Below are 45,633 nucleotides of genomic sequence, written 5' to 3' on the forward strand. Positions count from 1 at the left end.
GGGACTCGGGCGCCGGCGGAGCGTCGATCCGCGTGCAGAGCTGCTTGCGCCAGCGGAACAGCTGGCTGACGTGCAGGCCCGCCGAGCGCGCCACCTCCGAGACCGTCACGCCCGGCTCCAGGCTCGCCGCGACCAGCCGCTCCTTCTCCGCACGCGACCAGTGCCGCCGCCGCTCAACGGACGTGATCACCTCGACCCGCGGTATCGTCATAGGGCTACTCCTAGGATTACCCCTAGGACCTTCCCACGATCCCGCTATCCCGCAAGGCGGCTCTCACCGGAGGCGTACGTTTTGCGCCCGGAAACGATGTCAAGGATGTTCATCACCTCGCCGCGTAAGGTGGCGTTGACTTCGCCGCGCTTGTCGCCGGGCTCAAGCACCACCTCGTCGACCAGCGCGCGGAACGCCTCGGCAGCTTGATCGCGCAGTTCGGGATCAGCCAGAGCCTCGCTCAACTGCGTCACCTTGGCTTTGTAGATTTCGGCGATGTTGGGGTGGATGTCCGGGACGTCCTCGGGCGCCTGTTCCATACGCGCCAGGACATCCGCCTTCTGGCGCTCAAGTTCCTCCATCCGATCCTTCATGGCCGGCTGATACATGCCATCCTCGATCGCTGCCATGATGCCGACGATGCCACGTTCGATCTTCTCCAGCGCCTTGCGGTCAAGCTCCACCTGCGCCCGGCGTTCACGGTTCTGACTGTTGAGCGCTTCGGCATAGGCGCGCACGGCCTTGGCGACCCTGTCGGCCGAAACCAGCCGTTCAGTAAGGCCGGAGAGAATGCGCTGCTCGATGTCATCGCGACGGATGGTATGGCCGTTGTCGCAGGTGCCCCGGCGATAGCGGTTGAGACAGCCATACCGGTCACGGGTGATGATGCCGTAGTTGCCGCCGCAGCAGCCGCATTTGAGTAGGCCGGAGAACAGAAAGGCGGGGCGGCGCAGCTCGTTGACGTGCTTGGCACGATAAGCGCGCACGCCTTTGGTGACATTCTCGAACTGCTTGGAGATTTCCTCCTGCCGCCGCCGCGCCGCCTGCCAAAGGTCTTCGTTGACGACGCGCAGCTCCTGCACCTCGGTCCTGATCCACTCGGACTCCGGGTTGACGCGCGACACGCGCTTCCCCGTCGCCGGATTCTTGATGTAACGCAGCCGGTTCCAGACCAGCACACCGGCATAGAGCTCGTTGTTAACGATGCCGGTGCCCCGGCAGACATGGCCGCGAATGGTGGTGTCGCCCCAGGCCTTGCCATTGGGGCCGGGAATGCCATCGCGGTTGAGGTCGGCGGCGATAGCCTTGGGGCTCTTGCCGGCCGCGAATTCGCGAAATATGCGGCGGACGATCTCCGCCTCGGCCTCGTTGATCTTCCGTTCGCCGCGCACCTGCTCGCCGTCGCCGTTGAGCCGCTTCACGACGTCATAGCCGTAGCAGAGGCCGCCGCCCGCCTTTCCCTTCTCGACGCGGCCGCGCAGACCGCGGTGGGTCTTGGCGGCGAGGTCTTTCAGGAACAGGGCGTTCATGGTGCCCTTGAGACCGACATGCAGCTCGGAGATCTCGCCCTCGGCAAGTGTCACGAGCGTCACGCCGGCAAACTTGAAATGCTTGTAGAGAATGGCGACATCGGCCTGGTCGCGGCTGATGCGGTCCAGCGCTTCCGCCAGCACGGCTTCGAACTTGCCCGCCTGCGCGTCCTGCAAGAGCGCCTGAATGCCCGGCCGCAAGGTGACGCTCGCGCCCGAAATGGCAGCGTCCTTGTAGGCCCCCACCACTTTCCACTTCTCCCGCGCCGCCTGATCCCGGCAAATGCGGAACTGGTCCTCGATTGAGGAAACGCTCTGATTGTCCGAGGAATAGCGGGCGTATAGCGCAGCGCGGGTCATAAGACTTTCCTTTCTCTCAAGGGCGGATTTCACCCGTCCGGTTCCCGCCCCTCTTCCTTTGGCATTCGGTCCTCAAAACGCCCCACCGGGGCGTTTTGCCCGCCGTTGGCGGACCGGCCCTCATTGTCGTTGGCCGCCCGCTTCCGCCGCTCCCGCTCCCAGGCCCTGATATGTTCGCGGGCAATATGGCGGCCGATGGCCCGCGCGATGGTATCCAGGTGCCGCTCCGCTTCTTGCGCCGCCCCTTGCTTGGGGCCGTTATCGTTCGCCGGGGGCGGGATGACCGCGGCCGCCTGGTCCTCCTTTTCCTTCATGGGCCGAACCTTTCCAGTATTGATGCATACCGGATAAGGATCGCGCAAAAGCAGCCGAGTTCTTATAGCCGTTATATACCCTGTTCTTCTCCCAGGCCCTCTTCAGACAAACAACGCCTTCAGCATTTCTCCCTGCTCGGCATGCTTGGCCGGATTTTCAGCCTTGAGCCTGCGCAGGTTGAGAAGCTTCCATTGGATGGCGGGAAGCCGTTCGGCCTGGGGCAGGTCGATGAGGGCGAAATCCGGTTCAGCGTCGTGAAGCGACAGCAGGAACGCCGCGGACTTGCCAGTCAGGCGGCTTCGGATATCCGCGATCAGGCGCGTCCGCGTCGTTTCGAGATCGGCCAGCGCGATCTCTTCCCGCGTCATCCCAACGAATTCCTCCGTATACAGTTCTTCTATCGGGATAGCCGGCGGCGCCAGCAGTTCGTGCGGCGGACGGCCGGACGCGCAGACATAGGCCAGAAAGACCCGGAACAAATCGTCCGTCAGCCCCTCATTCTCATAGAGCAGGTGGACATCGTAGAGATCGCGCGGGTGCTGGCGGTCGAGGGCAGCATGCAGCTTGCCGGCAAAGAGGTCCTCGAAGGCGAGCACCGGCATCTCGGCGAACCCAAAGGCCTCCTCCACCGCGTCCGAAACCCTCATCGGCACCGGCGACAGCACCGTTCCGCGCATGACAGGCGAGGTCTCGATCTTCACGCTCGCCGCACCGCGCGAGGCCATGATGCGGGTTTCCAGGTTCCCGCCGCCGGCGATGCGCTGGAGCCGCACATCCCTGTTGCTGCGGCCGAATGAGTCCATGATCCGGTCGAGCGTGGCATCGATATGCTGAAGAGAGACGGCCCGATCCTCGATCGGTACATAGGTCAGATCGATATCGACCGACAGGCGCGGCATGTCCCGGTAGAAGAGATTGATGGCTGAACCGCCTTTGAGCGCAAAGACCTCCTCGGCCGCAATGGCCGGCATGAGGCGCATCAGCAAGCGGACCTGCTCGACATAGCGTTCACGCATGGCTCGCGTCCTCGTCCATGTCCTCAGGCAGAAGCGCCTCGGGCACATAGATCCGGTAGACCGGGTGCAGTTTTCCGCCCTTCGCCAGCGCGCGCGGGCCGGAACCGAAATCGATGGCGCTCTTGTCCAGATGCTTCACCCAGGCATGGGCATGCCGGTCGGCGAACACGAAAAACAGGCGCTTGACCTTGATGCTTCGGCAAGCGCGCAGCAGGGTCATCAGGCGCTTGGGACGCAGGTTCGTCAGACCCTGAAAGATCATGTCCAGATTGTCGAAGGTCGCGTGGGCTGGCAGTTCGTCGAGCGCTTCGAGGATGGCGCGCTCGGGTGACGAAACCTTGAGCGGCCAGCGCCAGGGGCTCACGGTCGGGCCGTGTCCTGCCCCCGCCCCATGCGCGCTCTCGAACTGGTGCTCGGCATTCTCGACGCCGGTAAGGTCGTCACCGAACAGGACGCGAGAGCGAACGACGAACTGTGTCTTGCCTGGAAGGCGGGCCAGCCAGGAGGGAACTTCGCCATAGAGATAGACACGCTCCCCGCCGCCAAGTGGCAGATAGTGGGCGAGCCCATGGAAGCCGAGCGCGCTCAAACCACCCAGATGGACGTCATGTTCCATGATCCATTGGATCGACAGCAGCGCGAGCTGCCAGTCGGTCTCCGGTCGGACAAGTGGGCGCCCTGCCTGATCGGTATGAGGCAGCGGGCGACGGTAGACCCCGCGCACCACCCGCTCCAGCCAGCCCCGCTCGGCATAGTCGTGGATGGACTTGGGATCGATCCCGAAGCGCTTCAGCCATGCGGCATCAACGAGGAAGCCGGGGGGGACCCGCTCCAGAAAGGGCTTTAGTCTCGGCGTTTTTTGATGGCTCATAACCATCAAATTCGCATGTTTTGAAAATATTTGCAACTCGCATTTCCTGTATATCTCTTTTTGATGGTCCACAACCATCAAATAATTGAAACTTCAAAATACCCTATACCATTGCCGACCGGGACGGGTGCACCGGCGGGAACGACCCTGGAGGCGTCCCCCTTTCGAGAGCCCGGCAGGACCAGGCACGATGATACGAATCCTCGGCACATGCGCTTATGGTCGGAGGATTCGTAACAATCTCCCTTGCAGGAAGGCTCGCCTTGCCTTCGGCGACATCCCCACGACCGCGAAGGGCGCGACTTCCGAATTCATGGGCAAAAGCCATCGTCGTCCGAAGTCATTTGCGACCGATTTCGGGATCGAGCAAATCGGAGCGGCTCATCCCTCCCGCCGCCTGTTCCAGACGAGCTGCGCCCGATCACCCTCCTCGGAGGGAAACAGCGCCGCTGTGAAGGGCTCGGGAAGGCTCGGGTCGTCGAGACGGACGCGGAGATAGTATTTCGGGTGATCGCCCGTCGTCCGGGCATCCCAGGCGTCACCGATGCGGGCGTTGCCGACGAGGACGCGGAATGCCGGGGCGTAGTCATGGGTACGGTCGTCGTTGGGGACGAGCCGGACCTTGGCGTCGATAGTGAGCGTGCGGATGGAGCCGGTCCAGCCGCCGTCATTGGACAAAGTGAAGGCGCCGATTTGCATGGGTCACTCCTGGAATTGCGATGTGGATGAGACCGCGGGCGACGCCGCTTCGGTATCGCCCGCGCGCGGTGAGCGGGTGCGGCGGGCCGGTTTGTCGATGTTCGTCTCCGGCAACCCCTCCTTGCGCGCCTTGGCGAAGGCGCGGTCGCTGTCGAGGAAGGCCTCCAGCATGAAGGGAATGAGCTCGGTGACGGATTCGGCCTCGCCATAGGTGGCGCGGTAGAGGGTCGCATAATCCCGGAGCGCCTGGTTGAGGTCAGCGCCCACCGTGATGGTGATCTTCGCCGGCGTGCGGTCGGGCAGTTTTCCGAGTTTCAGATTGGCCATGATCGATCCTCCTCCTTCGCTAAAGCTTCGGTGGACAGGTTTCAGCCCTGGTAGGGGCGCAATACGAGATCCCTGTGGACGATGATCCTGAGCGGCCAGCCGGGACGGACAGTGATGGTGGGCTGGATGTTCAGGTTCTTCTCGGTGATGCGCTGGCCGGCCCGATTGACGTTCTGCTGAGTTGACTCGCGGATGGCCCGGACCAGATCGCTCTCGTCGCTGCCCAGGCTCAGTTCCGTGCCGACGCCGAGCAGGGTGGAGAGCGCGATGCCCTTGATGAGCCGCCAAGTGTGGTAGTCGACCTCGTCCTCGAGCCCGGCATAACCGGCGGTGTCGGTGGCTGGCAGATTGTCGATCTCGATGGAGGAGCCGTTGGGCACAATGATGCGCTGCCAGACAAGCAGCGCACGGGACTGCCCGAAGGCGATCACGCTGTCATAGGTGCCGACCAGGCGCGAACCCTGCGGGATGAGCAACGTTCGGCCGGTCACCGTGTCGTAGACGTTCTCGGTGACCTGGGCGACGACGAGGCCCGGCAGGTCGGAATTGATGCCGGTGATCAGGCTCGCGGCGATCACACTGCCGGCCATCACCTGATAGGGCGAGACCGGCGTCTGCAGGGCGTGTGGGTTATAGATACCGCCGGCGTCGCGCTGACTCAGGAAGTCGAGCTTGCGCTGCTGGTTGTTCTGGTCGCGTTCAGGGTCGAGCGCCAGGCGGTCAGCGTCGAGCGAACCAGTCTCCGTTGCCGCCATTTGCTGAGACTGGCCCGTCACTGCCGGTGTGTCCTGCCGCGGCCGGTTCTCGATACGGAAGAAGACGCCGGCCTCCATCGCCTGGATGGCCTGCTGGGCGAGGCGCTGCTCCTCGGCGGACAATTCCGATCCTCCCGGCGCAATCCCGAGCTGTCGTTGGCGCTCCAGGATCGGTCGCCCGAGATCGCCGGGAAGCGGTGGACCCAATTCAGGTGTCTGGGGACGGACCTGGCTGTAATCGCCGGGCAGCGCGGCGAGGCCGTCCGAGGTCGGTTTGCGCTCGGTGTTGTAGAGCTCCTCGGCCTGGTCCTGAATGCGCAGGGCCGGGCCTTGCAACGCCATCATGGTCACGCCGAGGATGGCGCCGGAGCCAAGCGCGGCCGCGCCAATGACAAGGCCGCGCCTGAAGCGCACGACGCGACGGGGCGCGGCACGCAGGTCCAGCTTGCCGGGATCGCGCTTGGACGAACCGGCGGGTCGTGGCGTGGGTGCGGCGGTATCCGTCATGGCCCCTCCCCCTACCGCTCGTTAAGCGAAAACAGCGCGGTGCGCCGCGGCGTCCCGTCGGCCCGGGAAATCCGCACCACCTGCTGCGGCTTGGTGCCGAGGCGCAGCTCGGCGGCGGCGAACAGGCGGTCGACGATGTAGTAGTTGCCGCGCATGCGGTAGTTGACGAGTTCGTTGCCGCCGTCGGCGCCGACGACGAAAAGCGGCGGCGCCTCGCCCTGGTCGATACGGCGGGGGAACTCGATATAGACCTTGTGGCCGTCGTCGAAGGCGCGCAGCGGCTTCCAGGGTGGGTTGTCGCCGGTGATGGCGTAACGGAAGCGGATGTTCTCCAACGCGACATTCGAAGCGACCGGCAGCGCCGCTTGTGCCTCCGCGTTCTGTCGGCGCAGGGCGAGAAGCTGATCGGAAGGATAGGTCCAGGAAATCGCCGCCATGGCGGTCTTCTCAGTGCTTTCGAGCTGCAGGTGATAGGCGCGCCGGTCGGTGGTGATGACGAGATTGGTCTTGAGCCCCGGCGCGAAGGGCTTGACCAGCACATGGGTGCGCTCGCTGTCGCCCGCGCCGCTTACCGTATCGCCGATCACCCAACGCACGGTGTCGCCGGCGGACACGGAGGTCAGCTTCTCGCCGGGCTGCAAGGCGATGTCGCTCACCCGCTCCGGCGCCGCATAGAGACGGTAGAGCGCCCCTTCCGCATAGGGATAGACCTGGATGGCGTTGATATAGCCGTATTTCGTCGGCTCCTGCGTCGCCGCCTTATTGGCGTCCTCGACCCGCTCGGTCGGCGGGCGCTTGTCCTCGGTCCCCTCGCCGGGCTCTGGCTGAAGCTGGCCCGGCAATGCCAGAACCTTCGGCACCTCGACGATCTTCACCGGCTTGGCCGGTTCCTGGTGGATGACGGCCGGCTTGAAGTCGTTGGAGTCGTAGCCGACCGCCGGGGGCAAAGGCTTTGTGGCGCAGGCGGACAAGGCCAGCGCCGACACGGTGATGACGAAAAGACTTCTCATTCTACGGACTCCTTGGGCAATGAGGGCGCGGCGGCGTCGAGCTCGCGCGACCAGTCGATGGCATTGACGAAAACGCCGAGGGGGTTCTTGCGAAGCTGCTCGGCGGTGCGCGGGGTCTGGATCACGACCGTCAGGATCGCGGTCCAGCGTTCGGTTCGGGAGAGGCTGCCGCGCTCGAAGACCTGCTCGGTCCACTTGACCTGGAAGGAGGCGTCGGAGGCCCGCACCACGCTCGTCACCTGGACCGAGACGCTGCGGGTGCCGATCGCGCTGAAGGGATCATTCTTCTTGGCGTAATCGTTCAGGAACAGCGCCGCGCGGGCGGTGGTGAAATCGTAGGCGGCCAGCCAGTTCTGGCGCACCAGCACCGGATCGGTGGAAACCGAACGGACGTTGGTGATGAAGCGGGCGAGGTGCCAGGCGATCTGGGCGTCGGCCGGCTGGTAGTTCTGGATCGCCGGTGCGACGGCGCGCGCCTCGCCGAACTTGTCGACCTCGACCACATAGGGCGTGACGCGGCTTTGCAGCGACTGCCAGAGCAAGCCGCCGGAAAGACCGACAGAAAGCGCCAGGCAACCGAAGGCCATGAGCCGCCAGTTTCTCGCCTGGACGCGGGCGGAGCCGATGCGCTCGTCCCAGAGCTGCGCAGCCTTCTGATAGGGGGTAACGGGCTCTGGCGTCGTGCCATATCGCTGGATCGGTCGCTTGAACAGCATGGGTCAGTCGTCCTTGTCGTTGAGGGAGGGATTGGCGCCGTTGCCGGGCCGGTCACCGTCCTTGATGGCTTGGGTGGCGGTCTGCCGATGGGCGCGCGCCGCCTGTTCGGAGCGCAGGCGATTTGCCCACTCGGGCGCGGTGTTGGCGGGCACGGAACCGGAGGGGGCGCTCGCCAATGCGGCGTTTGCCTCCGACATGGAGACGGTCGGCGTGCCGCCTGTGGCCGTCCAGGCGCCACGGCGCCCGGCATCGGCGCTTTCCTTCAGAGAGGAGGTGGCGCGACCCGCTACACGGCGCGCGGCGTTTGTGGCAGCTCCGCCGGCAGCGCGCGCCATGCCACCGGCGCCGGCCGCGACGCCTGCCATGCCGGACGTCCCGGAGGTCACCTGTCCCAGTTGGTAGGCGGAAGAAGCGGCAGACCCCATCGCCGTGCCCGCACGGATGGCGGCAAGACCGCCGCCAGCGGCCATGCGCGCGCCGGCAAGCGCCGCCCCGCCGGCGAGCATGGTCGCGCCCACCGCGGCGCCGGTCGCTCCGAGGGCGGCACCGGCGCCGAGCTGTGGCGCTCCGGAAACGAGACCGGAGGCGATGCCGGGGCCAAAGATACCGAGACCGAGCAGCGCAAGGGCGCCCAGCACCTGCGACATGGCGGCGGCAAGGTCCGGTTCCTGCCCCTGAAGACCGCCCGCGAAGGAGGCGAACAGCGTCGAGCCGATGCCGACGATGACGGCGAGCACCATCACCTTGATGCCGGAGGCAATCACGTTGCCGAGAACCCGTTCGGCGAGGAACGACGTCTTGTTCCAGAGCGCGAAGGGAACCAACACGAAACCAGCGAGCGTCGTCAGTTTGAACTCGAGCACCGTGATGAAGAGCTGGATCGCCAGAATGAAGAAGGCGATGAGGACCAGGAACCAGGCCAGCAGCAGGACGAAGACAGTGAGCGCGTTGCCGAAGATTTCCGGGAAGCCGACGAGATTGCCGACCTGATCGATGAGCGGATACGCCGCCTCATAGCCGGTGGCGGCGATCTTGCCGGGCTTGAGCAGATCGTCGGCGGCCAGCGTGCCGGGCGCGGCCTGTATGCCGAGACCGGAAAAGGACCTGTAGATGATCTCGGCAAGGTCCTGGAAGTTGTTGAGGATCAGCGCGAAGACTCCGACATAGAGCACCTTCCGGATCAGGCGCCCGATGATATTGTCCTCGCCGCCCAGCGCCCAGAACAGGCCCGCCAGCGTGATGTCGATGCCGATGAGGATGGTGGTGAGGAAGGCGACGTCGCCCGACAGGAGTCCGAAGCCGCTGTCGATATAGCGGCTGAAGGTCTCCATGAACCGGTCGATGATGCCGAGATCGTTCATCGCGCGCCGCCTCCCCGCCCGTCAGTTCCCGGAATAGGCGGAGCCGGAACCGAGGAACCTGCGCGTGGTCTTGCGCGCCGCTTCCTCCGCCTGCGCCTTGCGCGCGGCGTCTTCGGCCTCGGCCCGGTAATGGGCGGCCATCAGCGTCTGGCTCTGCATCTGCTGCTTGGTCGAGAGCGCAATGAGCTGATTGGCAGCCTGCTGCGCCTGCAGCGCCCCGACGGCGCCCTGGCTCCGACTGACGAGATCGGTGAGCAGCCCTTCGTCGGCGCGCACGTTCTCGACGATCTGCGACTGTACCTGCATGGTCTGGCGGAAAGCGTTCATGGCGCTCAGCCAGCGTTCGCGCGCGGCGGTGGCCATGTCGCTGACCGAGACACTCGCGTCGTAGCTGTCGGGATATCGCTGCCGCCACTGGCCTTCGAGCTGAGTCAGGTCGAAGCTGAGGCCGTCCGCCTGCATCATCAGCCCGTCGATGCGGTTCAGCGCCCCCTGGAGTTGACCGAGTGAGGAGAAGTCCAGCCGTTGAAGGTTCCTTGCCATGTTCTGCAACATGACCGCCTGGTTCTGGAGCTGCTGGATCTGGTTGTTGATCTGCTCCAGGGCACGGGCGGCCTGCAGGACACTCTGGCCATAGTTGGTGGCATCGAAGACCGGCCAGGCGGCATGACCCGCCTGCGGCAGAACGACGACAAGGGATGCGGCGACGAGCGCCGCCAGAGTCCGGCGTTTCATGGTGTTGGCTCCTGTGCTTGGGGAGAGAATTGGCCGAGCAGTTCCGCGGCCCAATCGAGGCCGCGCGCCTTCAGGAATTCGGCGGCGAAGGCCTCCGGGCCGTGCTCGGCGAGGATGCTGTCGATGAGCGTCTGGCAGGCCGGATCGGAGGCGCCGCAGAGCGCCAGCGCCACGGGACCGAGGCCCAGATCGAACAGCCGGTTGCCGCGGCGCGATTGCAGGTAGTAGTGCCGTTTTGGCGTTGCCTGCGCGATCAGCTCGATCTGCCGATCGTTGAGACCGAAGCGCCCATAAGCCGCCCGTGCCTGGGGTTCGATAGCCCGGTCATTGGGCAGGAAAATGCGCTGCGGGCAGGACTCGATGATGGCGGGCGCGATAGAGCTGTCGGCCACGTCCGCCAGCGACTGCGTCGCGAAGATCACCGACACGTTCTTCTTGCGCAGCACCTTCAGCCATTCGCGGATGCGGGCGGCGAAGAGCGGGTTGTCGAGATAGACCCAGGCCTCGTCGAGGATGAGCAGCGTCGGCCGCCCGTCGAACCGTTCCTCCAGCCGGTGGAAGAGGTAGGTCAGCACCGGCAGGACGACACCGGCCTCGTGCATCAATTCTTCGGTCTCGAAACATTGGACGTCGGACAGCGCCAGCCGATCCTCGGCGGCGTCGAGCAGCCGGCCGAAGGGGCCGTCGAGCGTGTAGGGCTGGAGCGCGGCCTTGAGGGCATTGGCCTGGACAAGGACGGACAGGCCGGTGAGCGTGCGCTCCTCGGCCGGCGCGGCGGCGAGGTTGTTGAGCGCCGACCAGACGGCCTCCTTCACCTCCGGCGTGACGATGACACGCTCATGGGCGAGCAGCGCGCCGATCCATTCCGCCGCCCAGCTTCGCGTCGCCGGATCGTCAATGTCGCGGAGCGGCTGGAAGGCGAGCGCGTTCATGATGTCATCAGGGGCAGCGCCGAGCGCATGATGCTCCCCACCCATGGCGAGCACGGCGGCGCGCGCCGAATTGCCCTTGTCGAAGATGGTGACCTGGGAACCGGCATAGCGCCGGAATTGCAGCGCGATCAGCGACAAGAACACCGACTTGCCGGCCCCGGTCGGGCCGACGATCAGCATGTGACCCACATCGCCCACATGGGTGGAAAGGCGGAACGGCGTGGAGCCGGAGGTCTCGGAGTGAAGCAGCGGCGGCCCGTCGAGATGGGTATTGCGCGCCGGCCCGGCCCACACCGCCGAGAGCGGCATGAGGTGCGCGAGGTTCAGGGTGTGGACGAGCGGCTGCCGGACATTGGCGTAAGCCTGCCCCGGCAGCGAACCGAGCCAGGCTTCGACGGCATTCACCGTTTCCCGAATGCAGGTGAAGCCGAGTCCATTGACGATGCGCTCGACGGCGCGGACCTTTTCTTCCGCCGCCTCGCGGTCCTCGTCCCAGACTGTGACGGTCGTCGTCAGATAGCCGAAGCCGACATGATCGCCGCCGAGAGCCTGCAGAGCGGCGTCTGCATCGAGCGCCTTGTTGTCGGCGTCGCTGTCGACCAATGCGGCAGGTTCGTTGGTCAGCACCTCGCGCAGGATGGCGGTGATCGACTTGCGCTTGGCGAACCACTGCCGGCGCAGGCGCGTGAGCACCTTCGTCGCCGCGGTCTTGTCCAGGGGCAAGAAGCGGGTGACCCAGCGATAGGCAAAGTCCTGATGGTTCAGTGCGTCGAGGATGCCGGGGCGGGTCGCGTTCGGAAAACCGAGGATCGTCAGCGTCCGCAAATGCCGATCGCCCAGCATCGGCTCCAGGCCGCCGGTCAAGGGCGTATCGACCAGCACGCCGTCGAGATACATCGGCGCTTCGGGCACGGCGACGGGATGGCGCTTCATCGAAACGACCCCGTGCAGAAAGGTCAGCGTCTCGGCATCGTCGAGCGCGCGGACCTCCGGCAGAAAACCGCTAAGCAAGTCCAGAACCCGCTCGCTCTCGTCCCGGAACCGGGCCAGCTCCTGTCGCCAGTTCCGGACGCCGCTGTCCCCTTCCCCCTTCCGGCCTGAATCCAGCAGCGCATTCTCGGCGCGCGCCTGCGCATCCGGCGGCGACATATAGAGAAGAGTGAGGTGATAGCGGCTTTCGAAATGCCGGCCCTGCCGTCCTTCTTCAAAGGCCGCGCGGCGTTCCTCATCGATGAGCCATGAGGCCGCGTCCGGGAAGTTGGACCGCGGATAATCCTGCGCCTCAAGCCGTTCCGCCTCGAAGAAGAGCGCCCAGCCAGAGCCGAGACGCTTGAGGGCATTGTTGGCCCGTGCGCAAAGGCCGACCAGTTCGGCCTCCGTCGCGCTTTCGAGATCGGAGCCGCGAAAGCGGAAGGTGCGCTGGAAACTGCCGTCCTTGTTGAGGACGATGCCGGGCGCGATCAGCGCCGCCCAGGGCAGCAGGTCCGCGAGCCGGTCGGCGCGGTTGCGGTATTCGGCCAGATTCAGCATCGCCACCACCCCCGTTGACGCAGGTGGCGGGCGAGCACGAGCAGGAAGTCCGGATCGCGCCGGGCCGCAAAAACGCTGAGCGTATGCCCGGCGACGAACAGGCCGAGACCGGCAATCCATTGCTGGAGACCGAGGCCGATGGCGGCCGCGAGCGTGCCATTGAGGATGGCGACGGCCCGCGGCGCGCCGCCAAGCAGGATCGGCTCGGTCAGCGCGCGATGGACGGGGATTTCGAAGCCTTCGATGTGGCGGGCAGCATTCATCAGACGAGCGCCCCGCCGCCGAAGGAGAAGAAGGAGAGGAAGAAGCTCGACGCCGCGAAGGCGATGGACAGGCCGAAGACGATCTGGATCAGCCGCCGGAAACCGCCCGAGGTCTCGCCGAAGGCGAGCGTGAGGCCGGTGATGATGATGATGATCACCGCGACGATCTTGGCTACCGGTCCCTGAACCGATTCCAGGATGCGCTGGAGCGGTTCTTCCCACGGCATGCCGGATCCGGCCGCATAGGCCGGGGCCGTGAGCAGAAACGTGAGGGCGGTAGCCGACAGAAATCGGAGCTTTTTGCGCATGGATATGTCCTTTCATGAGAGCGATTGCAGTTGGGGCAGGGAAAGCGTGGTCACCGCGTAATCGCCGTTGGCGTCGAGGCCGGTGACTTCGGCGATGGTCTCGATGCGGCGGGATGAGCCGCGCCCGGCGATGAACACGACGAGATCGATCGCCTCCGCGATCAGGCGACGCGGGATGACGCTGACGCTCTCTTGGACGAGCTGCTCGATCCGGTAGAGGGCGGCATGGGCGGAGTTGGCATGCACGGTGGCGATGCCGCCCGGATGGCCGGTATTCCAGGCCTTGAGCATGTCGAGCGCTTCGGCGCCCCGCACCTCGCCGACGACGATGCGGTCGGGGCGCAGGCGCAGGGTCGAGCGCACCAGGTCAGCCATCGACACCGCGCCCGCGCGGGTTCTGAGCGCCACGCAATCCTCAGCCGCGCATTGCAGCTCGCGCGTGTCCTCGATGAGAATCACCCGTTCGTCGCAGTTGGCGATCTCGGCAAGCAGCGCATTGGCAAGCGTGGTCTTGCCCGAAGAGGTTCCGCCCGCGACCAGGATGTTCTTTCGCTCCCGCACGGCCTGCCTGAGGGCATCGGCCTGGATCGGGACCATGATCTGGGCACGGACGTAATCAGTCAGCGTGAAGATCTTCGCCGCTGGCTTGCGGATGGCGAAACACGGTGCCGGCGAAACCGGCGGCAAGACGCCTTGGAAGCGCTCTCCCGATGGCAGCTCGGCGCTGACAATGGGATTGTCCGCATGCACTTCGGCGCGGACATGGGAGGCGACAAGGCGGATGATCCGCTCGGTTTCGGAGGGGTGAACACGCAGGCCGGCGTGGCTTCGCCCCTCACCGAGCCGGTCGATCCAGAGCCTGCCGTCGGGGTTGACCATCACCTCGATAACGGCGGGGTCGGACAGGGCCTCGGCAATTGCCGGCCCCATGGCGGTCTTCAGCATGGTGCGGCGGCGTTCTTCGGCGGTCGTGCTCATGGGTTTTCTTCTCCGTCCCTGGTGTCGAGCGAGCGCTTGCCGCCCGCGATCTGGCGGCCGACCTGCTCGACGAATTTCTGGTAGCGTTCCTGCGCGACCGCCTGTGTCGTCTTGTCCGGGATCGGCGTGTGCGCGTTGAAGGTGAGGTAGAGCCGCACGAAGAAGGCGAGGCTCTCGGTCAGGACGTCAATGTCGCGCCGGATGAGGTTGTTTTCGCGCGTCAGCCGGTCGAGCCGGATCCTCAGCGCCTCATCGAGCGCATGGGCGCCGCGGTGCCGGATGTAATGCCGGATCGCGTCGGTGATGATGGCTGACTTGGAGGCGCCGGGCTTGGCCGCCAGCGCTTCGAGCTCGGCGCTCGTGTCCTCGTCGATGTAGATGTTGTGGCGCGGCTTCATGCAGTCTTGCCCTGACGGTCTTGAAAAAGTCAGGACAAGGATCGCCGGATGCGCCGGAATCTCTTACGGCCTTTATGTACGACGGAATGCGATCACATGCGGATGTCTGCGCGGGATCAGAATCCTTCGAGGATATCTTTCTCCGGCCCCATCGCTTCGTTGACGCCATAAACGCGCGCCGGCTTCGACAGCCGATCCAGGGCGCGCTTGTCAGCGACGACATCCGACTCGTCCACATCGAGCCCCGGAAGATCCGGCTGCCCCGGCTCGACGGGCTTCGCGATCTCTTCCTCCGCCAAGCCCGGGTGGCGCTGCTGCTGAAACCCGCCTTCCTCGCCAAGGAAACCGCGCTTAGTGCCGCCCTCGTCGGCAGGCATCAGGCGGTCGTCGGTATCGCGCACCTGGCCGCTCCAGTCGTCGGAGCGCGGTGCCGGCTTGTCCTCGTAGCCGCCTTCGGAAAGGTGTGGGGCCGGCAGAACACGCTGCGTGAAGTTCCGATCTTCGTAATAGCGGAGCTTCTTCGCTCGAATCGGAGGCAGGCCGGAGACCAGCACCAGCTCGTCCGCGGACGGCAATTGCATCACCTCGCCGGGCGTCAGCAACGGACGCGCCGTCTCCTGCCGGCTGACCATGACATGCGACAGCCACGGCGCCAGCCGGTGGCCGGCATAGTTGCGTTGGGCGCGCAGTTCGGTCGCCGTTCCCAGCGCGTCGGAGATGCGTTTGGCCGTCCGCTCATCGTTTGACGAAAAGGCAATGCGCACATGGCAGTTGTCGAGGATGGCATTGTTCTCGCCATAGGCCTTGGATATCTGATTGAGCGACTGCGCAATGAGATAGGCGCGGATGCCATATCCGGCCATGAAGGCCAGCGCCGTTTCGAAGAAATCGAGCCGCCCCAGCGCCGGGAACTCGTCGAGCATCATTATGAGCTGATGCTTGCGGGTCTTCCTCGGATCTCCTTCCAACCGCTCGGTCAATCGCCGCCCGATCTGGTTCAGGACCAGCCGCACCAGCGGTTTGGTGCGGGAGATGTCGGACGGCGGAATGACCAGATAAAGCGAGACCGGATGTTCGGCATCCATGAGATCGGCAATGCGCCAGTCACAGGCCGAGGTCGTCGCCGCGACGGTAGGGTCGCGATAGAGGCCGAGGAAGGACATGGCGGTGGAGAGCACGCCCGAGCGCTCGTTCTCCGATTTGTTCAGCACCTCGCGCGCGGCCGAAGCCACGACCGGATGGACCCTCGGGTTCTTCGGCGTACCGATATGGTTGGTCGCCATCATTCGCCGCAGCGTCGCCGCGAAGGACCGGCGCGGATCGGACAGGAAGGTGGCAACACGCGCCAGTGTCTTCTCCTCTTCGGCGTACAGCACGTGCAGGATGGCGCCGACCAGCAAGGCGTGGCTGGTCTTTTCCCAATGGTTCCGGCGCTCGAGCGCGCCCTCGGGGTCAACCAGAATGTCGGCGATGTTCTGGACGTCGCGCACCTCGTCCGGCCCCTTGCGTACCTCCAGCAATGGATTGTAGCGGGCCGAGCGCGGGTCGGTCGGGTTGAACAGCAGGCAGTGCGAGAACTTCGCGCGCCAACCGGCGGTCAACTGCCAGTTCTCACCCTTGATGTCGTGGATCACCGCCGAACCGGTCCAGGTGAGCAGCGTCGGCACGACGAGTCCAACGCCCTTGCCAGAGCGTGTCGGCGCGAAGGCCATGACATGCTCCGGTCCGTCATGGCGCAGATACCGGTCCCTGAGCCGCCCAAGGAAGACCCCTGCCGGTCGGAACAGCCCGACCCGTTCGATCTCACGCGGCAAGGCCCAGCGCGACGAGCCGTAGGTGGTGACGAGCCGGCTCTGCCGCGCCCGCCAGAGGGAACCTGCGATCGCGGCGGCGCACCCCATGAAGCCGCTTCCCGCCGCCAGCATCCCGGCCTTGTCGAACACCTCCGGCGCATAGGCCTCGTAGAAATACCACCACTCGAACAGTTTCCATGGCTCATAGACCCGCCAACCGAAGAGGTCGAACCACGGGCTGCCGAGCTGCGCCTGATAGCCCAGCATGTCCGCGCATCACTGTGTCGCCGCCCACACGCCGAGAATGACGATGGCGAACACAACGGTGATCTGGCCGATCAGTAGCTTGGTGGGGGTCATGGGCCTTGTTCCGCTGTTCAAGACAAACTGAACAAGCTTCGCCCGACCTTGCAGAAGCGCTTATGGCCTTTATGTACGACGGGGTACGATCGTCACCGCGAGTCCCCGAGTCCTGCTCGCCGGTCGGACCATCGAAAAGTAGCAGCCCCCTTGCGAGCCATTCTCAGGCCACTCTCAATCTTGAAGAGACGCTCAGTTAGTGCTGGATTCGGCTGGGCAAGAATCGGTCAAATTCAGCATGACTTCGCAGCGCAACAAGGTTATGAAAAATACAGGATTGCACGGACGGGACCCTTCCGTTCGACAAAGAGGACCAGCAATGAGCGACGGCAGTCGATCTCTTAGCGGGCAGGACGCGATCCGGGTTTAGGCTTCCACTCCCAGCCCGGCGCTTCTTGCCACACAGGATGCGATCGGGCATGCATACAAGGACTGTCAATCGGCAAATCGGTGATCGCGCCGCTGGGCTATTCGCCCAGCACCGCGTGCTGCGCCCTTGCTTTGAGAGAGCAAGGCGCGGCTGGCAATGACGTACCCGATTCCCCCGGTCTCCGTCGAAAAGAGCCAGCGCGCTCTGACCCTTTTGGATCTCGTCGCCGTTCTTCTGGTCCTTGGCGCTCTGGTCTTTCTGGCCGAGGCCAGCCACGGGCTCGCGCAGCCGCTCCCCGAGCCGGGGGTAAGCCCCATCACGCTCGATCCCGCCGCGCTGCCCGGCTATGCCGCGCGGACGACGCTGCGCATGCTGGCGGCGATGGGGCTGTCGCTTCTCTTTACGTTCACCTATGCGACCTGGGCCGCGAAGAGCCGTCGCGCCGAATTCGTCCTGATACCGCTGCTCGACATCCTGCAATCGGTGCCGATCCTCGGCTTCATCTCGGTCACGGTGGTCTTTTTCATGTCGCTGGCGCCTGGACGGATGCTGGGCGCCGAGTTCGCTGCCGTCTTCGCCATCTTCACCAGCCAGGCCTGGAACATGGCGTTCAGCTTCTACCAGTCGCTGCGAACGGTGCCGGAGGAGCTAGGGGAGGCCGCCCGCTCGTTCCGGCTCAGCCCGTGGATGCGCTTCTGGCGGCTGGAGGTGCCGTTCGCCATGCCGGCTCTCGTCTGGAACATGATGATGTCGATGTCGGGCGGCTGGTTCTTCGTCGTCGCCTCGGAGGCGATCAGCGTCGGCGACACGACCGTCACGCTGCCGGGGATCGGGTCCTACATCGCGCTCGCCATCGAGCACCGGGACCTCGGCGCCATCGGCTGGGCGATCAGCACCATGTTCGTCGTAATCCTGATCTACGACCAGCTCCTCTTCCGCCCGCTCGTCGCCTGGGCGGATCGGTTCCGCTTCGAGCAGGAGATGGGTGTCACCCCGCCGGGCTCCTGGGTGCTGACGGCGCTGCGGCGTTCGCGTCTCGTGGTGCGGGCAACAGCGCCATTCGGGGCCGCCTGGCGGTGGTCGTACCGGCTCTCTACCAGGGCGGGCAATCAGGGTGTCATGGGAGGTCGCCAGGGCCGCAGAGGGCGCAGGGTCGATCGGATCTGGCACGCGGCGGTGGTCGCGGTCGCTGCCTTGGCCCTTTGGAAGATCGCGCAGTTCGTGCTGGCCGGCGTCCCGCTCGCCGAGGCGGGAAGAGCCTTCCTCCTCGGGCTCGCGACCATGACCCGCGTGATCGTGCTGATCGCGATCGCCAGCGCGATCTGGGTGCCCATCGGCGTCTGGATCGGCCTGCGCCCGAATGCCGCGCGCGTCGTGCAGCCGGTCGCCCAGTTCATGGCGGCCTTCCCGGCCAATCTTCTGTTTCCGCTCGCCGTCTCGGCCATCGTGGCCTTCCGGCTCGACCCGGATGTCTGGCTCAGCCCGCTCATGATCCTCGGCACCCAGTGGTACATTTTGTTCAACGTCATTGCGGGCGCCTCGACCATCCCGAGCGAGCTGCGCGACATCGGCACCAACCTGCGCGTCCGCGGCTGGCTGTGGTGGCGCCGGATCGCCTTGCCTGCCGTCTTCCCGTTCTACCTGACCGGCGCCATCACCGCCTCAGGCGGTTCCTGGAACGCCAGCATCGTCGCAGAAATCGCGAGCTGGGGCCAGAACAGGCTGCAAGCGCACGGGCTCGGCGCCTACATTGCCGAGGCCACGCAGGCTGGAGACTTTCACCGCGTGGTCCTCGGCATCGCCGTGATGAGCGCGTTCGTCGTCGTCATCAACCGCACGTTCTGGCGCCCGCTCTACGCCCGCGCCGAACGCAAGTTCCGCCTTGGCTGAAAGGAGGCCGATATGGACAACACCCTCTTGTTGGACCTCCAGGCCGTTCGCAAGGCTTTTCCCAAGCCCGACGGCGGCGAACTGCTCGTTCTCGACGGGATAGACCTGAGATTGCGGGAAGGCGAGATCGTCGGCCTGCTCGGCCGCTCTGGCTCGGGTAAGTCGACGCTGCTCAGGCTCATCGCCGGTCTGTCGGTCCCGGCTGCCGGATCGATCAGCTATCTCGGTCGGGCGGTGACGGAGCCGCCGCCCGGCATCGCTATGGTGTTTCAGAGCTTTGCGCTGTTCCCCTGGCTCACCGTTCTCGAAAACGTCGAGCTCGGCCTCGAGGCGCTCGGCCTGCCGCGCGAGGAGATCCGCCGCCGCTCGCTCGACGCCATCGACCTGATCGGGCTCGACGGCTTCGAATCCGCCTATCCGCGTGAGCTTTCGGGCGGCATGCGCCAGCGCGTCGGCTTCGCTCGCGCGCTCGTCGTTCACCCCAATATCCTCCTGATGGACGAGCCGTTCTCGGCGCTCGACGTGCTGACAGCCGAGACGCTGCGCACGGACTTTCTGGAACTGTGGTCCGAAGGTCAGCTTCCGATCAAGGGAGTGATCCTGGTCACCCATAACATCGAGGAAGCGGTCCTGATGTGCGACCGCATCCTCGTTTTCGGCAGCAATCCGGGGCGGATACTGAACGAGATCAAGGTCGACCTGCCGCAGCCCCGCGACCGTCTCGATCCCGGCTTCCGCGATGTCGTGGAGCGCATTTATGTCGAGATGACCGCCAGGCCCGCCGCCGAACGCGCCGGAGCGCGGGCCGAGCGGTTCCCGGGGGCCGGCATCGGCACCATCCTGCCGCGTCTGTCGTCGAACCTCTTGTCCGGCCTGCTCGAAGCCGTGGCTGCGGCGCCATACGACGGCGAGGCCGATCTCCCCGTCATCGCGGCTTCACTGCACATGGAGATCGACCACCTCTTCCCGGCCGCCGAGACGCTGCAGATGTTGCGCTTTGCCGAAGTGGCCGGCGGCGACATCAGGCTTACGCCCGAGGGAAGGCGGTACGCGCAACTGCAAACCGACGAGCGCAAGCGCCTCTTCGCCCAGCATCTGCTCACCTACGTTGCACTTGCCGCTCACATCCGGCGTGTCCTGGACGAACGGCCGAGCCATCGCGCTCCGTGGAGCCGATTCTCCGACGAGCTTGAGGACCACATGTCGCCGGAGGCGGCCGAGCAGACGCTGCGCGCGGTCATCAGTTGGGGGCGCTATGCCGAGGCGTTCGCCTATGACGCCCACACGCAGATGTTCAGCCTGGAAAATCCCTGAAGATAAGCAATAAATGGAATTCTGGCACACCATTAAACGCGTGTCAGCGTCTCCACTTCGACCATGACTTCACCTCCCTGCTGTGTGCCGTGTTCGGAGTTGGATGCGAACCTTAAGTTCGCGGTTCTGGTATGGCCTGTAACGGCTTCAAAATCTTCGCGGCGGTGGCCGCGTGAACAGGTGAGCCAGCCACACACCGAGGTCCGCTTTGATGCGGGGTATCATCAAATCCAGGAACGTCCAAAGGGCCCGCCGTGACGAACGAACGGGCAAGGGCCATCGCCTTCGGCATACGAAACGGCGGTCACTACAATCGTCCAAACTGGAATGGGTATGTTGCCAAACAGCCGTATCGCAAGGTGCGTCGGCATAGCCCCTCAGAAGTCGAAGAGCTCGCTCAGGAACGATTCTTTTTTCTTGCGGTACGGTTTGCCGCTGTGCCCGTAATCTTGCTGGCGGGGTGCCTCTTGCCTTGGCGACGGATCCGACTGTGTCGCCGATCGCTCGATGATCTTGTCCAGTTCCCCGCGATCCAGCCACACCCCGCGGCATTTCGGGCAGTAGTCGATCTCGACACCGCTCCGGTCGGTCATGACAAGCGTTTCATCATCAACTGGACATTTCATGCTCTCGTGCCTCCTGTCTGCTGTTACTTCCATCCCGATATAATTCCTCGATCTCCTGATTCAATCAGGCTTTCTTCCGGCGCGTGATGTCGGGTTCCGCGCCGATGACCGCCAATCGGACCCCCAAAACCTGGAGAAGTTGAAACACCTTGCCGACTTGGCTTGTGGTCTTGCCGTGTTCGACTTCGATGACAAACCGGAGCCCCACGCCGGCGGCCACGGACAGCTCGCGCTGTGTAAGCCCTTGAGCCTTCCGCCTGGAGCGGATGAAAGTGCCGAGATCGCTCAAAGCCTCGATGGATTGACCGTCATTCATGACGGTCTGATGAAAGCGCCTCCCTCGCCAGGCGTCAACAAAAAGTTCCCGGTCGGGAATAATTCGATTGGCAAGTAAGGGGTGACTGGATATTGTCCCCTCCGTCGTACAACGACTCTTCCCGGAGAGCTGCATGAAGGAAAGGAGGCTCCGATGATCCGCGGATTCCTGAACGAAAGCGGTCGCCTAAGGGTGATCGAGGGAGTATCGGAGCTTCCCGAAAACTTGGTCTGGATCGATCTCGTCAACCCGACCGACGCGGAGGAAAGCGACCTTGAGAAGCGCCTGGGCATCGACATCCCGACCAAGGAAGAGATGGAGGAGATCGAAATCTCATCACGCCTCTACAACGAGGATGGCGTCGCCTTCATGACGGCCACGCTGCCGGCCCAGGCCGATGGCGATGATCCGCAGATGCATCCGGTGACTTTCGTTCTCGCGGGAGAACGGCTGATCACCGTGCGCTACCATGAACCGCGAGCCTTCCAGACATTTCCCCTTCGCGCCGAGAAGGTTCCGATGGGATTCGAGAGCGGCGAAGGCGTGCTGGTCGCGCTGCTGGAAGCGATCGTCGACCGGCTTGCCGACATCCTGGAGCGGGCGGGCCGGGAAATCGACGGCATCTCCCGCGACGTCTTCCAGCACAAGGGCGCGAAGCCGACCAAGAGCCAGGATTTCCAGAAGGTCCTTGAGGCCATCGGCCGGAAGGGTGATCTTACCTCGAACATTCGCGACAGCCTCGTGACGCTCGAACGGTTGATCGGTTTTCTCGGCCAGGGCGCCATGCAGCGCAAGAGCGGGAAAGACGTGCGTGAGCGCATCAAGACGCTTTCGAGGGACGTGCGCTCCCTGGCCGATCACGCCAGCTTCCTGTCGCAGAAGATCACCTTCCTGCTCGATGCCACGCTCGGGATGATCAACATCGAGCAGAACGCGATCATCAAGATCTTCTCCGTCGCGGCCGTGGTGTTCCTGCCTCCGACGCTGGTCGCGTCGAGCTACGGCATGAACTTCGAATACATGCCAGAACTTCAGTGGCTGCTCGGCTACCCGTGGGCGATCGGCCTAATGATCCTGTCGGCGATCATCCCCTTCGTCTATTTCAAGCGCCGCGGCTGGCTCTGATCGGGTGGGAGACGGACTGGAATGCTGTTGGATTTCGGATTAATCGCCGCGGGGCTCGTGCTGCTGTTCATCGGGGGCGAGAGTCTCGTGCGCGGCAGCGTCGCCATCGCCGAACGCCTCGGTCTCTCCAAGCTCATCATTGGGCTGGTGATCGTTGGTTTCGGCACATCGACGCCGGAGCTTCTGGTCTCGGTCAATGCCGCCCTCGGCGGCTCGCCGGAGATTGCGTTGGGCAACGTCGTCGGCAGCAATATCGCCAACGCGCTTCTGATCATCGGGATGGCGGCGCTGATCCTGCCCATTTCAGATTGGAAACGCACGGCCGTTCGCGAGGCGCTGGTCGCCGGTCTCGTCGCGCTGGTGTTGTTCGGATTGGTCCAGGGGCAGGTCATCACGCGTGGGGAGGGTATCGCGCTCCTGGTTGTCCTGACCGTTTATCTGTTCGCCAGCTACTGGCTGGAGCGGCGCGAAAAGGCGCTGACGGTCTTTGAGCGCGAGACCGAGGAATTCGAGGATTTGCCGTTCAAGCGCGCGTGGCTTCCGCCGCTCGTCTCTTTGGGTGGAATTGCCCTTCTCGTGATTGGCGCCGATCTTCTGGTGGACGGGTCGATCTCGATCGCGCGCGCGTTCGGCGTCCCGGATGCGGTGATCGGCCTTTCACTGGTCGCCGTCGGCACCTCGCTACCCGAACTGGCGACGGCCATCGTGGCGGCGATCCGGCGGCATTCCGATGTCGTGGTCGGCAACGTCATCGGCAGCAATATTTTCAATGTCCTCGCCATTCTCGGAACGACCGCGGTCATCCAGCCGATCGATGTCGGCGCCCGGTTTCGCGATATCGACACGCCGGTCATGCTCGGCGCGAGCTGCGCGTTGCTCGTGCTCTTGTTCGCAACGCAACGTATCGGCCGCCTCTGGGGCATCGGCATGCTCGCCGTCTATGCCGCATACATGATCTTCCTGTTCAGGAACGGGATGGGGTCATGATGGCGGAGGAGGCGACGGGCAATCCGCTCTTTCATCTGGTTGTTCTCGCGATCGTCCAGGGCATAACCGAGTTTCTGCCGATCAGCTCCTCGGCCCATCTGATTCTGGTTCCAGCGCTGACGGGCTGGGACGACCAAGGGCTCGCAATCGATGTGGCGATGCATATCGGCACACTCTTCGCTGTGATGCTCTACTTCCGGCGCGATACGGCGAGGCTGGTGACCGGCGGTATCGACGCACTGCGCGGGCGCATGACGGACGACGCCCGGCTCAGCCTCCAGGTTGTTGCCGCGACCGTGCCGGTCGTCATTGCCGGCTTGCTGCTCAAGGATCACATCGCCAGCGACTGGCGGAGCCCGGCACTCATCACCGCGACCACGCTCGTGTTCGGGATTGTCCTGTGGCTGGCCGACCGGCGCGCGGCCAAAGCCCGGGGGACGATCGCGCATCTCAGCTGGCGCGACGCCATGATTATCGGCCTGGCGCAGGCGCTCGCCCTGGTTCCCGGTGTCAGCCGGTCCGGAATCACCATGACGGCGGCGCTCTTTCTCGGCCAGCAGCGCCCCGAGGCCGCGCGCTTCTCCCTGCTTCTGTCCATCCCGACGACAGCAGCCGCGGGCGTTCTCGGTGGCGCCGACCTCGTCCAGTCAGGCAGCGCAGCGATGCAGACGGATGCGCTTGTCGCAGGCGTGCTGGCGTTCTTCAGCGCGCTTGCCGCAATAGCCGGGTTGATGGCGTGGCTCCGACGGGCGACCTTTCTGCCGTTCGTTCTCTACCGCCTGATTTTGGCGGGACTGCTCGGAACGCTTTTGGCGACAGGCATGCTTGGCAGCGCTTAGCGGCAGGTCGCACCATCGGTTTGATTGACGCCGCGATTGTCAATTGAAGGCCAGCCCCTGCCGACCGGTCTCCCCCCTCAAATGGCTACGATATGCTCGGCCCGCTCCTCTGCCGTCCGATGGTCCAGGAGATGCCGTCGCCGCGCATGATGCCTGAGACCTGCCTGCCGATGTGGCGTTCGAGAACGGGACGCCAGGGGACGAGGGTGAATTCGCGGCTGTTCTCGACAAGGGCGTATTTGCCGCTGGCGAGTTCGACGGAGCGGCGGAGCGTGCCTTCCACCGGCTCCCCGGAGCGGGTCTCGACATAGGAGAGACCAAGCTGGTCGGAAAGCTGGCCGGCAACACGGGCAAGCTCGCGCCGGCGCAGGGTCGCCAGCATGTTGGCGCGATAGACGATCCGATCCTGTTCCTCGTGAGCGAGGCCCTCGGCGATGAGCCATTGCCGACGGCGCGCCTGGGCCTCACGCACCTCCCGGCCGAAGCCGGAGTCGCGGCTGGGCTCGGGATGATCCGAGACGAGCTCGCGGTCGATCCAGGTGGCGCCGTCGGCGCCTACCTGCTGGTCGAGCGTGAGATGGGAAAGTTTCTCCACGATGACCGGCGCTGCGCGAGCCAGGCTCCGCTCGTATACCACCACCCGGTCGAGATGGTCGGGCTCGATAATCCAGGTACCGTCGGGCTTGCGGGCAACGCCACCGGTGGCGCGGCGGATGGCCTCGAGGCGCCGCACATGGGTCTCGGCGTATGCCTCGGTGGCGAGAGGATCATGCTTGAGATGCAGGTCGATGGTATAGCGCCCGTCGTTGGCAGCAGCGACCTCGGCGACGGTTCGGTCCACGCGCCGAGGCTCGACGTTCTTCGGCGTGACCCGCACGATATTGCCGTCCGGTGTCGGCTCGGTCGCCTCGCCCCTGCCGATGTCGAAGTAGTGGGTTCGCCCATCCACCCCGTCGACGATCAGATAATGGCGGTCTTTGAGTTCATCCGACAACCCGCGCGCCACCACGCGCCCGATGACGGGGTTCGCAGTCGGGTCTCCCGGGTCGAGGATCGCGTAATCCCCGGGGCTGCGGGCGATGTTTTGCCCGGCCATTTCGCGGTGCATGGTCTTGATGATGTCGCCGCGCTCGCCCATGCGGCGAAGCGTGTCTTCCAGCCCCTCTTCCAGCCGCCACCGGCCGGAGCGGAGTTCCTCGGCCAAGCCGAGCCGCTTCAGCTTCTGCAGCCGGCCCGCGCGCAGGCTCTGCTGGAAGGCGTCGCGGTCGGTTGCGGCGACGAGGCCCGCCTCGTCCATGTCGCGGATGAGGCGGCGATCGATGCTGGTGAGACGCTCCTGCTCGACCTCGCGGCGCAGCCGGCCCTCGATCTCGAAATCCGAGCGCGGCCCGAAATCCAGACTGACGATCTCGGCGGTGCGCTCGCGCATGCCGGTGGTGATGTAGTCGCGGGCGATGATGAGGTCCTTGCCGCTCTCGTCGCGGCCGCGCACCAGGATATGCGTGTGCGGATGGCCGGTGTTGTAGTGATCGACAGCCACCCAATCGAGCTTGGTGCCGAGATCTTCCTCCATGCGGGCCATCAGGCGGCGGGTAAGCGGCTTGAGGTCGTCGTATTCCGCACCGTCCTCGGCCGAGACGATGAAGCGGAACTGGTGGCGGTCGCCCTCGGAACGCTCCAGGAAGGCCTTGCCGTCCGCCCGGTCCTGCTCGGCGCTGTAGAGCGCGCCCGGGTCCCCCTCGCGGGTCACGCCGTCGCGCTGGATATAGCGCAGATGCGCCCGCGCGCTTTCCATTCCCTTGGCCATCCCCTTGCCAGCCAGCTTGACGATGCGGGACTTGATAATGACGCGCCGCTGGCGGAAAGCGGCATAGCGGTCGCGATTGGCGAGCACACGTCCCACGCCGGCGCCGCGCCCGATGCGGCTGCCGGTAAAGCGGGACTTGCGTGTGCCGCCCGCGCCACCGCGCGCGAGGTTCGACGCAGCTAAAACCTGATGCAGGAATTTGCGTCCGCCCTTCGAGCCGCGCGAGCGGATCCTGCCGAGCTTCGGTTTGAAATCGTCGTCGTCGAACACGGTCTGCTCCTCATAGACCCCAATAGAATGGCGACGAAACGAGCCTCTGGAAATTGGTGCCAATCGAGCCCAGGAAAACCGGGGAGTTGCCACTCCCATGGCACCACCGCGGAGGTGCATAGCACCATCCGCCCACGGAAAAACCGATGTGCAGGCAAAGGCTTACGATCCGCGATCCAGCGGATAGTGCTTCTGCTTCATCTTGCCTTACGCGGCTTCCGTGAGCCTGCCTGCGACCATCCACGATCATCTGCGATCACACCGACGTATGGGCAGGAAGCCCGGCAGCGGCGAAGCCGCGCCGCCGGGCAAAGGAAAGAACGAGAAGCGCACGGGATGCGGACTCTGGCGACGCAATTCTCGCCTCATTTTTCATCCGGTTTTCGCGTCGAAAGCGGCACGAAAAGCTCGCCGTTCGGGACGGAATTCTCGTCGCCTGCGGCCTCGTTTTTCGTCGTCGAGAGCGAGAAAAAGAGCCGCTGCCCGGAGGCGATTTGATCGGGATTCCGCGTGCCGGTCGGCGGGGAAATCGTTCCGTGCAGAGCGAATTCGCCCGCGTCCGTGAGCATCTCTGCGATGCGCGCGACATAGGCGCGGGTCTCGGCGGGAAGCGGCTTTCCGTCATGCAGATGCGCCTCGTAACGCCCTGGTCCGGCATTATAGGCCGCGAATAAGCCGGGATAGCCGAACCGGTCCTGCATGGCTCTGAGATAGGCGGTTCCGGCAAGGATGTTCGTGGGCGGATCGAAGGGATCGGCGCCGAAATCAAGCTGATCGCGCAACTCGGCCCAGGTCTCCGGCATGAGCTGCATCAGACCCATGGCGCCCTTGGGCGAGACGGCGCGGTGATCGCCCTTGCTCTCGGCCATGATGACCGCCTCGATCCATCCGGCGGGAATGCCGAAATGCTGTGATGCCTCTTTGATGTGCGCCTGAAACTGGTCGACAGCGGCGGCCTCGGCGGGCGTGACGATGACAGCCGCTGCGAAGATAAGGGGGCTCAGTCGATCCATAGCGGCGCGAGCCTCCCGATCACGCGGGCGCCCGTCATCGGCCCGAAATAGCGGCTGTCGAAGGAGTCCGGGGCGTCGCCCAAGAGGAAGAATTCGCCCTGGACAAGTGCCCGGCATTCATTCCAGCGCGGCAGGGAACGCCCTGCCCGATCCGCCTTGCGCTGCCGGGCAACGATCTCGCCATTGACGATGATGGCCCTGTTGACGGCGCAGACATCATCCCCGGCGACAGCGGCAATGCGCTTGATGAGCGGCACGCCGGCGGGCAGATAGCCGCGAATGGCGGCCAGCTTTTCGATGGCTTTCGGGAGGCGGACGAGGACGAAGTCGCCGCGTTCCGGCGCGCCGGAAACAACACGATAGAGACCGATCGGCGCGCTGGCAGAAGCGTTCCAGACAAGGTGTGGCTGGGGATGCGCGATGGCAGAGAAGCCTGCGAGCACGATGCCCGCAAGCGTGGCGGCGAGAGGAAGGAAAGCGGGGCTTTTCATCCGCGTTCTCCCTCGTCAGATGTGGAGGAATGCCGTCGTCCTTCCGACCAGGCATCGAGATCGGCGATGTGGTAGCGGACAAAGCGGCCATGCTTGCGGAAGCGCGGGCCGTTGCCCGTCAGGCGCATCTTTTCAAGGGTGCGGAAGGAAAGGCCGAGATAGAACGCGGCCTCCCGCGTGGAGAGGAACGGCGAGCCTTTGCGGGCCTCGGCCGCTCTCGATGTGTGATCGATCATCCTTTGGCTCCTTTCGGCGAAGTTCGACGCGAATGGGCGAAGGATGTCGGCGGGGAGCGTGCTTGCTCAGGATCGAAATACGGGGGTTGCCAAAAACGACCCCCCTTCGCGATGAATGGACGAGAGACCGGCGTCTGGCTCGAAAACGTTGCGAAAAGCGGGGCTCAACGCCCCGCTCCCTCGGCCGTCACAAGCGCCTTGAGCGCTGCTTCCATCTCCGCGATCTGCCGCTTGGCCTCGATGCGCTCGCGCCTCGGCAGGCCATTGCGCAGCTCCATATTGACGAGCCAGATGCTCTCGCGCAGCTCGTCCTCGGCGTAGGAATGGCCGCGATACTCAACGCGGATGTCGTGGGTGGAAATGATCTGGATGGACATGGGAACCTCCTTGATTGAACCGTTCTCCCGTCGAGAACGGGGTCCCCGGTCATCCGGATAGAGCCTGTCAAGGACGGCGAAGCCGCCGCGAAGCGGGCGCGGGAGGAACCAAAATGCGGAGTGGAGCGCCAGTGGAACGGAGTATTTTGGAGGGTGCCGCGATCCTTTACAGGCTCGTTGCGCCGGATGGCAGAATGGGAAGATCGAGACGGAAAGCCCGTCGGCGCGACCAGCGCCGACACCGCTTGGATTGCGGCGGTCGGGCGCGGCGGAATGCATGAAGATAAGCCCCGCCGGATGCGCTCCGGCGGGGTCTTCGGGAGTGGGCGGGATCAGCGCTCGCGCGGCTCCCACAGGGCGAGGTGCGAGGTGCCGTCCTCCATCGGCGTTTCCAGCTTGACGAGGCGGGCGCGCACCCAGTTGGGGCCGAATTCCGGCGCGGCGATCTTGAGGTTCAGGTAGGTCTCGCCGCTCGACTTGGCGACCTGGCTCCAGCCGGCGCCGACCTCGTAGCGCTGGCCGTTGCCGGCATAGACGCGATAGTCGGGGGCGTTTTCGGACATCTTGTCCACGGGGACGACGACGAGGTTGGCGGTGACGTTGAGGGTCTTGAGGGTCCCGGTGAAGCTGCCGTCGTTCTCCTTGGTGAACGTGCCGAGGGTGATGGCCATGGTGATGATCCTTTCGCTGTTCGTCGCAGGGACCATCCCTGCGATGGCTCCAGCGGAAAGACCGCATAGGCGGGCCGGTTCACCCGCAGCGTAAGCGGAGGGCCGGAACGAAGTGGAGGACCCGCCGGGAGGGAAAATTTGGAGCGAAGCGGGCGCGAGGAATGCCGGGAAAAGTTGACGGCTTCGCCGTCACCCGAAGGGGCGCAGCGTCAGCGGAGCACTTTTCGCGGCAGGGGAAATTTTCCCGGACGGCGGGTTGAACGGACCGGTGCGGGATTTACGCGATGAGAGACATGCAGGGATGGTGACTGCCTCGATGGACAGCCGGCGAAGGAGCGCCATGACCTTCCCCGCCACCGAGTTTACCGCATCGGACAACGGCTTGGCCGGGTTGAAACGACACAAAAAAAACCGCCAACCACTCGGCCTTCGACCCCGGGCATGTCCAAAGCTCCCGCTGCGCGCCGTTGACGGCATCGCCGCGGCGATGAAACTGGCGCCGGTGCACCACCGTAGCCGCAGGCAGCGAGATCAATCCGACTGCCTGCGTGCCGCGCCCCTTTCGGCCTCATGCGCACGCCCATCGGAGCCGGAGATGCAGGAAGGATGGCGTTCCAACCTGCCCTCGGGAGCCATGGCCAACGCCGCATTCTCCCCTCCAGGCCCCGCCACCATCGCGTCCGGCGGGCGCGTCTTGGCCGGCGCTGCTGGACCGCCGCCCGCCCGCGGAGCGGGCGCTCGCGCCAGGGATCGAAGCCGAAGGCCGAAACGCCGAAGGCGGTTCGGTTCACGAGAGCCCGGCGCGCGGGGCCTGTCCCCGCGCGGGCGCCCTTATCATAAACGTAGTTTTACTACGCCCGACTGTGAGACCTTGACGTTCGCAGGACAGTGCAACGACTGTACAAGATGAAGAAAATTGGTTGGGGGCCACATCGTGGCGCGGCGACCGGGCAACACGTTAGAGAGATGGGAAGTCGCCATCGTCAAGGCGATGCTGGCGAAGAAATATGTGCCGCAAGACATCCAAGCCTATTTCTCGCGTCCTACACGGTCGATCAATCACGCCCGTATTTCCGAGATACGCGACGGGACCAAACACAAGAGTATCAAGGCCGCAACCGAAGCCGAACTCGATCACTTTCTGGAGGCGTGGCCCAACATCGATCCCGCGACCGGTTTGCATCATCAGGGTGACGAACTGTTGATCAAGGCGCGAGAAGCGATGATTGCGGCGGTTCACACCTTCAACAGCGCCGGGCTCTATTTCAGGGCCGAGTTATTCATCGTCACCAGCATCATCGCCTGGACCTATCTTCTGCACGCCTACTACAAACGGGAAGGCGTCGATTACCGGTACAAGAAAGGCGGTGTCGTCGAGAAAACGCCGAGCGGAGCAGACAAGTACTGGGAACTTGGCCAGTGTCTGGCACACGGGAAATGCCCGCTGGAGAAAGGCATTATCAACAACCTCAAATTCCTGACCGACATTCGCCACGAGATCGAGCATCGCTCCACGAACAGGATCGACGATGCCCTCAGCGCCAAGCTTCAGGCCTGCTGTATCAACTTCAACGATGCGATCAAGACGCTGTTCGGTAAGGCGTTCGCCTTGGAAAAACGGCTGCCGATCGCTTTGCAATTCGTGACATTTGACGGTCCACAACGGGCTAGCCTGATCGGCGCGGACCTGCCGCCGCACATCGCAGCCGCGATGGACAATTTCCACAATGGACTGACTGAGGATGAGCAGAGGGACCCGAAATTCAGGTACCGAGTGGCCTTCGTGCCGAAGGTATCGGGCAAGGCTGCGAAAGCCGACCTCGCTGTCGAATTTGTCAAGCCTGGATCGCCAGAAGCGGAGGCTGTCGAGCGGGTGCTGCTGAAGGAGGTGGAGCGGCCGAAATATCTGCCTTCGGAGATCGTGGAGAAGGTCAAAGCGGCCGGATATCAGGCGTTCAGCATGTATGATCACACATTGCTTGCGAGGCAGCTTGACGCACGCAAGCCCGGCAAGGGCTACGGCGTCATGGTCGCCAAAACCTGGTACTGGTACGAGAACTGGTTCGAGAAGGTAATTGAAAAGCTGGCGGAGGGATGGACGCGCCCCTGACGGCTTTTCCGCTTGCCGGAAGTGCCAGAAGGTAGCGGCGCCTATTCGGCGCCGCTGTCGAACCGCCACACCGCGATCCCCATCTTCCGCGCCTTGTCGGCGAGGTTCTGGGAGATACCGGAACCGGGAAAGGCGATGACACCGATGGGCATCGCTTCGAGCATCTGGTCGTTGCGCTTGAAGGGCGCGGCGTTCCTGTGGCGGGTCCAATCGGGTTTGAAGACGATCTGCGGTATGCCACGATTGTCGGCCCAGCAGGCGGCGATCTTCTCGGCGCCCTTGGGCGATCCGCCATGGATGAGCACCATATCCGGATGCTTGGCGCACGCCTTGTCGAGGGCGTCCCAGATGCGGGCGTGATCGTTGCAGTCGACGCCGCCGGTGAAGGCGATCCTGGGGCCGGCGGGCAACAACGGCTCGGTCTCGGCCCGGCGCTTGGCGGCGATGAAGTCGCGACTATCGATCATGGCCGCCGTCATCGTCCGCCGATTCGTCATCGAGCCGGTGCGCGGCCGCCAGGCGGAACCGGTCGCGGATTCGAATTGGGTGGCGGCAAGATCTCGGAGGCTCTCGAAGGCGGCGCGGCGTTCCAGCATGGCCTCGCCACGGGCAGTCAGGCGCTCGAGTTCGACGGACTTGACCTCCGAGCCGTCCTGCTCCTCCTGCAAGCGGCGCTGCGCCATCTCGTTGTCGTCGAGCAAGCGGTCGAGCCAGGCGATGCGGCGGTGGAAGAGATTGGCGAAGCCCCAGAGGACGTCGTCGAGATCGTCATCGAGCGCCGTATCGGCCATGAGGGCGATGAGGGCGGCTGCGGCGGTCTCGATCTCCTGCTCGGCGCGGTCGGCTTCGGGCACGGTCAAGCGCTCCGGATCGTCCGGGCCGGGACAGGCGCCGTGAAGCGCCATTTCGTCGAGGACATGGGCGGTTGGCGATGCCGCGTGATGGGGTTCGATGGCGTCGTCGGTGAAGAGGTCGTGCAGCATGGGTCTGTCTCCCGGTCTCAAAGCCGCGCCCATCGCGGCCTTTCCGGGGATCGCCCGCCAGGGCCAAGGGGCGGCTTTGCACCCGCCGGGCCGCAACGAAGTGGAGGACGGCCGTCAGGCCGTTGCAAAGCCGACCGGCGCTGGCAGATCCCTCTCTTGGAAAGGCCGTGGCGCGGCCCCTGCCGAACCGGGAGGCGGTCCCGATGCTCGCCCTTCCCCGGCCGGCGCTGACGGACTTCACACGCATCGCCTCTGCTCATCCGCGACAAGGAAACGCTGAACATCGTCCGGGGCGAGTTGCTCGGCGAGCCATGCCCTGAGCCGGTCCTGGCCGAGCGTCAGGAGATCGGCGTTGAAGTCCTCTGTCCTCGGGGCGAGCGCGCGGATGTCGATATCGCCGGCTCTGGAAAGGGCGTGCAATCGTCCCAGCGCGAAACGCCCGGCTTCGTCATTGTCGCGCGCGACATAGAGACGGCGCAGCGTGGGCGGGAACACCAGGGCAGCGAGGTGGGCGGCGGAGAGTGCGGCGACGACCGGCATGGCGGGCATCACGGTCTTGAGCGCCAGCGCCGTTTCGATGCCTTCCGCCGCCGTCAGGACGTCGGAGGCAACGCCGAGCCGGACCGCGTTTCCGGCGAGATGCCCCATGGCGCGGCGGGGCTGATCGAGAGGCGCCTTGGCGCCGCCAGGATCAAGCCAGGTGCGATGCACGCCTGTGATGGCGCCGTCGAGATCGGTGACGGCGGCGATGAGCGCCGGCCATGTCTCGCGCCCCGCAGGCCCGCGATGAAAGCAGCGCGGATGAAAGCGCAGGACGGAAACGTCCGCAGGCAGAATGATGCCGCGGCTTTGGAGATAGCGTTCCGCCAGCGTGCCCCGGATCGGCTTTGACGCGGCAAAGAGCCGCCGCGCCGCCTCGCAAGAGTTCGTCGGCGCGGGCGGGGCGACCTGGCGGATCGGCAGAACCGGCAGGCTGAGGAATCCTCGCGCCTCATCGAGCGCGGCGCGGAAGTCGAGGCCGCGGTTGAGGGCGATGAGGTCGAGAAGATCGCCATGCGTTCCATCAGCGGCATCGCAAAACTTCCCAGCACGTTCGCCGGAAAGGCGGACATAAAGGCTCCGCCCCTGCGTTCCCATGACATCGCCGCAGATCCAGTATCGGCCCTGGCGGCGGCCATTCGGCAGGTAATAGCGGCACACCGCCTCGGCCTGTTCACCGAGACGGCGCGCCAGATCGGCGGCGCGGGACATATGTCACCCCCGATCCGCGATTTTAGTAATTGGCCAGCGGTCGGTGAGACTCTCGAAAATTGCCTTGCCGGCATCGCCGACAGGCACGAACAGCCGCAGCTTCCAGGAAATGATCTCGCCGAACAGGCCGCGGGCCTTCAGGGCATCGACCAAGCCGGAGGTGAAGCCGGTGAGTTCGATGCGGTGCTCGTTCATCACCCGCGCGCGGCGCAGGACGAGGCCATCGGCGAGATGGGCCGTGACCTTGCCTTCATTGATCAGGCCCCAGGCATCCCCGGCGGAGAGCTTCGGCGCCTCCATGCCGATATTGCGGCAGAACGCTTCCACCTCGATGGGCGTCAGCATCCGGCCGATGATGCGTTCGCCATCGTCGGTTTGCAGCCGATAAACGCGGGCGTTGCTCCCCGGAAGACGCCGCCAGATCGGCAACAACAGCCCGGTGCCGAGGTGGAACGTGCTCGTCGAGAATTCGGGGATTGCGGCGATCTCCTTTTCCCATGCGACGATAAATCCTTCCGTCTCCGCTTCCTTCCAATGTGTGGCGGCGAAGTCATCGACGCTCATCGTGTCGCGCTGCATGGGGCGCAACAGCCGGACGCGGCGTTCCATGCTGCCGTCATCGAGCATCAGGCTCGGCGCGGATGTCTTGACGGCGGCGCGGCCGGAACGCTCATTGACGAGCAATCGCCCGCCTTCGATGGTGATGGCCTCTTCCGCCGTCATGGGCCGGTTGCGATCGCGCCGCTCAATCGTGAACAGCCGCGTCTCGGCGCCGCTATCATGCCGCCAGACGGTGCGCCGGTCGGTGACGATCAGGCTTTCGGCGCGGATGGTCTCCAGGCCAATATCGTGGACACCCGCTGCTATCGCCGCCTCGATGCGGGCGTTCAAAATCTCCTCGAACGCCGCGAACAGCGTGTTCTGCATGGTGATGGGCAGCGCCAGTAGGCGGTTGAGAAAGGTCGTAATCGGCGGTAGGTCCTCCTTCAGCGTCCCTTCTGGACAAGTGAGCGACAACCCCGTGGTTTCCTCGAACCGCTGGAGCGAGCAGCCCTCTATGCCGCCCTGCACCAGCAGCATATAGAACTGTCGGAGTGCCGCCCGCGCCTGTTCGCCTTCGAGATTGTCCTCGGCGCGGAACAGGCCCTGACCGCCGGTCTGGCGCTGCCCGCGGGTGATTGCGCCCAGCGTGTCGAGCCGCCGCGCGATGGTGGAGAGGAAGCGTTTCTCCGCCTTCACGTCCGTGGCGATGGGGCGGAACAGCGGCGGCTGCGCTTGGTTGGTCCTGTTCGAACGGCCGAGGCCCTGGATGGCGGTGTCAGCCTTCCAGCCGGCTTCGAGGAGGTAATGGACGCGCAGGCGCTGATTTTTCGCGCCCCGGTCGGCATGGTAGGAGCGGCCCGTCCCGCCAGCGTCCGAGAAGATCAGGATGCGCTTCTGATCGTCCATGAATGCCTGCGTCTCGCCGAGATTGGCCGAGGGCGGTCGATTCTCGACGCAAAGCCGGTCGCCCTTGCGCACGATGCGTCGCGAGCGGCCGGTGACTTCGGCGACCTTGTCTGTCCCGAATTGCTGCACGATCTGGTCGAGCGCGCCGGGCACGGGATCGAGCGAGGCGAGACGCTCGATCATCCGGTCACGGGAGGTGACGGCCTCGCGGCACTGGATCGGGTTGCCCTCGGCATCGGAGGCGGGGCGCGAGCGCAGATTGCCGTCTTCGTCGGTGTAGGGCTCGTAAAGCTGCGTCGGAAAGGCATGCTGGAGGTAAGTCAAGATCACGTCGCGGGGCGAGAGATCGACGTTCAGGTCCGCCCATTCCTCGGCTGGAATCTCGGACAGGCGGCGGTCGAGGATCGCCTCACCGGTCGAGACCAGTTGCACGATTGCGGCGTGGCCCGCCGCCATATCCACCTCGATGGATTTGACGAGCGTGGCGGTCTTCAGCCCCGAAAGCAGCGCGGCGAAGAAGCGCTGCTTGGCGCCCTCGAACACCGACAGGGCGACGGACTTCGCCTGGCCGTTGAGGGTTCTTCGTTCGCCGGTGACGTTCGAGGCTTCGAGGGCGGCGTTCAGGTTGGAATGGATCACCTGGAACGCTTCAGCATAGGCGTCGTAAATTTCCACCTGCGCCGAGGTGAGATTGTGTTCGACGATCTCGACTTCAACGCCTTCATAGGATAGCGACCGCGCGGTGTAGAGGCCGAGCGCCTTGAGGTCGCGGGCCAGAACTTCCATCGCCGCGACCCCGCCCGCCTCGACGGCCTGGATAAACTCGGCCCGGTTGGCAAAAGGGAAATCCTCGCTGCCCCACAGGCCCAGCCGCTCGGCATAGGCGAGATTGCGCACGTCGGTGGCGCCGGTTGCGGAGACATAGACGATGCGAGCGTCCGGCAAGGCGCGCTGCAGGCGCAGGCCGGCACGACCTTGCTGGGAGGGAAGTTGTTCGCCGCGCTCACCCTTGCTGCCGGCGGCGTTGGCCATGGCATGGGCTTCGTCGAAAACGATCACACCATCGAAGCCGCCTCCCAGCCAGTCGATGACCTGGCGAAGGCGCGGCTCGTTGCGCAGAGTGGCGTAGGTCACGAACAGCACCCCCTCCGACAGCCGGACCGGCGTGCCCTGCTTGAAGCGCGACAGGGGCTGGACGAGCAGTTGCTCCATGCCCAGCGCCGACCAGTCGCGCTGCGCGTCCTCGATCAGCTTGTCGGACTTGGATATCCACACCGCCTTGCGGCGGCCCTTGATCCAGTTGTCGAGAATGATGCCCGCGACCTGCCGGCCCTTGCCGCAGCCGGTGCCGTCGCCTAGGAACCAGCCGCGGCGGAAGCCCACGGCATTCTCGGCGCCTTCCGGCGCGGCATGGAGATTGTCGAAGGTCTCATCGACCGTCCACGATCCCACGAGATGCCGGGATTGGGCCTCGCCCGCATAGATGACGCTCTCAAGCTGGGCGTCGGAGAGAATGCCCTCGGAGATGACATCGGCGGGAAGATGCGGCCGATAGGAAGGGTGCGGTGGCGCGACCGAGGCCATGGCGACCGACTGCACCAGCTTCGTCGGATGCGGCTTGGCGCCTGGGATATGGATCGATTGCAGGGCGTAGCCCTCGTAGAGCGCGTCGGTCAGGTCTGCGCCCTCGGCCGGCTTCCATTCGATGGGCTCATAGGTGAGCTCGACAGCATCGGGCGCCGCAGAAATGACGGGCTGCGGCCTGCGCGCGATTGGCGCAACCTTGCGCGCGACAGCGGGCGTCGCCGCTGTACCGAGCCCGATCTCGCCATCCACAGCCAAACGAGGCGGCACATGTTCGATGATGCGGGCAAGCAAGTCGGCGGCGTTCTCCGCGCACGGCAAAGCCGGCGGCGAAGCCATTTCAAGCGACTTGTCGATGACGGTGAGGCGCGTGTCGAAGGTGGTGCCGTGCTTATAGTATACGGAGCCGTCCACGACGCAGGTGAAGCGCACCGCGCCATTGAGCCGGTCATAGGGAAAATTGTGTCCGGTGATGGCGACCAGGCGACCGCCTTCGGGCAGACGCGCCAACGCCGAGCGCACGTGATGGAAGTCCGCGTCGGAGACGCGGCCCTGCACGTGGAGCGTCGCCGAGAAGGGCGGGTTCATGAGAACAACCGACGGAGCGATATCGCCCGCCAGCCGATCGTCGATGCTGTCGGCATCATGCGTGGTGACCAGGCTATCCGGGAACAGCCGCCGCAAAAGCGCGACCCGCGTCTCGGCAATCTCGTTGAGCGCCAGCCGCGCGCCCATGATCTCGGCGAATACGGTAAGCATCCCCGTGCCGGCCGACGGCTCCAGTACCGCATCGTCGCCAGTGAGGCCCGCCGCGATGCTGGCCGCATAGGCAAGCGGCATGGGTGTGCTGAACTGCTGGAACTCCTCGGACTCCTGCGTGCGGCGGGTGTGGGTGGGAAGAAGCCCGGCGATGCGCGACAGCATGGCGAGTTGTGCGGCGGGCGAGCCCGCCTTCTCCCGCATGGCGCGACCATATTTGCGGAGGAATAGCACCTGCGCGGCTTCGCAAGCTTCGTATGCGGCTTTCCAGGTCCAGAAGCCCTCGGCGTCCGAACCGCCGAACGCCTCCTCCATCGCCTGCCGCAGGACGCGGGCCTCGATAAGAAGGCCGCGTTCGAGACCGGCGAGAATGCGCTCCGCCGCCTTGAGGATGCAGACGGCCTCCTCTTCGGGCGCACGGATGGATGCGGCGGCCGTCGCCGCCGCCGCTGGCGTCATCAGATTCATGAGATTTCTCCGGGATTGAGGTTTCAGGAAAAGGCCGGGGCAGGCTCTCTCTTGCCCGCGCCCGGCCCACCCTCATCCCGGTCTGCTCTCACTCTGGCGGGTGGTAAGCCTCGTAAGGATTCCCCTCCGCCAGATGACCGAAGGGCGTGAGGAGATATTCGCCGCCGTTGCGGCCGACGGCGCATATGACGTAACGCGGCGCGCCGGATTCGGCGTCCAAGCACTCCATCAGCGCCAAGTCGCCGTTTTCGGCGGCGCGCATGAGGGTCTGGAAATTGGCGCGGATGTGGTCAGGGATCATAATGCCGCCCTCCGTGCGATGAAGCTGGAGGGGCCGTCGCAGAGCGCGTGGCGATCGGGATCGATGACGAAGCCGAATTTGCCGCGCCGGTCATATTCGGTATCCGGCACGAGATAGCGGCGCCTCTCCGTATCGGACCTGCCCCATTCCCCGCGCTTGCCCCCAAGAGTGGCGATGCATTCCACCATGCCGGAATGCTGGTCCGACCTGATCGCGCTGATCACCACCCAGTCTTGCGCATGGCATTCGTGGAAAAGGCACTGGTCCTTGATGTAGGAGTCGCCGGAGGCGAGGGTTTCGCCGGTGACTGCCTCATATTCATCCGGGCACCAATCCTTCAGTGTCCGGATCGCCGCCTCGCGCTGCTCATCGGCAAAGCATTCGGGAAAGGCAAATGCGACCTTGGCCCAGGCGCAGTCCTCTTCGAACCACCCGCCACGCTCGCGCAAAGCGTGATGCATCTGCGCCAGGCGTTCGGCGGAAAGCTTGAAGCCGCCATGGGACGGCGTGCCATAGAAGACGATGCCCTCGGCGTATTCGCGGGCGTAATCGGCGACGCCCCAGGGCGTGTGGACTGGTCTTTCGTTGGGGAAAATCATGCGTTCACGTTGCATGTGACGTCTCCAGAAAAAGCGAAGCCCGGCCAGTCTTTCGACTTGCGCGGGCTGACGCCGCGCGGGGCCAGGCTTCATGTGGATGGGATTTATGGGAACCGCCGGGATGATCACTCGGCGGCGGTGAGGAACTCCGGCAGATCGGCAGTCGGCCCTCCCTGGGCCTGATCGTCCGGCTCGGCCTCAGCGCCTTCACCGGCAACCGAAGCTGTCTCGACGCCGGGCGTGCGCAGCGGCTCGGGCAGCCAGCCGGTATCAGTCAGAAGGCGTTCGGCCTGTTCGGCCATGTCGGACTTCTTCAGCCCCTCGATCAGTTCCGCCATGCCGGCACCCTTGGCCTCGGTGACCGCCTCAAGGATGCGGGCCTTCGGCACGCGATTGAGGTAGTTCTCCACCGTCGGCGTCCACCCGGCCGCGGTCATATCGAGCGAAACCGCGCAGGCGACCTGGTCGGCATGATGCCGACGGCCCTGTGTCCGGTTCCAAGGCTCATGCACCGCGTTGACGGTGAGCGAGACGCAATGGGCGAAGAGCGCCATGCGGCTGTCATGGTCGAAATCACAAAGGAACTCCCAGAGCAGTTCCGGCTCGTCGGGAAGCTGCTTCTCCCAATTGGCGTGCCGCTCGTCGATGGCCTTCGCCGACTGGCTTTCCTTCAGTCCCGGCCCCTGAACGGTCGGCGTCGGGCTTTCGGCGCGAATCTCCAGGCAACTCGCGGTCGGATAACGCCAGAAGGTCTGGAGAACGAGGGCATGCAGCGCGGCGAGGAAGGCGATGTCCGGATCGCCCGCCAACGCATCGCGCAGGGCCAGTGTGCGATGCGCTGTCAGTTCCATGACCAGGCGCTCGGACAGCGGCTTCAGGCCGTCTTCCTCACCATCCGCGTCGGCGTCGGAGGAACTGGTGTTCGTCGGATCCTGACTGGATGCGAATTGCGCGCCTTCGACAGAACTTGGCGATGCTGCATCGACATCGCCCCTTGCTTCGCTGGCATCACCCCGGTCGTCCGCGACCGGCACCTCATCCTCGGGCCGGACGTAGCCGCGATCGATCTTCAACCGGCCCTCGCCGTCGATGGAGACAAAGGCGCCGGCGCGGGCGACCTCTTGCGCGTCGTAGCTGACGGGCCGCTCCTCGAAGGCGTCGAGCTGCGCCTCGATCTCGGCGAGACGCCGGTCGATCTCCTCGGGCAGGTCCTCGTCGCTTTCCTGGAAATAGCGCTGTTCGATCTCCTCAAACTCGGACCGTAGGGCTTCGCGGCGGGCATGCTCGTCGTCGGACAGCGGCTCCATTTCGCCTATGACGCGGCGCAGGCCGGCGGTGTGGCCATAGGGGAAGTCCGGAGCGGCCTCGATCCACTTCCAGCCTTCGGCCTTGATCGTCTCGGCCTCGGCCGCGAGCTTCTCGGTGACAAGCCGCTCCAGCAGCGCGACATCCTGGAGCCAGCCTTCGTCATTCTGCGAGAACAGGTCGCGCAGCACGATGCCGCCGGCTTCCTCATAGGCCGCGAGCCCGACGAAGCGGGCACGCTTGTCGGTGGCGCGGACGGTGTCTTCCGTCAGCAGCTTGCGGATGTAATAGGGTTCCTTGTTGTAGCCGCGCTGCACGGTCTCCCAGACCTGCTCCTGCCGGGCATGGTCGTCGGAGATCGTGAAGACCATCAATTGCTCCAGTGATATGCCGTCATCGGCATAGACTTCCAGCAGCTTGGGCGACACGCTGGCGAGCTTCAGCCGCTGCTTGACGATCTGCGGCGTCACGAAAAAGCGGGCGGCGATCTCTTCCTCGCCGAGGCCCTGCTCCTTGAGCGCCTGGAAGGCGCGGAATTGATCCAACGGGTGGAGCGATACGCGCTGGCAGTTTTCGGCCAGCGAATCCTCTTCCAGAATGCCGTCCTCCCGCACGATACAGGGGACCGGGGCTTGTCTACCCAGCCGCTTCTGCTTGACCAACAGTTCCAGCGCCCGGTAGCGCCGCCCGCCGGCCTGCACCTCGTATCTGTCGGTGGGCTGACCGTCTTCGCCGATCACCTCCCGCACGCTCAGGGACTGCAACAGCGTGCGTCGGGCGATGTCCTCGGCCAGTTCCGCGATCGATACACCGGCCCGCACCCGTCGGACGTTGCGGCTCGAAAGCGCCAGCTTGTCGAATGGAATGTCCCGCGCCTGGGACAGCGTAATCTTCTCAATTTTCGCCTTTGCCATTTCGGTTCTCCGTGACGAGCCGGAGAAAGCCCTCTTTCCCCAACCAGGCTCGTCACGAAGACACCCACTTCCCTCTCCCTCTTCAGGCCGCCGCCCCCGCCGCTTCCTCCAGGTCGAGGTTGTAGACCTCCGCCCCGGCTGCGGCGTAGGCGCGGGCGACCACGACCAGCGGGGCACAGGAGAACGCGCCCCATGGTTCAGGGTCGGGCGTTCCGCCCACGCAGATCATCGGCCCGGAGATGGCGAGCTTTGCCACGTTGTCGAAGTCGACACAGCGGCTGTCGATCACCGGAAGTCCGGCGGCGATGGCCTGCTGTTTCACGGCGTCGCAATCGTAGCCGGACAGGCTGCTCTGGCCGCCATACTCATTCAGGTAGTACAGACTGAACCCTCCGCGACCGATCTTCAGATGGCCGCCCGGCGTGACGAGGGCCTTGGCGATGTCGGCACTGTAATCGCGATCCTGCATCGACGTTCTCCCGCGACGGGCGGCCCGAAACCGTTCCGGACCTGGCAACCCGTCACAAGCAATACGGCCGCTCTCGAACTTGTCGAGAGCGGCCATATCGGCGATCAGGCAGAGCAGGTCACACGCCGCACATGCCGTCGCATTCATCGGCGAAGAGGTCGAGCTGTCCCTTGTCCGCCGGCGTGTCGAGATCGGCCTCGTCGAGCGGCACGCATGAGCGATGGAGATACACCTCGCCGCGCAGGTTGCGGAAGCCGGTGCGGATCAGCCGGTCGATGGCGACAGCATCGGGGAAGCCGTCCGGATCCTCGGCGCGCATCTGCCGCCACATGGCGTCGGAGTGATATGGGCATCCGATACAGGTGCTCTTGGGCGGCATGGGATAGCCGTGCCGTTCCAGCCAGCGCAGGCAGTCGCGGCGCGTCATGCCCAGTTCGATGAGCGGCCAGCGGTTCACTTGCCAGGGCTCGAAGGACATTTTCATGCGCACGATCTCGTCCAGGGAGATACCGATCCACTGTTCCACGACTGGGCGGTCCGGCGAGCGTTTGCCCGCGAGCCCGACCAGCTCACGCACCTTGCGGCGGATCGGCACGATCTTCAGTTCCTTGGTGCACTGCCGGCGGATCATGCCGACCTTGCCCGACGCGGATTTGGTGGAGGCGGGGATCGAGGCCCAGCGCTCGCCCTGCGCGCCGCGGACCAGCCCGTCGCGGATGTTGCCGGCGGTCACGATATGTACCGGGAACGGCAGAACATTCGGCGACCGCAGCCAGGCGAGATGCTCATAGACGGCCTTCGGTTCCCAGCCGGTGTCGGCGAAGATGGCGCAATCGGGCATCGGCCCGATCTCACCGTGGGCGGCCATCAGTGCAAGGGTGGTGGATTGGACACCGGCGCCGAGCGAAAGCGCTCGCAGCCTGATGGTGGAGGTGTCGGCCGGCGGAGGAAACAGCGCGTTCATGGCTGCCCTCCCGCCTGCTGCCGGCGCCGCCATTCGGCGGGCGGATCGAAGGTTCCGTCCCAGATGCCGCGGCGCAGAAACCGGGCCGTGCCCTCGTCGCTTGTGTAGTTGTAGAGGCGATTGGCGTCGCGATTGGCGACGGCCCAGCCGTTCTTCGCCACCCAGCTACTGATGTCGTCGCCACCGGCGTAGCAAACAGATACGAAGCGGCCATGGGCATCGCGCGTCGTTCCCTGCCAGACCTCGCAATTGACCTTCCGGCCTTTGAGAAATTTGGCGAGCGCGGCGGCGGCCTCCTTGCCGCAAGGCCATGTCGCGCTGTCGCGACGGCGGCAGCGCTGGTCGACCTCCACGGCATCGACGCCGTAGAGGCGATGCTTCTCGCCGCCCACTTCGATTGTATCGGCGTCGATCACATTGGCCGGGCCGGAATGTTCCTCGTCGAGCGCGGGCCAGAAGGACAGACAGGCGAAAAATACAATGCCGATGACGGCGGACAGGCGGACGAACTGAAACATGGGAGGTCTCCTCACGGGTTGCGGGCGGGCCGGCTCTCTCTTGCCGGCTTCAGCCCTTCATCCGTCAGAAGCCTCCCTTTCCCTCTGTTTCCCGCCCCAGAAGTCTCAGGTAGCCGCCGCTCACCATCTCCTCTGCCTCGCGGACAAGCCGTTGCATGCGGGAGCGGTAACCGGACTCCCAGAGCTCGTGCGCCGCCGTCTCCCCGAAGATCGCCGCTGCCACCTGCCGCCGGCTCACGCCCGCCATTTCTCCGTCCCAGGCGCGCAGCATCATCGCCCACCGACTGGCCCGGCGCTCCGGTGGAAAGAGGCCGCGCGGCAGACGGCCGAGGCGGCAAAGTCCACACAGCCGTTGCAGCGCCAGAACCTTCGCCTCCATATGCCGGCGACCCGACAGCAGGTAGCGGAGGCACACCGGACCTTCGAGAACACTGCCCACCGTCACCATCAGTTGGAGATGGCGCAAGCCATCGCTGAAAAGCACGTGCTCGGATCCGCCGCAGCACAACACGGTCGTCATTGACGCAAAGCATCGGATGTCGAAGGCGTCGGTGTGGCCGGGTGCAATCGGCTGCGCTTCCACGACGAGCACAGACGGATTGAAACGCGGCAGCCAAAAGACGTCCGTAGTCGGCAGGGTAACGGCAATGGTGAAAGAAGACGCCCCACTGTTCGAACGGCCCCGGATTCTGGATACGGAGAATTCGGGGTTGAGCGGCCTTCAGCCGGCGCTCGGCGGCGGACGGAGGTAGTGGCGGCGACACCTGTGGCAGCCGACCGGCAGCGGTGGCGAAGTCGGGATTGCGCTTGAGCCACTCCCAGGCCCAGCCGGCCCGATCCAGATCGACGAGGGATTTGTAGCATTCGGGATCGCGCCAGTCGGCGCGCGGACTTATGCCGGGGACGGTCTTCTCCTTGGACATGGGGCTTGTCTCCTCCCATGAGGCCATCCGGCCGTAGCGGACGCGGCGCGGCCATTTGACGATCCGTCGCACAGCACCTAGGACAAGCCGCCTCCTGCCAGGTCGATGTCACTGGCGGGAGGGCGCCGACGACATCGATTACTATCGATAGTTGAAGCGCCGGTTGGCTTCCGTGTTTTCGCGGCGTCTTTCAGGAAATCGTTACAATATTCGCAACGTCGGACCTGCAAACTACGGAATTTTATTAAAGTACAAATGAACTCGGGCAGAGAAACCGAAACCCGAGATTGCCACAATTACGCCGCCCTCATCACAAAGTTGTCACAGGATCATCTATTTTGAAACACACACTCTACCGGGAATGGAACTTGTTAAAGGCCGGCAACCCGCCATCGGCCGAGATATCAATTTTCAGGCGATGGAGATTGCGTCATGGCCGAAACCACTCTGGTCGATTTCACGTCGGAAATTGCGTCCCCGGTACTGTCTGTCACACGGCGCATCGCCCGCAACGGCATTGTCGTCAGCCGATGCGATATCCCGGTCAATCCCGGGACACAGATCGTCACGGCACAGTTCGCCCTTTTCATGCATGAAAGCGAACCGCTGGATCTCATCTGCCGTTTGCCTGAAAGCCGCCGCACCGAGAAATACCCTGTTGCTGCAGGACACTTTCATCTGAGCCCAGCCGATCGGGCCGCCCATGTCGGCTGGACGGCCGACAAGCAGTCCTTCGTCATAGCCATGGAAAATAGCTTTATCGAACGCACGATCGGCAACGCCTTCGACGGGCGCGTGCCCGAGATCAGAGGTAGAGCGGCGCTCCGCGACCCGGCGGTTGAGGAACTGATAGCCTGCCTCAGGCGCAGCTTGATCGACGATAGCCGCTGTGGCGGGCTCTGCCTGGACCTCGTCGGTACCTCGCTCGCTCTGCGCTTGTTTGAAACCTATGGCGAAAACGGTAGGCCGCCGCCGTCGATCCGGGGCGGTCTCGGCGCCTCGCGCCGGCGGCGGATCGTCGACTTCATCGAGGCGCATCTGGACGAAGATATCGGGCTTGCAGCGCTCGCCGCGGAAGCGGGACTCAGCCCGCATCATTTCGGCAAGGCGTTCAAGACGACGTTTGGCAAGCCTCCTTGCCGCTACATCACTGAGCGGCGGATTCAGAAGGCGAAGGAAATGCTAATGTCGGACGGCGCGTCGATCACGGAGATCGCGCTCGCTCTCGGCTTTTCCAGCCACAGCCATTTCACGGACGTGTTCCGCAAGATGACAGGGACGACGCCTTCGCTATTCCGCAGGAATTGCACCTGACCGGGGACATCAATCGACATTTGCCCGCAGGCCCCCGGCGCCATTCCGTATTATGATAGGTGGAGCAGCGCCGCGCACCCGACGCCCGGAGGCAGCCCTGAACGGGTGCCATGGATGCGCACGGCATGGAGGACGGGTGCATGGCCAAACTCGATCCCGAGATCGCCGACGATGCGCCGTGGGCGGACGAAATCACGTCCTATGACGAGGACCATTTCATCACCTATCTGCGCCTTCTGGACGCCGACGCTGAGGGCGCCGACTGGCGCGAGGCCGCCCGCATCGTTCTCCACCGCGATCCCGACGCCGAGCCCGAGCTGCTGTGACCCCGTACGCTCATCCATTTGCGGCTGGAGCTCGGTGGGCAGTTATGCGCGTTTGCGCGGGTGAAGCAATGTGGCATCCCGCGTACTCGGTGTTGGGCATATCCTCCTTGACATCGCCCTGGATGAAGCTCGTGGTCTGCCGGACTGCATAGCGGAGCTTGATGGCCTTTCCGCTCCACTGCTGATTGTTTCTGTTGAGGATGAGGTCACAGGGTAAGCGCTCACTTAACCCCCTCCTGGCCAGCCTGACCTGATCGTGCGAAGACCCCTCCGCTTTGGACGGAGGTGTCTGCGTGGAACGAGACGGC

At 64.7% G+C, this 45,633-nt stretch carries 44 protein-coding genes and 1 pseudogene; 8 read left to right on the forward strand and 37 right to left on the reverse strand.

What is annotated here, in order from left to right; translation table 11 throughout:
- From B9O00_RS29770 to B9O00_RS29855, 18 genes are all read right to left on the reverse strand, one after another.
- Positions 1-211 (reverse strand): transposase (locus B9O00_RS29770; RefSeq protein ID WP_143596401.1); only part of this gene is annotated, 211 nt, incomplete at its 3' end.
- Between the two features lie 44 nt (positions 212-255).
- Positions 256-1,881 (reverse strand): recombinase family protein, encoded by a 1,626-nt coding sequence (locus B9O00_RS29775; protein ID WP_085126679.1) that lies wholly within the window; start codon positions 1,879-1,881, stop codon positions 256-258.
- 29 nt (positions 1,882-1,910) lie between these two features.
- On the reverse strand, positions 1,911-2,195 hold the full coding sequence (locus B9O00_RS29780; RefSeq protein ID WP_179243995.1) for a hypothetical protein: 285 nt from the start codon (positions 2,193-2,195) through the stop codon (positions 1,911-1,913).
- 102 nt (positions 2,196-2,297) lie between these two features.
- Positions 2,298-3,212, reverse strand: a complete 915-nt coding sequence (locus B9O00_RS29785) for a nucleotidyl transferase AbiEii/AbiGii toxin family protein (RefSeq protein ID WP_085126681.1) — start codon at positions 3,210-3,212, stop codon at positions 2,298-2,300.
- Entirely contained in the window at positions 3,205-4,161 is a 957-nt protein-coding gene (locus B9O00_RS29790) for a type IV toxin-antitoxin system AbiEi family antitoxin domain-containing protein (protein WP_200808712.1), read from the reverse strand. Before B9O00_RS29790 ends, B9O00_RS29785 begins: the two co-directional genes overlap by 8 nt.
- A 303-nt stretch (positions 4,162-4,464) precedes the next feature.
- A complete protein-coding gene (locus B9O00_RS29795) occupies positions 4,465-4,782 on the reverse strand; it encodes a DUF736 domain-containing protein (RefSeq protein WP_085126683.1) in 318 nt (105 codons plus the stop codon).
- Between the two features lie 3 nt (positions 4,783-4,785).
- Positions 4,786-5,109, reverse strand: a complete 324-nt coding sequence (locus B9O00_RS29800; RefSeq protein WP_085126685.1) for a DUF2274 domain-containing protein — start codon at positions 5,107-5,109, stop codon at positions 4,786-4,788.
- A 41-nt stretch (positions 5,110-5,150) separates the two neighbouring features.
- Positions 5,151-6,371, reverse strand: coding sequence for a TraB/TrbI/VirB10 family type IV secretion system protein (locus B9O00_RS29805; RefSeq protein ID WP_085126687.1), 1,221 nt, complete (start codon positions 6,369-6,371; stop codon positions 5,151-5,153).
- Positions 6,372-6,382: 11 nt separating this feature from the next.
- Positions 6,383-7,381 (reverse strand): P-type conjugative transfer protein TrbG, encoded by a 999-nt coding sequence (trbG, locus tag B9O00_RS29810; RefSeq protein WP_085126689.1) that lies wholly within the window; start codon positions 7,379-7,381, stop codon positions 6,383-6,385.
- Positions 7,378-8,097: a conjugal transfer protein TrbF gene (gene trbF / locus B9O00_RS29815; protein WP_085126692.1), complete on the reverse strand. Its 720-nt coding sequence runs from the start codon at positions 8,095-8,097 to the stop codon at positions 7,378-7,380. Before trbF ends, trbG begins: the two co-directional genes overlap by 4 nt.
- A 3-nt stretch (positions 8,098-8,100) precedes the next feature.
- On the reverse strand, positions 8,101-9,459 hold the full coding sequence (gene trbL, locus B9O00_RS29820; protein WP_085126694.1) for a P-type conjugative transfer protein TrbL: 1,359 nt from the start codon (positions 9,457-9,459) through the stop codon (positions 8,101-8,103).
- Positions 9,460-9,480: 21 nt separating this feature from the next.
- On the reverse strand, positions 9,481-10,194 hold the full coding sequence (trbJ, locus tag B9O00_RS29825) for a P-type conjugative transfer protein TrbJ (protein WP_085126697.1): 714 nt from the start codon (positions 10,192-10,194) through the stop codon (positions 9,481-9,483).
- Positions 10,191-12,656, reverse strand: coding sequence for a conjugal transfer protein TrbE (gene trbE / locus B9O00_RS29830; RefSeq protein WP_085126699.1), 2,466 nt, complete (start codon positions 12,654-12,656; stop codon positions 10,191-10,193). Before trbE ends, trbJ begins: the two co-directional genes overlap by 4 nt.
- The gene (locus B9O00_RS29835) at positions 12,650-12,919 is read right to left on the reverse strand and encodes a VirB3 family type IV secretion system protein (protein WP_085126701.1); all 270 of its coding nucleotides are present in this window, start codon (positions 12,917-12,919) and stop codon (positions 12,650-12,652) included. Before B9O00_RS29835 ends, trbE begins: the two co-directional genes overlap by 7 nt.
- The gene (locus tag B9O00_RS29840; protein ID WP_085126703.1) at positions 12,919-13,227 is read right to left on the reverse strand and encodes a TrbC/VirB2 family type IV secretion system protein; all 309 of its coding nucleotides are present in this window, start codon (positions 13,225-13,227) and stop codon (positions 12,919-12,921) included. The genes B9O00_RS29835 and B9O00_RS29840 overlap by 1 nt, the downstream gene beginning before the upstream one ends.
- Before the next feature lie 12 nt (positions 13,228-13,239).
- Positions 13,240-14,205, reverse strand: a complete 966-nt coding sequence (gene trbB / locus B9O00_RS29845) for a P-type conjugative transfer ATPase TrbB (protein WP_085126705.1) — start codon at positions 14,203-14,205, stop codon at positions 13,240-13,242.
- Positions 14,202-14,603 carry a ribbon-helix-helix domain-containing protein gene (locus B9O00_RS29850; protein ID WP_085126708.1) on the reverse strand — a complete coding sequence of 134 codons (402 nt, stop codon included), beginning with the start codon at positions 14,601-14,603 and terminating at the stop codon, positions 14,202-14,204. The genes trbB and B9O00_RS29850 overlap by 4 nt, the downstream gene beginning before the upstream one ends.
- 116 nt (positions 14,604-14,719) lie before the next feature.
- Positions 14,720-16,663 carry a conjugal transfer protein TraG gene (locus tag B9O00_RS29855; protein WP_437123436.1) on the reverse strand — a complete coding sequence of 648 codons (1,944 nt, stop codon included), beginning with the start codon at positions 16,661-16,663 and terminating at the stop codon, positions 14,720-14,722.
- Between the two features lie 619 nt (positions 16,664-17,282).
- Between B9O00_RS29855 and B9O00_RS29860 the strand changes: the two genes are divergently transcribed.
- Together B9O00_RS29860 and B9O00_RS29865 are read left to right on the forward strand one after the other, a co-directional pair.
- The gene (locus B9O00_RS29860; protein ID WP_085126711.1) at positions 17,283-19,016 is read left to right on the forward strand and encodes an ABC transporter permease; all 1,734 of its coding nucleotides are present in this window, start codon (positions 17,283-17,285) and stop codon (positions 19,014-19,016) included.
- Between the two features lie 12 nt (positions 19,017-19,028).
- Positions 19,029-20,330: an ABC transporter ATP-binding protein gene (locus B9O00_RS29865; protein ID WP_085126713.1), complete on the forward strand. Its 1,302-nt coding sequence runs from the start codon at positions 19,029-19,031 to the stop codon at positions 20,328-20,330.
- A 377-nt stretch (positions 20,331-20,707) separates the two neighbouring features.
- Here the strand turns inward: B9O00_RS29865 and B9O00_RS29870 are convergent, their stop codons facing one another.
- Together B9O00_RS29870 and B9O00_RS29875 are read right to left on the reverse strand one after the other, a co-directional pair.
- Entirely contained in the window at positions 20,708-20,989 is a 282-nt protein-coding gene (locus B9O00_RS29870; RefSeq protein ID WP_200808709.1) for a TFIIB-type zinc ribbon-containing protein, read from the reverse strand.
- Between the two features lie 31 nt (positions 20,990-21,020).
- Positions 21,021-21,407: a helix-turn-helix transcriptional regulator gene (locus B9O00_RS29875; RefSeq protein ID WP_235017230.1), complete on the reverse strand. Its 387-nt coding sequence runs from the start codon at positions 21,405-21,407 to the stop codon at positions 21,021-21,023.
- Between the two features lie 18 nt (positions 21,408-21,425).
- Here B9O00_RS29875 and corA point away from each other — a divergent pair, with 18 nt between their 5' ends.
- The 3 genes from corA to B9O00_RS29890 are packed head-to-tail and all read left to right on the forward strand — an operon-like array spanning position 21,426 to position 24,223.
- Positions 21,426-22,397 carry a magnesium/cobalt transporter CorA gene (gene corA, locus B9O00_RS29880; RefSeq protein WP_085126718.1) on the forward strand — a complete coding sequence of 324 codons (972 nt, stop codon included), beginning with the start codon at positions 21,426-21,428 and terminating at the stop codon, positions 22,395-22,397.
- 21 nt (positions 22,398-22,418) lie between these two features.
- Positions 22,419-23,384: a calcium/sodium antiporter gene (locus B9O00_RS29885; protein ID WP_085126720.1), complete on the forward strand. Its 966-nt coding sequence runs from the start codon at positions 22,419-22,421 to the stop codon at positions 23,382-23,384.
- Positions 23,381-24,223 (forward strand): undecaprenyl-diphosphate phosphatase, encoded by an 843-nt coding sequence (locus B9O00_RS29890; RefSeq protein WP_235017231.1) that lies wholly within the window; start codon positions 23,381-23,383, stop codon positions 24,221-24,223. The genes B9O00_RS29885 and B9O00_RS29890 overlap by 4 nt, the downstream gene beginning before the upstream one ends.
- Before the next feature lie 85 nt (positions 24,224-24,308).
- Here B9O00_RS29890 and rlxS read toward each other — a convergent pair whose 3' ends face one another.
- The 6 genes from rlxS to B9O00_RS29920 form a co-directional block, all read right to left on the reverse strand.
- Complete coding sequence (rlxS, locus tag B9O00_RS29895; protein WP_200808710.1) at positions 24,309-26,300, reverse strand: relaxase/mobilization nuclease RlxS; 1,992 nt, start codon at positions 26,298-26,300, stop codon at positions 24,309-24,311.
- 365 nt (positions 26,301-26,665) lie between these two features.
- Positions 26,666-27,313, reverse strand: a complete 648-nt coding sequence (locus tag B9O00_RS29900) for a lytic transglycosylase domain-containing protein (protein WP_085126722.1) — start codon at positions 27,311-27,313, stop codon at positions 26,666-26,668.
- Entirely contained in the window at positions 27,301-27,804 is a 504-nt protein-coding gene (traF, locus tag B9O00_RS29905; RefSeq protein WP_085126724.1) for a conjugative transfer signal peptidase TraF, read from the reverse strand. Before traF ends, B9O00_RS29900 begins: the two co-directional genes overlap by 13 nt.
- Positions 27,801-28,040, reverse strand: coding sequence for a helix-turn-helix transcriptional regulator (locus B9O00_RS29910; RefSeq protein WP_085126727.1), 240 nt, complete (start codon positions 28,038-28,040; stop codon positions 27,801-27,803). The genes traF and B9O00_RS29910 overlap by 4 nt, the downstream gene beginning before the upstream one ends.
- A 164-nt stretch (positions 28,041-28,204) precedes the next feature.
- Entirely contained in the window at positions 28,205-28,417 is a 213-nt protein-coding gene (locus B9O00_RS29915) for a hypothetical protein (protein ID WP_085126729.1), read from the reverse strand.
- A 332-nt stretch (positions 28,418-28,749) separates the two neighbouring features.
- Positions 28,750-29,088: a DUF736 domain-containing protein gene (locus B9O00_RS29920; protein ID WP_085126731.1), complete on the reverse strand. Its 339-nt coding sequence runs from the start codon at positions 29,086-29,088 to the stop codon at positions 28,750-28,752.
- 934 nt (positions 29,089-30,022) lie between these two features.
- Between B9O00_RS29920 and B9O00_RS29925 the strand changes: the two genes are divergently transcribed.
- The gene (locus tag B9O00_RS29925; RefSeq protein ID WP_085126762.1) at positions 30,023-31,198 is read left to right on the forward strand and encodes a DUF3644 domain-containing protein; all 1,176 of its coding nucleotides are present in this window, start codon (positions 30,023-30,025) and stop codon (positions 31,196-31,198) included.
- A 41-nt stretch (positions 31,199-31,239) separates the two neighbouring features.
- Here the strand turns inward: B9O00_RS29925 and B9O00_RS29930 are convergent, their stop codons facing one another.
- From B9O00_RS29930 to B9O00_RS34295, 11 genes and pseudogenes are all read right to left on the reverse strand, one after another.
- Positions 31,240-32,181, reverse strand: a complete 942-nt coding sequence (locus B9O00_RS29930) for a DUF2493 domain-containing protein (RefSeq protein ID WP_085126734.1) — start codon at positions 32,179-32,181, stop codon at positions 31,240-31,242.
- A 237-nt stretch (positions 32,182-32,418) separates the two neighbouring features.
- Complete coding sequence (locus tag B9O00_RS29935; RefSeq protein ID WP_085126736.1) at positions 32,419-33,432, reverse strand: DUF7146 domain-containing protein; 1,014 nt, start codon at positions 33,430-33,432, stop codon at positions 32,419-32,421.
- Positions 33,433-33,435: 3 nt separating this feature from the next.
- Positions 33,436-37,692 carry a strawberry notch-like NTP hydrolase domain-containing protein gene (locus tag B9O00_RS29940; protein WP_200808711.1) on the reverse strand — a complete coding sequence of 1,419 codons (4,257 nt, stop codon included), beginning with the start codon at positions 37,690-37,692 and terminating at the stop codon, positions 33,436-33,438.
- An 88-nt stretch (positions 37,693-37,780) separates the two neighbouring features.
- Entirely contained in the window at positions 37,781-37,993 is a 213-nt protein-coding gene (locus tag B9O00_RS29945) for a DUF6117 family protein (protein ID WP_322111231.1), read from the reverse strand.
- Positions 37,990-38,607, reverse strand: a complete 618-nt coding sequence (locus tag B9O00_RS29950; RefSeq protein ID WP_089229851.1) for a DUF7007 domain-containing protein — start codon at positions 38,605-38,607, stop codon at positions 37,990-37,992. The genes B9O00_RS29945 and B9O00_RS29950 overlap by 4 nt, the downstream gene beginning before the upstream one ends.
- 110 nt (positions 38,608-38,717) lie before the next feature.
- Complete coding sequence (locus tag B9O00_RS29955; RefSeq protein ID WP_085126741.1) at positions 38,718-40,811, reverse strand: ParB/RepB/Spo0J family partition protein; 2,094 nt, start codon at positions 40,809-40,811, stop codon at positions 38,718-38,720.
- Positions 40,812-40,893: 82 nt separating this feature from the next.
- Complete coding sequence (locus tag B9O00_RS29960) at positions 40,894-41,280, reverse strand: hypothetical protein (protein ID WP_085126743.1); 387 nt, start codon at positions 41,278-41,280, stop codon at positions 40,894-40,896.
- A gap of 118 nt (positions 41,281-41,398) precedes the next feature.
- Positions 41,399-42,244, reverse strand: coding sequence for an adenine nucleotide alpha hydrolase family protein (locus B9O00_RS29965; RefSeq protein ID WP_085126745.1), 846 nt, complete (start codon positions 42,242-42,244; stop codon positions 41,399-41,401).
- Positions 42,241-42,762 (reverse strand): thermonuclease family protein, encoded by a 522-nt coding sequence (locus B9O00_RS29970; protein ID WP_085126747.1) that lies wholly within the window; start codon positions 42,760-42,762, stop codon positions 42,241-42,243. The genes B9O00_RS29965 and B9O00_RS29970 overlap by 4 nt, the downstream gene beginning before the upstream one ends.
- 64 nt (positions 42,763-42,826) lie before the next feature.
- Positions 42,827-43,246 carry a DUF2285 domain-containing protein gene (locus B9O00_RS29975; protein WP_159460375.1) on the reverse strand — a complete coding sequence of 140 codons (420 nt, stop codon included), beginning with the start codon at positions 43,244-43,246 and terminating at the stop codon, positions 42,827-42,829.
- Between the two features lie 262 nt (positions 43,247-43,508).
- Positions 43,509-43,712, reverse strand: a pseudogene (locus tag B9O00_RS34295) (transcriptional regulator domain-containing protein); the annotation flags it as partial.
- Between the two features lie 405 nt (positions 43,713-44,117).
- Between B9O00_RS34295 and B9O00_RS29980 the strand changes: the two are divergent.
- Together B9O00_RS29980 and B9O00_RS29985 are read left to right on the forward strand one after the other, a co-directional pair.
- Complete coding sequence (locus B9O00_RS29980; protein ID WP_085126751.1) at positions 44,118-44,999, forward strand: helix-turn-helix domain-containing protein; 882 nt, start codon at positions 44,118-44,120, stop codon at positions 44,997-44,999.
- A gap of 140 nt (positions 45,000-45,139) precedes the next feature.
- Entirely contained in the window at positions 45,140-45,325 is a 186-nt protein-coding gene (locus B9O00_RS29985) for a hypothetical protein (RefSeq protein WP_218822974.1), read from the forward strand.
- Positions 45,326-45,633 lie beyond the last annotated feature (308 nt).

Origin of the sequence: Tistlia consotensis USBA 355 (genome assembly GCF_900177295.1) — a bacterium.
In the GTDB taxonomy this organism is placed as follows: domain Bacteria; phylum Pseudomonadota; class Alphaproteobacteria; order Kiloniellales; family DSM-21159; genus Tistlia; species Tistlia consotensis.

Excerpts from the sequence above, each read along its gene's own strand:
- B9O00_RS29775 (WP_085126679.1), bottom strand. The coding sequence starts at position 1,881 with ATGACCCGCGCTGCGCTATACGCCCGCTATTCCTCGGACAATCAGAGC.
- B9O00_RS29780 (WP_179243995.1), bottom strand. The coding sequence starts at position 2,195 with ATGAAGGAAAAGGAGGACCAGGCGGCCGCGGTCATCCCGCCCCCGGCG.
- B9O00_RS29785 (WP_085126681.1), bottom strand. The coding sequence starts at position 3,212 with ATGCGTGAACGCTATGTCGAGCAGGTCCGCTTGCTGATGCGCCTCATG.
- B9O00_RS29790 (WP_200808712.1), bottom strand. The coding sequence starts at position 4,161 with ATGGTTGTGGACCATCAAAAAGAGATATACAGGAAATGCGAGTTGCAA.
- B9O00_RS29795 (WP_085126683.1), bottom strand. The coding sequence starts at position 4,782 with ATGCAAATCGGCGCCTTCACTTTGTCCAATGACGGCGGCTGGACCGGC.
- B9O00_RS29800 (WP_085126685.1), bottom strand. The coding sequence starts at position 5,109 with ATGGCCAATCTGAAACTCGGAAAACTGCCCGACCGCACGCCGGCGAAG.
- B9O00_RS29805 (WP_085126687.1), bottom strand. The coding sequence starts at position 6,371 with ATGACGGATACCGCCGCACCCACGCCACGACCCGCCGGTTCGTCCAAG.
- trbG (WP_085126689.1), bottom strand. The coding sequence starts at position 7,381 with ATGAGAAGTCTTTTCGTCATCACCGTGTCGGCGCTGGCCTTGTCCGCC.
- trbF (WP_085126692.1), bottom strand. The coding sequence starts at position 8,097 with ATGCTGTTCAAGCGACCGATCCAGCGATATGGCACGACGCCAGAGCCC.
- trbL (WP_085126694.1), bottom strand. The coding sequence starts at position 9,459 with ATGAACGATCTCGGCATCATCGACCGGTTCATGGAGACCTTCAGCCGC.
- trbJ (WP_085126697.1), bottom strand. The coding sequence starts at position 10,194 with ATGAAACGCCGGACTCTGGCGGCGCTCGTCGCCGCATCCCTTGTCGTC.
- trbE (WP_085126699.1), bottom strand. The coding sequence starts at position 12,656 with ATGCTGAATCTGGCCGAATACCGCAACCGCGCCGACCGGCTCGCGGAC.
- B9O00_RS29835 (WP_085126701.1), bottom strand. The coding sequence starts at position 12,919 with ATGAATGCTGCCCGCCACATCGAAGGCTTCGAAATCCCCGTCCATCGC.
- B9O00_RS29840 (WP_085126703.1), bottom strand. The coding sequence starts at position 13,227 with ATGCGCAAAAAGCTCCGATTTCTGTCGGCTACCGCCCTCACGTTTCTG.
- trbB (WP_085126705.1), bottom strand. The coding sequence starts at position 14,205 with ATGAGCACGACCGCCGAAGAACGCCGCCGCACCATGCTGAAGACCGCC.
- B9O00_RS29850 (WP_085126708.1), bottom strand. The coding sequence starts at position 14,603 with ATGAAGCCGCGCCACAACATCTACATCGACGAGGACACGAGCGCCGAG.
- B9O00_RS29855 (WP_437123436.1), bottom strand. The coding sequence starts at position 16,663 with ATGCTGGGCTATCAGGCGCAGCTCGGCAGCCCGTGGTTCGACCTCTTC.
- B9O00_RS29860 (WP_085126711.1), top strand. The coding sequence starts at position 17,283 with ATGACGTACCCGATTCCCCCGGTCTCCGTCGAAAAGAGCCAGCGCGCT.
- B9O00_RS29865 (WP_085126713.1), top strand. The coding sequence starts at position 19,029 with ATGGACAACACCCTCTTGTTGGACCTCCAGGCCGTTCGCAAGGCTTTT.
- B9O00_RS29870 (WP_200808709.1), bottom strand. The coding sequence starts at position 20,989 with ATGGAAGTAACAGCAGACAGGAGGCACGAGAGCATGAAATGTCCAGTT.
- B9O00_RS29875 (WP_235017230.1), bottom strand. The coding sequence starts at position 21,407 with ATGCAGCTCTCCGGGAAGAGTCGTTGTACGACGGAGGGGACAATATCC.
- corA (WP_085126718.1), top strand. The coding sequence starts at position 21,426 with ATGATCCGCGGATTCCTGAACGAAAGCGGTCGCCTAAGGGTGATCGAG.
- B9O00_RS29885 (WP_085126720.1), top strand. The coding sequence starts at position 22,419 with ATGCTGTTGGATTTCGGATTAATCGCCGCGGGGCTCGTGCTGCTGTTC.
- B9O00_RS29890 (WP_235017231.1), top strand. The coding sequence starts at position 23,381 with ATGATGGCGGAGGAGGCGACGGGCAATCCGCTCTTTCATCTGGTTGTT.
- B9O00_RS29900 (WP_085126722.1), bottom strand. The coding sequence starts at position 27,313 with ATGGATCGACTGAGCCCCCTTATCTTCGCAGCGGCTGTCATCGTCACG.
- traF (WP_085126724.1), bottom strand. The coding sequence starts at position 27,804 with ATGAAAAGCCCCGCTTTCCTTCCTCTCGCCGCCACGCTTGCGGGCATC.
- B9O00_RS29910 (WP_085126727.1), bottom strand. The coding sequence starts at position 28,040 with ATGATCGATCACACATCGAGAGCGGCCGAGGCCCGCAAAGGCTCGCCG.
- B9O00_RS29915 (WP_085126729.1), bottom strand. The coding sequence starts at position 28,417 with ATGTCCATCCAGATCATTTCCACCCACGACATCCGCGTTGAGTATCGC.
- B9O00_RS29920 (WP_085126731.1), bottom strand. The coding sequence starts at position 29,088 with ATGGCCATCACCCTCGGCACGTTCACCAAGGAGAACGACGGCAGCTTC.
- B9O00_RS29930 (WP_085126734.1), bottom strand. The coding sequence starts at position 32,181 with ATGCTGCACGACCTCTTCACCGACGACGCCATCGAACCCCATCACGCG.
- B9O00_RS29935 (WP_085126736.1), bottom strand. The coding sequence starts at position 33,432 with ATGTCCCGCGCCGCCGATCTGGCGCGCCGTCTCGGTGAACAGGCCGAG.
- B9O00_RS29940 (WP_200808711.1), bottom strand. The coding sequence starts at position 37,692 with ATGAATCTGATGACGCCAGCGGCGGCGGCGACGGCCGCCGCATCCATC.
- B9O00_RS29945 (WP_322111231.1), bottom strand. The coding sequence starts at position 37,993 with ATGATCCCTGACCACATCCGCGCCAATTTCCAGACCCTCATGCGCGCC.
- B9O00_RS29950 (WP_089229851.1), bottom strand. The coding sequence starts at position 38,607 with ATGCAACGTGAACGCATGATTTTCCCCAACGAAAGACCAGTCCACACG.
- B9O00_RS29955 (WP_085126741.1), bottom strand. The coding sequence starts at position 40,811 with ATGGCAAAGGCGAAAATTGAGAAGATTACGCTGTCCCAGGCGCGGGAC.
- B9O00_RS29960 (WP_085126743.1), bottom strand. The coding sequence starts at position 41,280 with ATGCAGGATCGCGATTACAGTGCCGACATCGCCAAGGCCCTCGTCACG.
- B9O00_RS29965 (WP_085126745.1), bottom strand. The coding sequence starts at position 42,244 with ATGAACGCGCTGTTTCCTCCGCCGGCCGACACCTCCACCATCAGGCTG.
- B9O00_RS29970 (WP_085126747.1), bottom strand. The coding sequence starts at position 42,762 with ATGTTTCAGTTCGTCCGCCTGTCCGCCGTCATCGGCATTGTATTTTTC.
- B9O00_RS29980 (WP_085126751.1), top strand. The coding sequence starts at position 44,118 with ATGGCCGAAACCACTCTGGTCGATTTCACGTCGGAAATTGCGTCCCCG.
- B9O00_RS29985 (WP_218822974.1), top strand. The coding sequence starts at position 45,140 with ATGGCCAAACTCGATCCCGAGATCGCCGACGATGCGCCGTGGGCGGAC.